Raw genomic sequence first — 49469 nt, 5'->3', positions numbered from 1 at the left:
GCGAGCAGGGCCTGTTCCGCGGCGCCATGAAGGGCCGCACCATGTACGTCGTGCCGTTCTCGATGGGCCCGGTCGGCTCCCCGCTGGCCGCGTGCACCCGCCAGTACCAGTTTCGCAGGTGTACGAACCGATCGGCGCGGCAGTTGGTGGACAAATATCCCTGTTGATCTATGTTTGGAGGGCAAGGCAGGCAAGAGAGCACGTCGAGCAAGGAGCAAGGTCATGGCCAACAGCGCGAAGCCCAGGATCGTCGTCGGTGTCGACGGCTCGCCCGCCTCGGAGAAGGCGCTGCGCTGGGCGGTCGACTACGCCCGGCTGACCGGCGGCACCGTCCACGCCGTCGCCGCCTGGGAGTACCCGGCGTTCTACGGCTGGGCCGGGGCGAGCGTGCCCGCCCCCGAGTTCAACCCCGAGGAGCTGGCCGGCAAGACCCTGTCCGACACCGTCGCCAAGACCGTCGGGACCCGGCCCGACGTGGGGATCACCGAGTCGGTGGTCCCGGGCAACGCCGCCCAGGCCCTGCTGGAGGCCTCGCGCGGCGCCGCGCTGGCCGTGGTCGGCAGTCGCGGCCTCGGCGGGTTCACCGGCGCCCTGCTCGGATCGGTCAGCCGCCACCTCACCGAGCACGCCCCCTGCCCGGTGGTCGTGGTCCGCCACGGCGCCACCGGCGAGGAGGCCGACGGCGAGGCGTGACCGCGACCGGCTGCGGCGGGCCGCCGCGCGGAGGGAGGATGGAGGCATGCCAGAAGGTGACTCCGTCTACCGCGCGGCGGCCCGGCTGCACGAGGTCCTCGCCGGGCAGGTGCTGACCACCGGCGAGCTGCGGGTGCCCGCCCACGCCACCTCCGACCTCGCCGGACGCCGGGTGCTGGAGGTCGTCCCGCGCGGCAAGCACCTGCTCACCCGCCTCGAAGGCGGCCTCACCCTGCACACCCACCTGCGGATGGACGGCCGCTGGGTGCTCTTCCGCCCCGGCGAGCGGTGGACCGGCGCGCCGGCGCACCAGATCCGCGCCGTGCTCGGCACCGAACGCGGCACCGCCGTGGGCTACCGGCTTCCCGTCGTCGAACTGCTGCGCACCGGCGACGAGCACCGCGCCGTCGGGCACCTCGGGCCGGACCTGCTCGGGCCCGACTGGGACCCGGCCGAGGCGGTCCGCCGGCTGCTCTCCCACCCCGGCCGGCCGGTCGCCGAGGCGCTGCTCGACCAGCGCAACCTGGCCGGCGTCGGCAACGTGTACGCCAACGAGCTCTGCTACCTGGCCGGTGTCACCCCGTGGACCCCGGTCGGCGAGCTGGCGAGCGCCGACCGCCTGGTGGCCCGCGCCCACCAGGTCCTGGAGGCCAACCGGCTGCGCTCCGGCCACGTCACCACCGGCGACACCCGGCGCGGCCACCAGCAGTGGGTCTACGGCCGGGCCGGGCGGCCCTGCGCGCGCTGCGGCACCACGGTGCTGACGGCGCAGCACGGCACGGCGCCGCAGGACAGGCCCGCGTACTGGTGCCCGTCCTGCCAGCGCGGTCCGGCCCCGGAGGTCCGGTCCGGGCGGCCCGGAGCGCCCGGGCGGCGGGCGCGCTGACGGCGGTTCGGGCAGCCGGGGCGGGCGTGCGCGGGCCGGTCGGACAGCGGCTCAGGCGGGCTCGACCAGGGCCGGGTGGCGCGGGTCGTCGAGGCGGACGGTGAGGTCGGCCGCCTCGGCGGGGACGGTCTCGGCCTCGTAGCGGGCGAACGCGGGCAGCGTCCACCGGTCCTCCGGCGCGGTCCGCCGGGCCAGCGCCGCCGGTGAGAGCGCCAGGTGGACCGTCAGCTCCAGCGGCAGCCACCGGCCCAGCAGCAGCGCGCCGTCCAGCAGCAGCACCCCGCCGGGCGCCAGCTCGGTGTAGGGCGCGCGGGTGGCGCGGTCCGCCACCGGGTCCCGCAGCGAGGGCAGCACCCGGCCGGTGCCGCCCGGCTCCAGCGGGTCCAGCACCTCGCGCAGCAGCGCGCCGTCGTCGAGCCACAGGTCGTGGAAGGCGTCCGCGTCGTGCCGGCCGTACTCCAGCCGGACCGAGGCCGGGCGCAGGAACCCGGCCGCCGGGACCCGCAGCGCCGGCAGGCCGCGCAGCCGCAGCGGCTCGACCAGCGCGTCCGCGAACGCGCCCGGCCCGGCGGCCGGGGCGCCGTCCACGGCCACCCGCAGCCACCGTCCGCCGGCCCCGGGCAGCGCGGTGATCCGGTCGGCGAGCAGCTCGACGAGACGGTCGGGCGAGATCGGGCGAATCGGCACGGCATCATCCTGCGGTCGGGGACGGAGAGGGCCTGGGCGGCCGGCGCTCGTCGTCGAACGCCCCGGACGTTCAGGGCACGGGCAGCCCGCCCAGACAGTAGAGCGTGCTGTCGTGGCCCACGAACAGCCGGGTGCCGTCGCTGGACACCGACCAGACGTCCACCCCGGGACCGGAGTCGGCGAAGGTGGTGAACACCCGGCCGGACTCCGTCTCGACGAACTGCACGCCCGCGTCGGCCGGGCCCGGCACCACCAGGGTGGTACTGGTCAGCAGCGGGCGGCAGCGCCGGTCGAGCCGGAACGGCAGCTGGAGCTGCCAGAGCTGCTCGCCGCCGTCCGCCGCGTGGGCGGTGACCAGGCCGCTGTCGCGCAGCACGTAGACCCGGAAGCCGTCGCTCACCGGGGGCAGGGCGCGCCACTCCTCGCCGGAGCGGGGGCGCACCGACCAGCGCGGCGAGCCGTCCTCCAGCCGCAGCGCCTGGACGCCTCCCGACCCGGCCGGCAGGTAGACGTGCCGCCCGTCGGCGCCGGACCAGGCGGTGCCGGTGTTCGCCACGGACCACAGCCGGCGGCCGTTGGCGCCGTCCAGCAGCGCGAGGCCGGCGGTCGGGTCGGCGTCCCAGGCGAGCAGCCGGCCGGCGCCGAGGCCCAGCACGGCGACCAGGAGCTCGCCGCGCTCGGCGGCCGGGCGCGACCAGACCACGCCCTTGCCGCCGGCGTCCATCGCGAACAGGTGGCCGCGCAGGTCGGACCTGTTCCCGACGCGGCCGTACACCTGGGCGCCGTCGCAGCCGAGCAGGGTGATCGAGTCGCCCAGCTCCGCGGGCAGCGGCAGGCTCCAGCTCGCGGTCGGGCCCACCAGCGTCCGGGCGTCGACGTGGCCGGTCGAGGTGCTGAACAGCCGGCCGTCGCCGACGATCAGCGGGCTGTCGTCCGTCCGGCCCTGCGCCCGGCCGGCCTCGACGACCTCGGTCAGGACGCCGCGCTCGGGGTCGAGCAGGCGGATGCCGCTGCGGCTGACGTAGGCGGGTGCGAACAGCCGGCCGTCCAGCCGGTCCGGTGTCATCGGCTCGGGGCCCTGGTAGACCCACGCCGGCTCCGGGCCGACCACCCGGGTCGGTACGGGCCGCGGTTTCGGCTCCGGCGTGGGCTCGGGGCCGCCCGCCGAGCGGGACACCCCCCAGACGGCGGCGCCCGCGGCGAGCACCCCGGCGCCGGTCAGCAGCCGGCGGCGGGTCGTCCACGGCCCGCGGCCGTCGCTGTCCGCGCCCCCGCTCACCACGTCACCGGGGGCGCCGGCGGCGCGGCCCCCGTCCTCCCCGTCCCACTGCCAGGACGCCTCGCCCGCCGATCGATCGGACGGTGTGGACCCCATGCTTCGCTACTCGTTTCCCCCGGGGCAGCCGTTGTGCGCTGCGCTGTCCAGGGAGAATACCCAAACCGCCCCCGGCCGCCCCCGCCCCGCCGGACGCCCCCGGCGGGACCCGCCGGGGGCGTCCGGGTCAGGACGGGACGCCGTGGTCGGCGAGGTCGGCGAGGACCTCGGCGTGGCAGGGGAGCGGGGCGCACCAGCAGCCGAGGCGGCGGCCGCGCAGGCCGGGGACGAGCGCCAGCAGGTCGGGGTGGCCGAGGAGGTGGGCGCGGTACCTGACCTTCATCTCCTCGCGCGAGAGGTCCGGGCCGGGGCGGTACGGGCAGTGCAGCGGGGACTCGGCCAGGTGCCAGCCGCCCCGGTGCATCGCCCGGCCGACGTAGACCACGTCGGCGAACGCGGGGTCGTCGCGGTGGCCCTTCAGATTGACCACGGTGGTCGGACCGGGGCCGGAGGTGCGGGGCGTCATGGGGTCGATGGTGGCGCAGCCGGGGCCGCCGGGCACCCCGGGACGGGTGGGGCCCGCCTTGACAGCCCCCGGGCCCCGGCGTAGCAAGAGAGGATGCGCGAGGCTGTGCCGGCGGACCCGCCCGGTCCGCGACCGAGCGGCGGCGGTGTCCGGGCGGTGCGGCCCGATCCGGGGCCGCGGAGCCTGCGTGAGCGCATCGGGCTGTCCGTGGAGGAGCAGGCGGCCCGCGACCGTGACGCCCTGCTGACCTCCGCCGTGCGCACGCTGCTTGGCGGGACCGACGCGCACGGCGCGACCGTCCACCTGCGCTCCCGCGACCGCCGCTCGCTGGTGCTGTGTGCCGTCGCGGGAGTGCCGCTGTCGGTCCTGGGCCCGTTCCGGCGGATCGCCGCCGCCGGGCCGCTGCCGGTCGCGGTCGGCTACCGCACCGGCCGCACGGTGCTGCTCGCCGACACCGAGGACACCATGCGCCGCTTCCCGCAGTTCGCCCTCGGGCTGCCGTACGACTTCGCCTCCGCCTGGATACCGGTCCGGGCGGGCGGGGAGACCTACGGGGTGCTGGGCGTGCTGTGGCCGGCCACCGGCGACGGCGTGCCCGAGAGCGCGCGCCGCCACCTGCGCGCCGTGGCCGACCGGCTGGCCGCCGGGCTGGCCGGGCTGGAGGAGGCCGGCCACCCGGTGGAACCGGACGGCGAGACCACGGTCGCGGAACTCGGCCCGCCGTCCGCGCCGACCACCCGGGTCGGCCTGTTCGACTGGAACGTGCCGGCCGGCACGGTGAGCGCCGACGACCAGTTCTGCGAGATCTTCGGCCTCGCCCCCGGCGACTTCGACGGCCGCGCGGACACCCTGGCCGCCCGGGTGGCCCCCGGCGACCTGCCCGAGTTCCGGTCCGCCGTGCGCGGCGCCCTCGACGGCGACCGGGGGGTCGCCGCCCGGCTGCGGGTGCTGGACCGCGACGGCCACCCCTATCCGGTCGAACTGTGGGCGCGGGCGCCGCACGACCGCCCGGGGCAGTGGGGCCGACTGGTCGGCGCCGTCCTCGACACCCGGACCGGCACCGCCGCGACCGCCGCCGTGGAACGCCTGAGCGACGGCGTCTTCTCGCTCGACCCGGACGGCCGGGTCACCTACGCCAACCACAGCGTCGAACTGCTGCTCCGGGCCCGCCGCGAGGACCTGGTCGGCCACCCTCCGTGGCAGGTGCTGCCCTGGCTCTCCGACCCGGTCTACGAGAACCGCTACCGGGCCGCGATGCTCTCCCAGCAGCCGACCGCGTTCCTCGCCCTGCGCCCGCCGGACCACTGGCTGGCCTTCTCGCTCTACCCCGACGCGCACGGCGTCACCGGCCGGGTGGTCGCCGCCGAACCGCCGCCGGACGCCGCCGCGCCGCCCGCCGAACCCGCGCCGCCCGGCACCTGGACCGGCCTCGGCGCCATGTACCACCTGCTCCAGCTGGCCAGCGCGCTGAGCGAGGCGGTGACCGCCCGCGAGGTGTTCCGGGCGGTGGCCGACGAGATCCTGCCGGCCCTCGGCGGACAGGAGCTCGCCGTCTACGCGGTGCGCGAGAAGCGGCTGAACCTGGTCGCGCAGAGCGGCTACCCCGACGGCTTCCTCGACCGCTTCGAGGGGATCCCGTTCGGCGCCCGGGTGCCCGGGGCGGAGACGCTCAGCTCCGGGACCCCGATCTTCTTCGAGTCCGTCGACCAGCTGGCCGCGGCCTACCCCGGCCTCGCCCTGGACGACATGGGGGCCTGGGCCTTCCTTCCGCTGATCGCCTCCGGCCACCCGGTCGGCAGCTGCATCCTCGGCTTCGACCGGCCCCGCGTCTTCACCCTGGAGGAGCGTGGCCTGCTCACCGCGCTGGCCGGCTTCATCGCCCAGGCGCTGGAGCGCGCGCGGCTGTACGACGCCGAGTTCACCCTGGCCCGCGGCCTCCAGCAGGCACTGCTCCCGCACCGGCTGCCGCACGTGGCGGGGGTCCGGATCGCGGCCCGCTACCTGCCCGGCACCCAGGGCATGGAGATCGGCGGCGACTGGTACGACGCCATCGTCACCGGCCGGGACCTCTGCCTGGTCATCGGCGACGTCGAGGGCCACAGCGTCGGCGCGGCCGCCACCATGGGCCAGCTGCGCAGCGCGGTGCGCGCCTTCACCACCGGCGGCCATCCGCCGGACGAGGTGCTGGCCCGCACCAACCAGCTGCTGCTCGAACTCGACCCCGGTCTGCTCGCCAGCTGCTGCCTGGTGCGGCTCACCCCCGGGGAGGGCACCGCGCTGGTCGCCCGGGCCGGCCACCTGCCGCCGGTGCTGCGCCACCCGGACGGTCGGGCCGAGGCGCTGGACGTGCCGGGCGGGCCGCTGCTCGGCGTGGACGGGACGGCCGGCTACCCGGTCAGCCCGCTGACCCTGGAGCCCGGCTCGGTGCTCGCGCTGTACACGGACGGGCTGGTCGAGGACCCGGCGGTGGCGATCGACGAGGGCGTGGAGCGGCTGTGCGCGGCGCTGGCGGGCCCGGACGCGGGGCAGCTGGTCGCGAGGGCGGGGCCGGACGGGCTGGCCGACCGGGTGCTGCACGAGCTGGGCTCGACGCACCGGGTGGACGACATCGCGCTGATGATCACCGCGTACCGGTGACGCGCGCGGGCCGGGGCAGCGACTTTCGTCGGCCCCGGCAGCGACGAACGGTGGCGGTGGCGGGTGCGGCCGTTTCGTTAGCCTCGACGGGTGGACGCGATAGCAAGAGCCTGGTCGAAGGCGGTACGCACGGCGCTGCCCGGGCCCTGGCGGCTCTGGACGGTGGTCCTGGAGGTGGTCGGCGCGGTGGTGCTCGGCGGGCTCGCGGCGCTGATCGAGCTCGCCAGCCGCTCCGGCCTGGCGCTGGTGATGGGGCCCGCGGTCGCCGTCCTCTTCCTGCTGCGCCGCGGCCTGCCCGCGACCGCGCTGGTGCTCACCGCGGCGGCCAGCGGGTTCGGCGGCGGACCGCTGCCGCTGACGATCTGCGTCGGCTGGTCGGCCGGTGCCCGGGTGCGCCGGGTCGCCGTGCTGGTCGGCTCCTTCGCCGTCGGCTGGGTGCTGATGACGGGCCTGGGCGTGCTGAAGGACGCCGGGGAGCTTCCGGCCAAGCTCGTCATCGGGTTCTCGCTGGGCGGCTACCTGCTGTTCGCGGTGCTGCCCGCCCTCTGGGGCCGCTACCGGGCGCAGCGCCGGGCGCTGCTGGACGCGCTGCGCGAGCGCAACGAACAGCTGCTGCGCGAGCGCGCGATGGTCGCGCACCAGGCGCGGCTGCGCGAGCGGCACCGGATCGCCCAGGACATGCACGACAGCCTGGGCCACCAGCTGGCGCTGATCTCGGTGCACACGGGGGCGCTGGAGGTCGACCGGACGCTCACCGACCGGCAGCGGGAGGCGGTCGGGGTGCTGCGGCTGGCGGCGGTCGCGGCGATGCGCGAGCTGCGCGAGGTCGTCGGGGTGCTGCACGACGAGTCGACGGCGGCGCCGTCCGCGCCGGGGGTGGGCGCACCCGGCCGCGGAGCGTCGGGCGTCGGCTCGCCGGCCGCCGGCGGCGCCGGGACCGGCGGGGTGGACGGCATCGACGGGCTGGTCGCCTCCTCGCGGGCGGCGGGCACCGTGGTCACCCTGGTCCGCGACGGCGAGCGGCGTGCGCTGACCGCTTCCGCCGGCCACGCGGCGTACCGGGTCGCTCAGGAAGCGCTCACGAACGCGCACAAGCACGCCCCCGGCGCGCCGATCACGGTCGCGCTCCGGTACGAGCCGGACGCGCTGGTGGTCGAGGTGGTCAACCCGGCGGCGCCCGAGCCGGTGGGGGTGCGCCCCGGCGGCGCGGTGCCGGCGGTCAGCGGCGGCCAGGGGCTGACCGGTCTGCGCGAGCGGGCCCGGCTGGTCGGCGGCATGGTGCACGCCGGGCCGACGGCCGGGGCGGGGTTCCGGCTGGCTGCGGTGCTGCCCTACGAGGGCGCGGAGAGCCCGGCCGGCGCAGGGAGCGCGGGCATGGGCACCAGCGTGGACGGCGCGCAGGAGGCGTGGGACACGGAGGGGGCGCCGGTCTGGGCACTCGACGGCGTGCCGCCGGTCGGGGCCGCGCCCGTGAAGCGGCGCAGCCCGGCGATCGGCTGCGCGGTCGGGGGCGCGGTGGTGCTGCTGGCCGTCCTCGGGCTGGCGGTCTGGGGCCTGGTCGGATTCATCCGGTCCGCCGAGAACTCCACGATCAAGCGGTCGGTGTACGAGGAGTTGCAGGTCGGCGCCCCGGAGGAGGAGGTGAGGCGGCACCTCCCGCCGGGCAGCGAGTTCTTCACCCAGAACCTGCGGGGCACCGGACCCACGCCGCCGGTGGGGTCGGTCTGCCACTACTTCCTCTCCGACGAGTCGGGGGAGAGCTGGGACGAGGAGAACGCCGTGCGGTTCTGCTTCAAGGACGGGGTGCTGGTCGACAAGCAGTACTACCGGGTGAAGCAGTGACCCGCGCGGGTGTTTGGATGGTCCCCGGCGCGGCCGGGCGGTCCGGCGGCGCACCGTCAGGACCAGTACAAGGGGATGACCAGCCGTGATCCGAGTCCTCGTCGCCGACGACGAGCCGCTCATCCGGGCCGGGATCAGGATGATCCTGTCCTCCGCCGAGGACATCGACGTGGTGGCGGAGGCCGCCGACGGCCGGCAGGCGCTGGAGCTGGCGCGCGCGCACCGGGCGGACGTCGTACTGCTGGACATCCAGATGCCGGTGATGGACGGGCTGACGGCGCTCGCCGAGCTGCCGCGGGCCGCGCCCGGCGCGCGGGCGCTGATCCTCACCACCTTCGGGGAGCGCGAGAACGTACTGCGCGCCGTGAGCGAGGGGGGCGCGGGCTTCCTGCTGAAGGACACCGCGCCGGGCGAGCTGATCCAGGCCGTGCGGGCGGCCGCGACCGGGCACGCCTTCCTGTCGCCCGCCGCGACCCGGCACATCGTGGACTCGCTGGCGGGCGGGCACGCCGGTCCGGCGGCGGCGCGCGGGGCGCAGGCGCGGCGGCGCCTGGAGGTGCTGACGGAGCGTGAGCTGGAGGTGCTGGCGCTGCTCGGGGAGGGCCTGTCCAACGCGGACGCCGGCGCCCGGATCCACATGAGCGAGGCGACGGTGAAGACGTACGTGAGCCGGATCCTGGCCAAGCTGGGGTGCGACAACCGGGTGCAGGCGGCGCTGCTGGCGCGCGACGCGGGGTTGGACGGCGCCGGCTGAGGCGCGCGCACGGGGCGTCCGCGCCCCTGCGCGGGCCCGCTCGCGCCCCCGTTCGGTGCGTGCGCGGACGGGTCGTGTGCCATGCGCTGAGCGATTTTTCGCTCACTCTCGGTAGTTGGAGTGGTGAGCACCACATCGACGGCGGGTGGAATCGGGAACTCCGATTCGCGCGGTGACGGCGCGTCAGATCTCCGTAGCGATTTGTCGACGGCGCGGCCGGCTCGGCGCTCGGCAGGGTGTGAGCGACGGCACGGAAATCGATCGTTTGGGCCGGGAAATGCGGTCAAAGCCGGTCGTTTCCCGGTCGACTACATGATCGATACCGCCGGTAACGGTCAACTGACCTGCGGCGTCCAAGAATTGCTTGATGCGGCGCGGGGGCCGCCCGTAGCTTCATTGGCGGTGCAACGAGCACCACCCGGGTTCACCCCCGACGCATCGCCCGCCGACTGACCACCGGCGCGAGGGCGGTGCCCGTTGACGCGACCGGCTCGAACGGGCCGTCGGCGAGCGGAGGGTGGCTTGGGCGGCACGGCACGTCGGACACGTGCCCGGCCGCCCGTCGAGTGAGGGAGCGACAGCCGGCCCCGGCAGGGGCCTGGTTCCGCACGCCTGCCCGGGGCTTGTCGAGAGGAATTCCATGAATCCCCGTCACGAGACCGCCGCTTCCACCACCGTCGACAGCACCACCACCGGCACCAACGGCACTGCCAAGCGCAACCGGGTCCGGCTCGCTGTCGTGGCGGGCGCCGCCATCGCGGCGCTGCCGGTGGCCGGCCTCGTCACGGCCACCTCGGCCTCCGCCGCCCCCACCTCCTCCTGGGACGCCGTCGCCCGGTGCGAGAGCGGCGGCAACTGGAGCATCAGCACCGGCAACGGCTTCTCCGGCGGACTCCAGTTCGCCCCCTCCACCTGGAGGGCGTACGGCGGCACCGCGTACGCCCCGCAGGCCCACCAGGCGAGCCGCGAGCAGCAGATCGCGGTCGCCGAGAAGGTCCTCGCCAAGCAGGGTCCGGGCGCCTGGCCGGTCTGCTCGGGCAAGGCCGGACTCAGCAGGGGCGGCGCGTCCGCCGCCGACGACGCGCCCGCCGCGGCGCCCAAGGCCCAGCAGCCGGCCAAGCAGCAGCCGGCGAAGCAGGCCGCCCCGGCCAAGCCGGCCCCGGCCCAGGGACAGAAGGCGACGCCCCGCAAGGCGGCCCCGGCCCAGGCCCAGGCTCCGTCCCAGGGGGCTGCGAAGCCCGCCGCGAAGCCTGCCGCGCCCGCCGCGCCCTCCGCCTCCGACCGGGGCGCCGAGGGTGGCAGCTACACCGTCAAGAGCGGTGACACGCTGAGCGGCATCGCGGCCAAGTTCGGCCTCGACACGGCCGGACTGCACGCCAGGAACATCAAGGCGATCGGCACCAACCCGAACCTGATCTTCCCGGGCCAGACCCTGTCGTTCTGACACCGCCCGGTGCACCCGTTCCGCTGAGCCCGTCCCGCTGAGCCCGTCCCGCCGGGCCGCACTCCCCGGCACCCCCTGCCCGGGGCCGTCCGGCCACCCTTGCCCCCGAGGGTGGCCGTCCGGCGTTCGCGGAGGGAGGGCTCGGTAGTTGAACGTTGAACGCGACGTCCGAATACCGCCGGACCCGCAGGTCGCGCGGACCGAGGATCGAGTCATGTCCGCGAACGACCCAAGGAGTTCTGACGATATGACGACGACCACGCTCGCGAAGCTCGACGGCAAGGCGGCCCTGGTGACCGGCGGCAGCCGGGGCATCGGGGAGGCCGTGGCCCTGCGGCTCGCCGAGGAGGGCGCCGACGTGGCGGTGACCTACCTGGGCAGCGCCGAACGCGCCGAGGCGGTGGCGGCCAAGATCACCGCGATGGGCCGGCGCGGCTGGGCGGTCCGGGCCGACAGCGCCGACCCGCAGGAGGTGCGCGCCGTCGTCGAGGCGGTCGCCGAGCGGTTCGGGCGGCTCGACATCCTGGTCAACAACGCCGGGGCGGGCTTCATCGGCCCGATCGAGGAGACCGGCCTGGCCGACGTCGACCGGGTGCTGGAGACCAACGTCCGGGCGCCGTACCTGTACGCCCAGGCCGCCGTCGCCCACCTGACCGACGGCGGCCGGATCGTGACCATCGGCAGCTGCATGGCCCGGCGGGCCGCCTTCCCCGGCGGCAGCCTCTACGCGACCAGCAAGGCGGCGACGATCGGGCTCAGCAAGGCGCTGGCCCGTGAGCTGGGCCCGCGCGGGATCACCGTCAACGTGATCCACCCCGGCCCGATCGACACCGACATGAACCCGGCGGACGGCCCGTCGGCCGGGTTCCAGTCCGGCTTCACCGCGCTCGGCGGGTACGGGCGGCCGGCCGACGTCGCCGCGACCGTCGCGCACCTGGCGGGCGCGGAGGGCCGCTACATCACCGGCGCCGAGATCGCCGTGGACGGCGGCTTCGCCGCCTGACCCCGCTGCTCCGCGGGCCGGCCCGGGGTGTTGCTCCGGGCCGGTTGTCGGTGCCCCCGTCTACGATCGGCCGGACCGACCACGTTCGCCGGCACGCGTCCGCGGCGCGCGCCGGCGCGCGGGTCCCGAATGAGGGGCCGGTGCGGCCCCGACGACGGAGAGGTGCGTCATGACCGGAGCGCAAGACCCGATCGAGCTGCTCGCCCGTGCGCTCGCGCAGACCGCCGGCCTGATCGACGGCGTCGGCGCCGAGCTGGCCGGCCACCCGACGGCCTGCCGTTCCTGGGACGTCGGGCAGCTGATCAGCCATCTGCTGCACGACCTGGAGCAGTTCACCGTCCGGGCGCAGGGCGGCACGCCCGACTGGTCGCAGTCCTTCGAGCGGGTCGAGGACGACTGGCTGCACCGCTTCGAGGCCGGGGCCGAGCGCCTGGTGGCCGCCTGGCGGCAGGCCGGGGACCTCGGCGGCGTGATCGAGGTCCCCGGCGCCGGCGCACTGCCGGCCCGCTTCCCGGTGGACCAGCAGATCGCCGAGTTCGCCGTGCACGGCTGGGACCTCGCCCGGGCCACCGGCCAGTCCACGGCCGGCCTCGACCACGAGGTGGCCGAGGCCTCGCTCACCTGGGCGCACGGCGCGCTGCGGCCGGAGTACCGGGGGAGCGAGGAGGAGCGGCACGCCTTCGGCCCGGAGGTCGAGGCCGCCGAGGACGCGCCGGTGTACGACCGGCTCGCCGCCTTCTTCGGCCGCGACCCCGGGGCCGCCGGGCCGGCGTAGGGCCCGGGCTCAGCCGCGGCTCCAGACGAAGGAGATCTCCGGGTAGCGCGGGGAGGGCGCGTCCAGCAGCGGGGACGGGCGCCCGTGCAGAAAGCGGTCGAAGTGCGCGAGCACGTAGGCGCGGGCCAGTTCGACGGCGCGCGCCGGGGCGATGGTGCCCGTCAGCCGCAGGGCGGTCTCCGGTGAGGTGTTCTCGGCGAGGTGCCCGGGGCCGACGGCGTACGGCAGGTCGGTGACGCTCAGATGGCCCGAGTCGTGCTGCAGCAGCTGGCGTCCCCAGCCGCGCTGGTGCTCGCGCCAGCGCTGCCAGGTCTCGTGGTCCTCCAGCGTGGTGAACAGCAGGAACGGCCGGTCCACGCCCTCGTCCGCGACCGGCGAGCCGAAGAAGCCGCCGTCCAGGTTGAGCCCCGCGGTGAACCGCCGGTCCTGGCGGATCGCCTCGGCGGCGGCCGCGCCGCCCATCGAGTGTCCGAACACGCCGATCCGCCGCGGGTCGGCGCAGGGCAGCCCCGCGTGCCGGCGCAGCGCCCGGCCGGTGGTCAACTCCGTGGCCACGAAGCGGAGATCGGCAGCCCGGGCGGCGATCTCCTTGCGCTCGGTGGCGTCCCAGTCGGCCGGCTCGTCCTCCAGGACGCTGCGCACCAGCCGGCCGTCCGGAAACTCCACGGCGGTGGCGTCGTAGGTGTGGTCGAGCGCCGCGACCAGATAGCCGCGCGCCGCCAACTCCTCGGCCAGCGCGGTGCAGTTGCTGCGCCCGCCCTTGCGGCCGTGGCCGAGCAGCAGCAGTGGCAGCGCGCCCGGGAGCGCCGGGGCGCCGAGCCGTGCCGTCGGGCGCAGCCGGGCGATGGTGCCCGGGTCGAGGAAGGTGCCCTGGTCCAGCGCGGCCGCCACGCGCGCCGTGGTGTACGGCGCGCGGGGGCGCCCGGCGGCGGCGCGGGCGGGGTACCAGAGCTGCACCATCAGCTCGCGCGGAGCGGGGGTGGGGGCGAACGGGTCCTGCCGGTGCTCGTCGACCAGGTGCAGGGAGACCGTGCCGACCGTCCGCCGCACGGTCGGCGCCGGCAGGTCGATCGGCGCGGCGGACGACGGCGCGGTGGCGGGCGGTGCGGCGACCGGCGTGACGGTCGGCGCGGGGGCGGGTGCGGCGTACGCCGGGGTGCCCGGCAGTGCGAGCGACGCCCCGCCCAGCCCCGCGAACGTCAGCAGTGAACGGCGCCCGATCATGGTCATCCACCCTCCGGAACAACGGCTCTGACGCTTCCTCACCCTAGATCGAGCGGGTCGCCCGGGGACAGGGGGTGTCCGCACAGTGGTACGGGGGTGGTGCGGGGGCGCGCGGTCAGGCGCTGGTGAGGGCGACGCGGATCCAGCGCTGGGCCTCGGTGGTGGCGCGGTCGAGGGCGAGGGCGCCCGGGGCGGCGGCGGCCTGGACGATCAGGCCCTTGAGCAGGCCGACCACCGCCGTCGCGGCGGCGTCCGGGTCGACCTCCGGCCGGACCTCGCCGTCGGCCGCTCCCTGGCGGATCACCTCGGCCACCCAGTCGCGCATCCGGGCGTCCAGCCGGGCGACGGCGTCGGTGAGTTCCGAGGAGCCGGCGAGGGCCTCGGCGCCCAGCACGACGAAGGCCCGGCCGAGGTCGGTCGGGTTCCGCACCCCGTCCAGGCAGGCGGCCCGGGCGAAGGCGCACAACTCCTCGACGGCGCCCGCGCCACTGCGCTCCGGCGCGGCGGCGGCCATCGCCTCGGCGAGCGCCTCCTCCTGGAGCCGGGCCAGCAGGGCGCCCTTGGAACCGAAGTAGTGCGAGGCCAGGCCGCGGCTGAAGCCGGCCTCCTCGCCCACCCGGGCGAGGGTCACCCCGGCGCTCCCGTGCTCGGCGATCAGGCGCGCGGCGGCGGCGAGCAGCGCGCGCTCGGCCCGCGCGCGCCGTTCGGCCTGGGTGCGGCGTGGCGGCTCCGGGTGCTCCGCCGGTGCGGGGGAGGGGCCTGCCGGGGAATCTGGCGGGGAAACGTGCGTGGGCATACCACCATGCTAGGGTGGAACTTGCTTGTTGAACAACAAGTAAGTTCGGATGGTGCGGCCGCCGACCGCGCCACCCCTGTGGAAGGGAACCGGGATGACCGCCACGATGCTCGCCGGCCGGCTCGACGTCGCCAAGGGCGCTTTCGCCGTCGAGGAGGTGCCGGTGCCCACGCCGGGGCCGGGACAGGTCCTCATCAAGGTCGGCGCCGCCGGCGTCTGCCTCTCGGACGTCCACCTGATCGAGGGCATGCTCAAGCCGCTGCACCTGCGGGGCGACAAGGTCACCCTCGGCCACGAGGTCGCGGGCACCGTGCACGGCCTGGGCGAGGGCGTCGGCACCGCGGCGGTCGGCGACCGCGTGCTGCTGCAGGCCGGCGAGAGCCGCGACGGCGTCGTCCTCACCCGGGGCGTCGACTACGACGGCGGCTGGGCCGAGTACGCGCTGGCCACCGCCGAGACCCTGGTGCCGATCCCCGACGAGCTGCCCTTCGAGCAGGCCTGTTTCATCCCGGACGCGGTCTCCACCCCCTGGGCCGCCATCACCGGCACCGGTGCCGTCCGCCCGGCCGAGGCCGTCGGCGTCTGGGGCGTGGGCGGTCTGGGCGCGCACGGCGTGCAGCTGCTGCGCACCGTCGGCGCCCACCCGATCGTCGCGGTCGACCCGCTGCCCGCCGCCCGCGAGCGGGCCCTCGCCTTCGGCGCCGACGCCGCGCTCGACCCGGGTGACCCGGAGTTCGCCGCGAAGCTGCGCGCCGCGACCCGCGGCCGTCCGCTGGCCGCCGCGTTCGACTTCGCCGGGGTCGCCCCGGTCCGCGAGCAGGCGATGGCCGCGCTCGGCGAGCACGGCCGTCTGGTCCTGGTCGGCCTGACCAACCAGCCGCTGACCATCACCAACGGCACCCTGGTCAGCTACCTGCGCCAGCAGATCCGCGGCCACTACGGCTCGGAGGGCCAGGACGTCGTCGACCTGGTCGACCTGGTCCGCGGCGGCCGCCTGGAGTTCTCCCGCTCGGTGAGCGGTAGCTTCCCGCTGGCCCGGGCCGCCGAGGCGGTCGAGGCCCTGGAGCAGAAGAAGGGCGATCCGATCCGGCTGGTCCTCAAGCCCTGACGCCCGGTGGCGTAGCCTGCCGGTGGTGCACGGCGGACGAAGGGGAGGGCGTCGCATGCTCGGCTGGTGGTTCCTGGTCAAGGCCCCGGCGACGGGGGAGGGTGAGGGCGAGGTCCTCGCCCAGTGGGAGACCGGCCTCGGTGGCCTCGACTGGATCGCCGCCCTGGTCGGGGCCGACCGGGCCGAGCAGTCGCGGTTCGACGGCTACCCCCTGCGCTACACCGCCCGGGCCGGCGACGTCCTGCCGCTGCTCGCCGACGGCTCGGTGTTCGACACCGGGCCCGGCGCGGAGTACCGGCGGCGCGAGCAGTTCCCCGAGCGGATCGCCGTCTGCCCGCCGGACGCCCTGCTGACCGTCGACGCCTGGGACCAGTCCTAACCGCCGGCGCCGCCCGCGGCGGTTCGGGCGGCGGCGCGCTTGACGGCCTCGCGGATCCGGGGGTAGCTGCCGCACCGGCAGATGTTCTGGATCTGGTCGATGTCGGCGTCGGTGGGCGCCGGGGTGCGGCGCAGCAGGGCGACGGCCGTCATGATCTGGCCGGGCTGGCAGAAGCCGCACTGGGCGACGTCGCACTCCAGCCAGGCCTCCTGGACGGGGTGCAGGGTGTCGCCGTCGGCGAGGCCCTCGATGGTGGTGACCCGGCGGTCCGCGCAGGCCTTGACCGGCACGATGCAGGGCTGCACCTCCTCGCCGTCCAGGTGGCTGGTGCAGGCGCGGCAGACGCCGACGCCGCAGCCGTACTTGGGGCCGGTGACGCCGAGCTTGTCGCGCAGCACCCAGAGCAGCGGCATGTCGTCCGGTGCCTCGACGGTGACCGGCCGGCCGTTGAGGACGAAGGTGTGGCTGGGCATGGGAGGGGCGTGTCCTCGGTGTCGTCGGGGAGCGGTCGTCGGGGAGCGGTCGTCGGGTGGGGTCGGGAGGCCACCGGGGCGGAAGCCGAGCGGGGTCAGAAGTTGAGCGGGAAGGAGCGCGGGCTGGTGCCGGTCGCCCGGGCGTAGGCGTTGGCCACCGCGGCGGAGGCCGCCGGCACGCCCAGTTCGCCCGCGCCGCCGGGCGGTCCGCTCGGCGGCAGCAGGTGGATCTCGACCACCGGCGGGCTGTGCTTCTGCCGCGCGTAGTGGAAGTCGCCGTAGCTGCCCTCGCGGACGGCGCCGCGGTCGATGTGGTTGCCGGCCTGCAGGATCACCGAGATGCCGTCGATCAGCGCGCCGGTCAGCTGGGCCTCCAGGCCGGTCGGGTTGATCACCGTGCCGAGGTCGGCGGCGATCACCGCCTTGGTCACCCGGGGCTGGGTGGGCCCGGAGGCGTCGAGTTCGACCAGGTAGGCGGCCCGGCCGCCGTTCTCCTCGTGGTAGCCGATGCCCTGGGCCTGGCCGGGCGGCATGGCGCGGCCCCAGCGGCCGGCCCGGGCGACGGTGTCGAGCACGGCCTGCCCGGCCGTCTCGCGCAGCCGGGCGCGGCGGAAGGCCACCGGGTCCTGGCCGAGGCGGCGGGCCAGTTCGTCCATCATGATCTCGTCGGCCACCCGTACGGTGCCGGAGTAGACGGAGCGCCAGCTGCCGGTCGGGATCTTCAGCGGCACCTCGGCGAGCACCTGGGTGGGGATGCCGACGGCGTACGGGTTGCTCTGGCTGAGCAGGAAGAACACCTGGGCGAGCGAGAGCCCGGCGAGCTCCAGCCGGAAGCCGGCGGCGGTGAGCGCCTCGCCGAGGCCGTGGCCGAAGTCGGTCGTCACGGTGGCGACGCGGTGCTCGTAGCCGAGCACCTGGCCGAGCCCGTAGGTGGCGCGGACCCGGTGGTGGGTGGCGGGGCGCATCCGGCCGTGGCGCATGTCGTCGTTGCGGGTCCACATCAGCTTGACCGGCCGGCCGGCCGCCCGGGAGATCAGCGCGGCCTCCAGCGCCGCGTCGTAGAACAGCCGGCGGCCGAACGACCCGCCGCCGCGCACCACGTGGACGGTGACCGCGTCCTGCGGCAGGCCGAGTTCGGCGGCGATGGTCTGCTGGGCGACGATCGGGGTCTGCGCGGCGAACCAGAGCTCGGCCCGGTTCGGGCGGACGTCGGCGATCGCCGTCAGCACCTCCATCGGCGCGTGGTTGACGAAGGCGAAGTCGAACTCGCCGTCCACGTACTGGGTGAGCAGCGGGGGCACCAGGAACGGCGCGTGCGCGGAGCGCAGCCGCTGCCGGATGTCGGCGTCGGAGAGCGCGGCGACCGGGCCGGGGTGCCAGCTGGTGCGCAGGGCGTCGCGGGCCCTGAGCGCCTGGTCGAACGTTTCGGCGAGGACGGCGACGCCGCTCGGGACGGTCACCACACCGAGCACGCCGGGCATGGTGCGGGCGGCGGAGGCGTCCAGGGAGGCCAGGGTGCCGTTGATGGTGGTGGGGCGGGCGACGACGGTCGGCACCGCGCCGGGCACCGCGAGGTCGCCGGCGTACTTGGCACGGCCGGTGACGATGTCCCGGGCGTCGATCCGGCCGGTGGGCCGGCCGATCACGCGGCGCTGCCCGGCCGGCTTGGGGGTGGCCGGCACGGCGGGCACCGCGATCGCGGCGGCCGCGGCGGCGAGTTCGCCGTAGCCGGTCCGGCGGCCGTCGGGGGCGAGGACGGCGCAGTCGGCGGTGCGCAGGGTGGCGGCCGGCAGCGACCAGCGCTGGGCGGCCGCGGTGACCAGCCGGGCCCGGGCCGCGGCGGCGACGGCGCGCACCGGGTCGTAGAGGGTGCGGACCGAGTTGGAGGCGCCGGTGAGCTGGTTGAACAGCAGGTCGGGGCGGCTGTCGGAGAGCGGGACGTCGACGTCGGCCAGCCGGGCGTCGAGCTCCTCGGCGACCATCATCGCCACGGTGGTGGTGAGGCCCTGGCCGACCTCCAGACGGGGCAGGTGGAGGACGGCGCGGCCGGCGGCGGTGATCTCCAGGACGAGCAGGTGCGCGGTGGGCAGGCCGGCGATCTGCAGCGCCTGGCCGAGGTCGACGATGTCGGGGATGCCGGGCAGGCCGAGCAGCGGCGAGGTGGCGCTCCGGCTCCCGCCCGCCTGCGCCCCGGTGGCCGCGGCCTCGGCGGCCCGGGCGGCGGCGGGCGCGGCGGCGTCGAGACCGGCCCGGGCGGCGACGGTGAGGGTCGGTGCGGCGAGCAGGTAGGTCAGGAAGCGGCGGCGCGCCGTGGCCTCGGGCCGCTGCTCGGGGGCGGGGCCCGTGCCGCCCGGGGGTGCGGTGGAGGTGCTGATGGGAGAGCCCTTCTCGCCGGGTGACGGCTCCCGCCGGGTGGGAGCCGCGGCGGTCCCGCCCGGTGCCGGACGGCGCTCGCGGGGCGTGCACGTAGTTATCGTGTCCACGATCGCGAACGAGGACGCGGATGAGCATAGGAGGGCCCTACTGACGGGTCAACACGGCTTTCCGGAGCGCTCTCGGACAGCCGACCGGATGGCGGACGGGACGGGCACGGAGCGCGCGGGGAGGGCCTGGCGCGGCGTCAGGTACCGCCGTCCGGGTGACGCGGCCCCCCCGGGGGGCGCGCGCCGGGCGGAGGGGGCGGGCGGTGGCACGGCCCGGCGCCGGGCGGGGTGCCGTGCGCCGGGTGCCGGTCACCACCGGGGATGCCGCCGACGCCTGCTGACGCGGCGTCGGCCGGGCGGGCCGGCGGGTCACGGGCCGCCGGGGGCGGTGCCAGACCATACGGTGAATGATGATCTTCAGCCACCGACCGCACTGTTTCCCGTCAATCCAGTCCGGAAAGCGGGGATTGACGCCCCTTCGGCTCCTCCTCGCAAGAATCTCCTGTCGCACACGTCTTCCCCTGTTGATCGCGGCCTGCCAGGCTGACCGGGTTTGCAGAACCGGAGGAGGTTTCGTGTCTCGTATCACCAGCGCGGCACTGGCGGTCACCAGTGCCCTCGCCCTCGTCGCCGGCTCGGCCGCCGCGGCCGTCGCCGCACCGGCCCCCGGCCCGGCCGCCGAGGCCAGGGTGGCTCCGGTCGACTGGAAGCCGTGCAACCCCGATCCGACCCAGCCGGACCCGAAGATCTACGACTGCGCCGTCTACCAGGTGCCGCTCGACTACGACCACCCCAACGGCGAGACCACCGGCATCGCGATGATGCGCCGCCGCGCGAGCGACCCGGCCAAGCGGATCGGCTCGCTCTTCCTCAACCCCGGCGGCCCGGGCGGCAGTGGCTACCTCTGGGCCACCACCACCCGCTTCGGCAAGGACGTCCAGGACCGCTTCGACCTGGTCGGCTTCGACCCGCGCGGCGTGGCCCGCAGCAACCCGCTCAAGTGCTTCACCACCGACGAGGAGGCCGCCGGCGTCAACGACCGGATGGTCGGCGTCCCGGTGACCAGGGCCGAGATAGCCCGGACCATCGACGCCACCGAGGACTACACCGACGCCTGCTCGCGCAACGCCGGCCCGCTCATCGAGTACATGTCGACCATCAACGTGGTCCGCGACCTCGACCGGATGCGCCGCGCCGTCGGCGACGACAAGCTCACCTTCGCCGGCTTCTCCTACGGCACCCTCATCGGCGCCACCTACGCCGGCATGTACCCGAACAAGGTCCGCGCGCTGATCGTCGACGGCAACGTCGACCCCAACCTGCGGATGCACAACGGCGTCGAGTACGACCGCCAGCGCGCCACCGGCTTCGAGGTCGCCCTCGCCGAGTACCTCAAGCGCTGCCAGGCCGCCGGCGCCCCGCGCTGCGCCTTCGGCGACGGCGACACCCGCACCAAGTTCGACACCGTCCGCGACCACCTGCGCACCAACCCGGTCACCCTGCCGGACGGCACCGAGGTCACCCTCTCCAGCTTCACCAGCCAGGTCGCCAACGCGCTGTACGCGCAGAGCCGGCAGGCGCCGCTCGCCAAGTCCCTCCAGGCGCTGTACTCGGTGATCCAGGCGCCGGCCGCCGCGGCCCAGGGCATCGCCCCCGTCGCGCCGGTCGACCCGGCCGCCGTCGAGGACGCCAAGGTGCTCGCCCAGACCCTGCCGAACGCCCTGCGCGAGGCGCTGCCGGAGACCCCGTACTCCTCCGACGACTCCTACTACGGCGTCAACTGCCAGGACAAGCCGTACCCGTCCAACCCGTGGACCTTCACCGGCCTGGCCAAGGCCTGGGAGAAGGAGTCGCCGACCTTCGGCCGCTACCAGGCCTTCGACGGCCCGACCTGCTCCACCTGGCCGGCCCCGGCCCGTGACGCCGAGCGCTTCACCGGCCCGTGGAACAAGAAGACCGCCACCCCGGTGATGGTCATCGGCAACCTCTACGACCCGGCCACCAACTACACCTTCTCCCAGCGCATGCAGCGCCAGCTGGGCAACGCGGTGCTGGTCTCGGTCGACGTGGTCGAGCACTGCGCCGTCGGCCGCAGCAAGGAGCTGGGCAAGCTGGTCACCGACTACCTGGTGAACCAGAAGGCCCCCGCCCCCGGCCAGCTGCTCAAGCCGGACGCCGAGGCCTTCCCGCCCGTCGCCTGACCCGCCCCGACCAACGCGCAACCGAACGGCCCGCTCCCGGGAACAGCCTTCCGCGAGCGGGCCGTCCGGCTCTCCCGGCCCCGGCCCCGGCCCCGGTCAGAGGTCGGTGAGGGGGACGTCCGGGTCGGCGAGGGCTTTGGGGTCGACGGTGCGGCCGGAGCGGACGAGGGTGCGGATCGGGTCGGTGACGTCCCAGACGTTGACGTTCATGCCGGCCAGGACGCGGTTCTCGGAGAGCCAGAAGGCGATGAACTCGCGGGTGGCCGGGTCGCCGCGGAACACCACCCGGTCGTAGCCGCCGGGCTCGACCCAGCCGACGTACTCCATGCCCAGGTCGTACTGGTCGGTGAAGAAGTAGGGGACGCGATCGTAGACGGCGTCCTCGCCGAGCATCGCGCGGGCGGCGGTCTGGGGCTGGTTGACGGCGTTCGCCCAGTGCTCGACGCGCAGGTGGCGGCCGAACAGGGGGTGGTAGGCGTTGGCGACGTCGCCGGCCGCGTGGATGTCCGGGTCCGAGGTGCGCAGGTGCTCGTCGGTCTTGATGCCGTTGTCGACCTCCAGGCCGGCCGCCTCGGCGAGCGAGGTGTCGGGGGCGATGCCGATGCCGACGACCACGGCGTCCGCCGCCACCGCCGTCCCGTCGGCCAGCCGGACGCCGGTCACCCGGCCGTTCTCGCCGGTCAGTTCGGTGACCTGGACGCCGAACCGCAGGTCCACCCCGTGGTCGCGGTGCAGGTCGGCGAAGACCTGCGCCACCTCGCGGCCCAGCACCCGCAGCAGCGGCAGTTCGGCCGCCTCCAGCACCGTCACCTCGGCGCCCGCCGCCCGCGCCGCGGCCGCGGTCTCCAGCCCGATCCAGCCCGCGCCGATCACCACCACCCGGGCGCCCGCGCGGAACGCCTTGCGGATCCGCTCGCTGTCCTCCACCCGCCGCAGGTAGTGCACGCCCTCCTGCCCGGCGCCGGGGACCGGCAGCCGGCGCGGCACCGAGCCGGTGGTCAGCAGCAGCTTCGCGTACTCCACCCGGCCGTCGTCGGCCAGCGTCACCGTGTGCGCCGCCGGGTCGACGGCGACCACCGCCGTGCCCAGCCGCAGGGTCACGTCGTGGTCGGCGTACCACTGCGGCGGGTGGACGTAGATCTTCTCCCGGGCGGTCTTGCCGAGCAGGTAGCCCTTGGAGAGCGGCGGACGCTCGTACGGGCGCTCGTGCTCGGCGCCGATCAGCACGATGCCGCCGGTGTAGCCGGCCTCGCGCAGCGCCTGCGCGGCCTTCGCGCCCCCGAGCGAGGCGCCGACGATCACGAAGGGGCGCTCCCGCCCGCCGCCCGCGGTGCCTGTGCTGTCCGTGCTCATGGTGAACTCCTCGTTCTCCGGCGGAAATCACGGACAGCCTGCCGCCGGGCGCGGGGGCTGTCGAGAGCGCGTCCGGCGCGCCGCCGCGGCTCCCCCGAACGGGTGACACGAGCGGGACAGGGGGGAGCGGGACAGGGGGACCGGGACGGCCGAGCGGCACGGGGGCGGGGAGCGGTCAGGGCGTCATCGCGTCCCGGACCAGCGCGGTGTCGGTGAACTGCTCGAACCGCACGATCCGCCCGCCGCGCACCGTGAAGTGGTGCACCATCCGCACGGACAGCGGCCGCCGGGTGGCCTTGTGCACCGCCGTGTACCGGCCCAGCACCACCACGTCCTCGCCGGCCACCACGTACCGGTCGTCGTGCGCGGCCCAGTCCTCCCAGTCGGCGGACAGCCGCTCCATCACCCCGCCGGTGACGCCCTTGGGCGTGCGGTAGGTGCCGGCCAGCGGGAAGCCCGCCATCTCCGTCCACTCCACGTCGTCGGCGAGGGTCGCCCGCAGCGCCCCCAGGTCGCCGCGCGCCGAGGCCAGGTACTGGCGGCGCACCACGTCGGCCGGGGCGTCGGACTCCGCGAACGCGGCCTGGGACCGCGGGATCTCGATCACCGTGCTCAGCCCCAGCTCAGCTCGCCCTTGGCGACCTTGGTGCCGAGGTCGACCGCCAGCGTCATGCCCAGCCCGGGGAAGCGGTGCTCCAGGGCCGCGCGGGCCGCCGCCGCGTCCGGCGCCCGGCCGACCTCCGTCTCGAAGGCCCGCAGGTAGTCCCGGGTGTGGTCGATCGAGGAGGTGTCGGTCGGCGCGTCCGCCGTCCGGTGCCCGGCGACCACGAAGGCCGGCTCCAGCGCCGCCATGCCGTCCAGAAGGTCGATCCAGGCCGCCCGCTCCTCCGGCGTCGGCGTGTCCGCCGTCCACACGTGCAGCCCCTGGAACAGCAGGACGCCGCCGAGCACCGTGCGGTGGTGGTGCTGCCACAGGTAGTGCCGGTCCGGCAGGTGGAAGTCCGCCCCGCGCAGCTCGAAGCGGTGCCCCTCGAAGACCAGCTCGTCGCCGCGCAGCACCTCCGGGCGCACCAGCCGGGTCGGCAGCTCGGGCCCCAGGTGCGCCCAGGCCCGCAGCTTGGCCTCGTAGGTCTCCTGGATGTGCTCGACGGTCGACGCGGTGGCCAGGAACCGGGCCTGCGGGAAGACGTCCTGCACCTCCTGGGCGCCGAAGTAGAAGTCCGGGTCGCCGTGGCTGACGAACACCGTGGTCAGCCGCTTGCCACTGGCCTTCACCCGCTCCGCCAGCCGACGCCCGTCGGACCGGGTGAACCCGGCGTCCACCAGCAGCGCGTCCTGCGGCCCGGTGACCAGCACGGAGGTCTTGTTGAGCGAGCTGTCCGGGCTGTCGATGACCTCGAAGTCGAGGGCGCTCATGCTGTGTCCTTCCTCGGGGCCGGGACCGGCGCGCGCGGGTGCGGGTGCCTCGCCGCCCAGCATCGGCGACCGGGCGGGCGCTCGCACCCCGGGAACGGGACGAGCCTGGTCAGCGGCCCGGACGGAGGCGGGCGACGGCGGCCGCGGCGAGCAGGGTGGTGGCGGCGAGGACGGGCCACAGCGCGTGCGGGCCGACGGCCAGCAGGGCGGTCAGGGCGGCCGGTGCCGCGGCCCGGCCGACGCCCGACGAGAGCTCCCAGCGGGCCAGCGCCCGGCCGAGCAGGTGCGGCGGGGCGCTCGCCGCGACCAGCGCGGTGCCCGAGCCGGTGTAGAGGATCTCGCCAAGCGTGAAGAGGACCGACACCGCCGCCACCCCGGCCGCCCCGGCCGTGCCACCGAGCGCCCCGGCTCCCCAGAAGCCCAGGTAGGAGAGGGCGAGCGCGGCGCCGCCGGCGGCCAGCACCAGGTGCCGGGCCCGGCCGGCGAGGCGGACCACCACGGCCAGCTGGAGGGTGATCACCAGCACCGTGTTGCCCACGAACACCCCCGAGGACCACGCCGCCGAGGCGTGCAGGTGCAGCACCAGCAGGGCGGGCAGGGCCACCTCCAGGACGTCGAAGGCGAAGGCGAACGGCAGGTTGGCCACGCTGAGCAGGGTGATCCGGCGCAGCGCCGGGCCGTCGGCGCGCTCGGTCCCGGCGGGGGCCGGCGGCGCCTGGGGAGCGGTCACCCGCAACGAGTGCACCAGCGCAGCCGCGAGCAGGCAGGCCGCCCCGGTCACCCCGGCGAGCAGCCGCAGCGCGCCCGTGCCGCCCGCCACCGCGAGGGTGGCCAGCAGCGCGCCAGCGCCCAGCCCGGCGTTGCGCAGCGTCCGCCCGGCCGCCAGCGCGGCGTCCCGGGTACGGCCCTCGGTGAGCGTCGAGACCACGGCGGCGTGGGTGGCGGGCCAGGACTGGCCGCCCACGCCGAGCAGCACGGCCGCCGCCGCGAACCCGGCCATCCCGTCGGCCAGCAGCAGCACCACCGACCCGGCCGCCCGGACCAGCAGGGTCGCCGCCGCCGGCAGGCTGCGCGCGCCCCGGTCGATCCAGCGGCCGGTCAGCGGGATGACCAGCAGCCCGGCGACCATGCCGGCGGACATCGCCAGGCCCGCCGCGCCCGCGTCCAGGGCGAGCACGCCGACGCCGTAGAGCAGCAGGAACGGCCGCAGCAGGCCGGTGCCGAGGGCGTCCACCACCAGCGCGGCCGCGTAGCGCGGGCCGCCGGCGGCGGTGAGCAGGCCGAGCAGGGCGGCCGGCCCGCCGCGGGAATCGGGGGGAGGCGTGGGGTGGTGCCGCTTCGGGTCCTCGATCAGGGTCATGAGCGGTACCGTCCGCCCGCTCCCGGCCCGCGGGCACGCCGATTGACGAGTCCCGTCAATCAGCGCCGGGCGGCATCGGCGCAGGTGACAGGATCGGATCCGTGAGCCTGACCATCGACATCACCGGCCTGCCCGACGAGCGCCTGCTGTTCACCCCCTCACCGCTGGCCGAGCTCAGCGCGATGCTGCACGTGCTCGCCGAACCGGCGCACCACCCCGACCTGCACGGCTGGGCGGCGAGCACCACGGCCGCCGTGCCGCCCGCGCTCGCCGAGCGGCTCGCCGAGGCCGACTTCGTCTGGCGCTCCTCGCGCGCCGACTTCCTCGTCCCCGGCCTGCCCGGCGCCACCCTCGCCGAGGAGCTGGACGCCGTCGACCGGATCGACGACGAGCAGTACGTCCGCGCCGCCCTGGTGATGACCTGCGGCGCCTCCCGGCTCGCGCACCGCTTCGCCTCGCCGCTCACCGACCCGCGGGCGCAGGAACGCGCCCGGGAACTCGCGCTCGCCCGGGGACCCCGGCAGGCCGAGTTCGCCGACCGGCTGCTCACCGACCCGCCCGCCGTGCGGGCACTGGTGCGGCGGATGCTGGAGGACTGCGCGGACGCGTTCTTCGCCGACGCCTGGCGCCGGGTGCTGCCCGAACTGGCCGCCGACGCCCGCCGCAAGACCGACCTGCTGGTGCGGCACGGCGCGGCCGAGGCGCTGGCCGCCGTCTCCTCCTCGGTGGCGCTGGAGGACGCCGGCGAGGGACGGCGCCGGATCGTCGTCGACAAGCTCCAGGACAACACCACCAGCGGGACCGCCGCCGGCGGCGTCACCTTCGTGCCGACCGCGTTCGGCCGCCCGCACCTGCTGGTGGTCTCCGCACCCGGCTGGCGCCCGGTGGTGCAGTACCCCGTCGCCGAGGAGGGCCTGCCCGAACCGGTCTCGCTCGCGCTGGTCCAGCGGCGGCTGGAGGCGCTCGCCCACCCCGTCCGTCTGCGGCTCGCCCGCACCATCGCGCGCGGGCCGCACACCACCGGCGAACTCGCCTCCGCCTGGCAGCTCAGCGCGCCGGAGGTGTCCCGGCACCTGGCGGTGCTGCGCAAGGCCGGGCTGCTGACCACCCATCGGCGCGGGCGCTACATGCTCTACCAGCTCGACCTGGCCGTCGGCGCCCGGCTCGGCACCGACCTGCTGGAGGCGGTGCTGCGGTGAACGGGAAGGTGACGGGGAACACGGGTGGGGCGGGCGGCGTTCGAGCCGTCATGACCAGTGACGACGCCGCTCCCGGCGCACCCGAGATCCTCCGCTACGCCGCCTTCGCCACCGACCCCGGCGGCGGGAACCCGGCGGGCGTGGTGCTCGACGCCGCCGGTCTCTCCGCCGAGCGGATGCTCGCCGTCGCCGCCGGGCTGGGCTACTCGGAGACGGCGTTTCTGACGCCCGGCCCCGACGGCGGCCACACCGTGCGCTACTTCAGCCCGCTGGCCGAGGTGCCGTTCTGCGGCCACGCCACCGTCGCCTCCGCCGTGGCCCTGGCCGAACGGGTCGGCCCCGGCCACTACCGCTTCGCCACCCAAGCGGGCGAGGTGCCGGTCGAGGTGGTGAAGGACGCGGACGGCGGCCTGCGCGCCACCCTCACCAGCGTGGAGCCGCACGTCGAGGCGGTGGACGCGGCGGACGTCGCCGAGGCGCTCGCACTGCTCGGCTGGGCGGCCGAGGACCTCGACCCGGCGCTGCCGCCCCGCTGCGCCTACGCGGGCGCCCGCCACCTGGTGCTGGCCGCCGCCACCCGAGAGCGGCTGGCCCGGCTCGCCTACGACTTCGACGGCCTCGCCGCCTTCATGACCGCCCGTGACCTGACCACCCTCCAGCTGGTCTGGCGCGCCGCCCCCGACGTCTTCCACGTCCGCGACCCCTTCCCGGTCGGCGGCGTCGTCGAGGACCCGGCCACCGGCGCGGCCGCCGCCGCCTTCGGCGCCTACCTGCGCGACCTCGACCCCGACGGCGCGCCGGCCACCGTCACCCTCCACCAGGGCGAGGACCTCGGCCGCCCCGCCCTCCTGCACGTCGACCTGCGCTCGGCGGCCCCGCGGGTCCGCGTCTCCGGCGCGGCGGTGGCCATCCCGTAGGGCGGCCGGGCCGGGGCGGTCTCAGGGCGTTGCCCCGGCCTCCGCCGCTTCATCCGTCCAGACGCCCGGCGGGTGGGCGTCCACCGGCAGCCGGAGGCGGGGCTGGGCCCGGCAGCCGGGGGGAGGCGTCCGGGTCCCAGGGCCAGTGGTGCTCCCGGTGCGGCCAGACCAGTCGGCGCACCGGGACGGGGCCGCGGCGGTAGAAGCCGACGGCCGTGCCGAGCAGCGGCCGGTGGCAGCCGGGGTGGTACGGGCGGGTGCGGGCGGAAAATGGGTCGCGCGGACGGGGCGGGTGCGGGACCCTGCCCCGGTGAATCGAGCGAACGGTCGGACGGTCAGCGTCCATCTCACCCACGGCGGCGACTACCTGGGGCCGGTGGGCCCCTTCGAGGTGGGGGAGCCGTGGTGGTCGTCGGTCGGGCCGGTGGTCGGCCGGGTCTCGGCGGAGGCCGGGGTGCCGGTGGCGGTGGTCCGGCTCGTCGGGGTGACCGGCGGGGAGGGCGGCAGCGGCGGGCACACGGTGTACCACGTCGAGGCGTGGGAGCGGCCCGGCGGGTGGGCGGCGCGCCCGCTGGACGCCGTCACAGGGGCGCTGCTGGGACCGGCCGAACGGCGGGCGGGCTGGGCCACGCCGGAGGGGCTGCGGGCGGCGGTGCGGTGGGCGCGGGAGGCGCTGGCGGCGGCCGGACGGCCGGTCACCGGGCGGGCCGAGCAGGTGCGGACGTGGAACCTGTCCGGGCTGCTGCGGCTGCCGACGGCCGGCGGGCCGGTCTGGCTGAAGGTGATCAACCCGGCGTTCAACGCCCGGGAGGCGGAGGCCGTCGCGCTGTTCGGCGCGGCCGACCCGGCGCTGGTGCCGTCCGTGCTCGCCGCCGACCCGGAGCGGGGGCGGGTGCTGCTGGACGAGGTGCCCGGGGAGGACTGCTGGGGCCCGGCGGCGGCGGAGGTGGCGGACATCGTGCCGCGGCTGGGCGCCGCCCTGGCCGCGCTCGCGGCCGACGGCCGGGCCGCCGCGGCCGGGCTGCGCGACCGTACCCCGCGGGCGCTGGCCGCCGCCGTCCCGGCCCTGCTCGACCGGCTGGAGGGCGAGTCGGACCTGACGGCCGGGGAGCTCGCCGCCGCCCGGGCGCTGGCGGCCCGGCTGCCCGCGCTGGTCGAGGAGCTGGCCGCCTGCGGGCTGCCCGAGACCGCGGTGCACGGCGACTTCCACCCCGGCAACTGGCGCTCCGGCGACGGCGGTGGTGGCAGCGGCAGCGGCCTGGTGGCCATCGACTACGCGGACGCCTGCCTGGGCCACCCGGTCATGGACGGCCTGCGGCCGCGCGCCTTCGTCGACGAGGAGCGGTGGGCGCAGCTGGCCGGGGTGTGGGCGGACGCCTGGCGCGCGCGGGTGCCGGGAAGCGCTCCGGAGCGGGCACTGGAGCTGGCCGGGCCGCTCCACCACCTCGGGTACGCGCTGCGGTACCAGGAGTTCCTGGACCACATCGAGGACAGCGAGCGCCCGTACCACGAGGGCGATCCGGCGGGCGAGGTCCGGCGCGCGCTGGAGGCGGCGCGGGGGTAGCCGCAGGCCCGGCCGACGCCCCGGCACGCGGTGCCGGGGCGTCGGCCGGGAGCGGGGCGTCAGCCGCCCGGGCTGATCCGGCGGCCGTCGTGGGCGCCGTACAGGCTGAGCGCCTCGACCGGGCAGTAGTCGACGGCCTCGGCCAGCTCCGGGGTGAGCGGTTCGCCGGCGGCGCCGGTCGGCTGCTCGCGCAGCGGGCGGGCCAGGCCGTCGGTGCCGAGCGTCAGCGACCCGGGCGCGGTGAGCGCGCACATGCCCGAGCCGATGCAGCGGTCGCGGTCGACCTGGACGATGACGGCGGGTGCGGTCCGCGGATCCGTCACCAGACGACCTCCAGACGCTGCGGGCTGCGGGTCAGCAGACCGCTCCGCCAGTCCACCGGCTCCCCGGGCGCGGCGAGCCGCAGCCCGGGCAGCCGGCGGGCCAGCCGGTGCAGCGCGAGCTCCAGCTCCATCCGGGCCAGCCAGGCGCCCAGGCAGTGGTGCGGCCCGGCCCCGAAGGTGTACGTCGGCGCGGCGAGCGGGGAGAACAGCTCGGTCAGCAGGTCCCCGGTGAACACCCCGGGGTCGCTGTTGGCGGCGGTGACGTCCGCGGCGACGACGCTGCCGGCGGGGATCCGCACCCCGCCGATCTCGACGTCCTCGACCACCCGGCGCAGCAGGCCGGGCATCGTGTCGGCGTCGCCCAACGGGACGGCGCGCAGCAGCTGTTCGGTGGCGGCGGCCGCGCTCTGCTCGTCGGAGGCGAGCCGGTGCCAGGCGTCCCGGCCGTCGCCGAGCAGGTAGACCAGGGCGTTGCCGAGCGAGGTCATGGTGGTCTCGTGCCCGGCCACCACCAGGCCGACGACGAGCGTGACGATCTGCTCCTCGGTGATGCCGGGGGTGTCGTCGGCGGCCGCGAGCAGGCTGCTGACCAGGTCGTCGCCGGGTGCGGCGCGGCGCTCGGCGATGACCTCGGCGCCGAAGGCGGCGAACTCCTCCATCGCCGCGCGCACGGCCTGCGCGGTGTAGGCCGTGGTGGCCAGGGCGTGGTCGCTCCAGTGCTCGATGCGCCTGCTGTCGAGGAGGTCCAGGCCCATCAGCCGGCCGATCACGGCGATCGGCAGCGGGCGGGTGTAGCCGGCGACGATGTCGGCGGGCGAGCCCCGGTCGATCAGCTCGTCGATCAGGCCGTCGACGACCGAGGCGACCCAGGGGCGCCACCGGGCGATCGCGCGCGGGGTGAAGGCGCGCTGCACGGTGCGGCGCAGCCGCTGGTGCTCGACGCCGTCGATGTTGAGCAGCGCGGTCGGGTCGTCGAGCAGGTTGGGGACGCGGGTGACCGGCGGGGCGTCCGGCGCGTAGAGCGGGGCGCGGCCCAGGCGCGGGTCGGTGAGCACCTGCCGGACCTCGGCGTGCCGGCTGATCAGCCAGACCGGGGTGCCGGTGGGCAGGGCGGCCAGCCGGGGCGGGCCGGGGGCGAGCAGGCGCAGGCAGTGCAGCGGGGGCAGCACGGCCCGGGCCGTGCCGGGGTCGGTGGCGGTACCGGTTCCGGCACCGGTCGCGCGGTTCTCGGCGGACATCCGTACTCCAGACTCCAGGGGGTGGCCGCGCGGAGGCGGCCTGCGGGGGGTGGATCCGGTGGTGCGCGGGGGACGGGCGGGGACGGCCGACAGGTGCCGGAGCGGCCGGGTTCGCTTCGACCGTACGTGGCCGAGGGGCCACAGACAGCGAGGATTCCAGCCAACGGCCGGGAGGGGCGGGTGCGCCGAGAGTGCGGCGCCTGACCGGGGCGCTCGGCGGTAGCCGCACGCCCCGTGCCGCGCCCCCGGCGTCCGCGGCGCGGCGGGTGCCCCCGGTGAGCCGGATCACCCGGGAGGCTCCCCGGCCGCCCGGCGGCGCGGGCGATACGCTTCGTGGGCGAGTCACCCGACTCGCGTCGACGCAGGTCAAGCCGGTGCAGAGTGGCACCGGCCGACGGAGGTGGAACCGGATGGCCCAGCAGGTCAAGGCAGTGATCGCACGCGCCAAGGGCGCGCCCGTGGAGGTCACGACGATCGTCGTGCCCGACCCCGGGCCGGGCGAGGCCGTGGTGCGGATCCAGGCCTGCGGCGTGTGCCACACCGATCTGCACTACCGCGAGGGCGGGATCAACGACGAGTTCCCGTTCCTGCTCGGCCACGAGGCCGCGGGCATCGTGGAGACCGTCGGCGAGGGCGTCACCGAGGTCGCGCCCGGCGACTTCGTCGTCCTCAACTGGCGCGCCGTCTGCGGCCAGTGCCGCGCCTGCAAGCGGGGGCGGGCCCAGTACTGTTTCAACACCCACAACGCCAAGCAGAAGATGACGCTGCTGGACGGCACCGAGCTGTCCCCGGCCCTGGGCATCGGCGCGTTCGCCGAGAAGACCCTGGTCGCCGCCGGCCAGTGCACCAAGGTGGACCCGGCCGCCGACCCGGCCGTCGCCGGGCTGCTCGGCTGCGGCGTGATGGCGGGCATCGGCGCCGCGATCAACACCGGCAACGTGGGCCGGGGCGACACGGTCGCGGTGATCGGCTGCGGCGGCGTCGGCGGCGCGGCCGTGCTGGGCTCCCGGCTGGCCGGCGCGGCGAAGATCATCGCGGTGGACATCGACGACCGCAAGCTCGCCACCGCCGAGAAGCTCGGCGCCACCCACACCGTCAACTCCCGCAACACCGACCCGGTGGAGGCGATCCGCGAGCTGACCGGCGGTCACGGCGCGGACGTGGTCGTCGAGGCGGTCGGCCGCCCGGAGACGTACCAGCAGGCCTTCTACGCCCGCGACCTCGCCGGCACCGTCGTGCTGGTCGGCGTGCCGACGCCGGAGATGAAGCTGGAGCTCCCGCTGCTCGACGTGTTCGGCCGCGGCGGCGCGCTGAAGTCCTCCTGGTACGGCGACTGCCTGCCCTCGCGGGACTTCCCGATGCTGATCGACCTCTACCTCCAGGGCCGCCTGGACCTCGGCGCCTTCGTCAGCGAGACCATCGGCCTGGACGCGGTGGAGCAGGCGTTCGAGCGCATGCACCACGGCGACGTGCTCCGTTCGGTGGTGGTCCTGTGAGCGCCGCAACCGCCCGCGTCGACCGGCTCGTCACCGCCGGAACCTTCGAACTCGACGGCGGCAGCTGGGAGGTGGAGAACAACGTCTGGATCGTCGGCGACGACGCCGAGGCCGTGGTGATCGACGCGGCCCACGACGCCGCGGCGATCGAGGAGGCGCTCGCCGGGCGCCGGCTGCTCGCCATCGTCTCCACCCACGCCCACAACGACCACATCGACGCCGCCCCGGAGCTGGCCGCGCGCACCGGCGCGCCGGTGCTGCTCCACCCGGACGACCTGCCGCTGTGGAAGCTCACCCACCCGGACCGCCTGCCGGACGGCGAACTCGCCGACGGTCAGCGGATCGAGGTCGCCGGCACCGCGCTGACCGTCCTGCACACGCCCGGCCACGCCCCCGGCGCGGTCTGCCTGTACGCCCCGGACCTCGGCACGGTGTTCACCGGCGACACCCTCTTCCACGGCGGCCCGGGCGCCACCGGCCGCTCGTTCTCGCACTTCCCGACCATCATCGACTCCATCCGCGAGCGCCTGCTCACCCTGCCCCCGGACACCGTGGTGCGCACCGGCCACGGCGACCCGACCACCATCGGCGCCGAGGCCCCGGCGCTCCCGGAGTGGATCGCCCGCGGGCACTGATCAGGGTCCCGGGCCCGGCGGCCGGCCGCCGGGCCCGGGCACGTACGATCGCGGGCATGGCCCATGATCCGCGCGCGCTCGACGACGCCTTCCTCGCCTTCTGGCGGGAGCGGCACATCTCCACCCTGACCACCCGGCGTCCGGACGGCTCGCCGCACGTGGTGCCGGTGGGGGTGACGTACGACCCGGAGAGCGGTGTCGCGCGGGTGATCAGCAGCCGCACCAGCCGGAAGGTGCGCAATGTGCTGGCCGCCGGAGCGGACGGGCAGCGGGTGGCGGTCTGCCAGGTGGACCGGGCGCGCTGGTCGACGCTGGAGGGCGTGGCCGTGGTCCGGGACGCGCCGGAGGCGGTGGCCGAGGCGGAGCGGCGGTACGCCGAGCGTTACCGCGAGCCGCGGGTGAATCCGGACCGGGTGGTCATCGAGATCACGGTGGACCGCGTCCTCGGCCGGGCCTGAGGGCGGGCGGGGTTCCGTTTATCCGGCGTTGATCGTCACGCTCTACCGTCGGGGCATGAACGAGGGAACGACGGGGGACCGGGGCGTGCGGGCCCCGGCCGAGGGCGGCCGGATGACGGCCGAGGACACGGACCGGTTCCGGGTGCTGCTGGCCCGGCTGGAGGACTCGCTGGCGGCGGACCGCCGCGGCGTGACGGTGCCGGCGGCGAGAACGGCGCCGGGTCGCGATGGATGAGCGCCGCCCGGCCGCGCGCGTCGCGGTGCTGCCGCTGTGGCAGCGCGGCGCGCGGACGGGCGACCCGGAAAGGATTCCCGTGCCCCGTGGGCTACTTGGCGAAGCGGACCTCGGGGAACCGCGGCGAGGGCCGGTCGAGCAGCGGGGCCGGACGGCCGAGCAGGTGCCGGTCGAAGAACGCGCCGAGGTAGGCGCGGGTGGCGGCCAGTGAGCGGCGGCTGTCGACGGAGCCGAAGGTCTCCTGGTAGTACCCGGGCGGCAGGTGGTCCTCCAGGTGGAGGTCGTCGACCATCCAGTGCTCGTCGGAGAAGGACAGGTGCCCACCGGTGGGCAGGTCCACCCAGTAGCGGGGGCCGGTGAACCGCTTCCAGTTGTCCTCCCAGTTCCGGGTGGACTCCGGTGAGGCGCCCACTCCGGCGCTGAACAGCAGCGCCGGGCGCCCGGTGTCGTCCCCGGCCGGGATCCAGATGCTGCCGTCCAGGTTGGCGGCGGCCTTGATCCGCGGGTCCTCGCGCATCGCCTCCAGGGCGGCCGCCCCGCCGATCGAGTGCCCGGCGGCGCCGATCCGCGAGGCGTCGATGCTCAGGCCGCGGACCGGGCCGCCGTGCCCGGGCGCGGTCAGCCGGTCGATCACGAAGCGCAGGTCGGCGGCCCGGGCGCGGGACGACTTCGCGCCGAACTCCGGGTCCGTCTGCTCCTGTCCGCACGCCTGGCAGGACTCGATGCGGCCGCCGGGGAACTCCACCGAGGTCTCGTAGGTGGAGTCGACAGCGGCCACCGCGTAGCCCCGGGAGGCGAACTCCTCGCCGAGGGCGGTGAGCGTGCTGCGGCTCATGCCGAAGCCGGGGGAGAGCAGGACCAGCGGATGCCGGCCGGCGGCCGGCCGGGCGTCGGCCACCGCTCCGGTCCGCAGCGCGGCGGGCTGGTCGAGACCGTACAGTGCCCGGGACAACTCCGCCGAGACGTACGGCGCACGGGGTCCCCGGGCGGATTGCGCGGGGTACCAGAAGGTGACCATCAGCTCGCGCGTCGGGGTGTCGGCGCGCCACGGATCGGGCCGGCCGGGATCGACCAGGTGGACGGACTTCGTCCCCACCGGCCGGTGCGCGGTCGGGGCGGGGACGTGCGGTGCGCCGGCGCGGGCGGCGCCGGCCTCCGCCGTGGCGGCCGGGGGAGCGGCCGGGGCCGCGGCGGCCAGCGCGGAGGCCGGGCCGGCCAGGACCAGGGTGGTGGACGCGATCGTCAGGGCGGCGGAACGCCACCGTCGCTTCTTCGACATGACGCCACGTTAGGTTCGCTCCCGGCCCCGGCACGTCGCTCCGCCGGTGGAACGGCGGTACGCCGCGAGGGGGAGAGGCCCGCCGCGGCGTACCGCCGTCGGACCGGGGCCGGCTCCCCCTGTGGGCTCAGCAGTCGCAGCCGCAGCTGCAGTCACCGCAGTCGCAACAGCCGCTGCAGCAGTCGGAGCCCTCGCCGCAGCACTGGCAGGCGTCGCAGCAGTTGCCGCAGTCGCAGCAGTCGTTCCGGGCGCAGAAGCCCTCGCGGCGCTCGCCCGTGAACGGGTGGTCGTGCTCGCAGCAGAGCAGCTGGCAGGTGCAGCCCATCAGTGCCCACGCCGCGCACCCCGCCAGCAGGTTGCGGCGGTTGGGCGGCGGGGCGCCGGGCGGGGTGAAGCCGGGGCCCTGCGGCACCCACGGCGGGACCGGTGCGCCGGGGCCCTGCGGCGGGGGCTGGTCGGGGTCGTGCCGCGGCGGCGCCTGGTACGGGTTGGCGGCGCGCGGGGTGCCGTCCACGGTGGTGAGCGGGGTGCCGTCCACGGCCCTGAGTGCGGTGCCGTCCACGGCCGTGAGTGCGGTGCCGTCCGCGGCCTTGACCCGGCACGCGGTGTGGCCGGCCCGGCCGAAGACCCGCTCGACGGCGCGCTCGGTCTCGTGCGCGAGCAGGACGTGCACCAGGGTGCGGTCGGTCAGTTCGACGTCCCGCAGGGCGAGCCGGATGCCGTGCACGGCGTCCCGGCAGAGCCGTTCGGCCTCGGCGCGGTCGGTGCCGGTCGCGGTCAGCGGGTTCCAGGCGCCGCTCGCGGCGTCGGCGGCCTGGTCCTCGGCGGCGTCCAGCAGGTGGGCGAGCCGCCCGAACAGCCGCCCCGCCTCGGCCAGCGGCGCCGCGTTCCCGGGCCGGCCGGCCAGCGCGGCGGTGTGCGCGAACGCCGCGGCGGTGGCGGTCTCGGTGGGCTCGGTGACCAGCAGCAGCGAGCCGCCGGCCGGCAGTGCCCGCTCCAACTCGCTCTGCCGGGAGGCCGCGTCGAGCAGCACGGCGGTGTCGAAGCCGACCACCGAGGCGCTGCCCGCGCTCTTGCGGTCCCAGCGCCGGGTGACCGCCCGGGCGCCCGCCGCCACCGAGCGCCGGGCGAACACGCCGTCCCGGTCCTCGACGTGGTCGCGGATCTTCACCGAGGCGAGCGCCAGCGAAACGGCGGCGGCCAGCCGGGCGCCCTCGCCCCGGGCGACGGAGGCCGTCCGCATGCCGCGCAGCGGGCAGGGCCCGGCGGTCCGCCGCCCCGTGCCGTTCTCGGCGGCGGCCTGCGCCTCGACCAGCACCGAGATGATCAGCCCGTCGTAGTTGGTGGCGGTGCGCGCCAACTGCCCGTGGTCGTCCCGCAGTGCCAGGCAGAGCCCGCAGAGGTGGGCCATCCAACTCGCCTGCAACCGTTCGGAGAGGCGGTGGCGGCACGGTCTGATGATGCCGAACATGTGGTTCCCCCGTGTCTCGCGTGGGCCATCCGGGCCCGTGATCGCGCACATCATATGATCGCGGCCCCGCCGGCCCGGAAACCTCGGCGGTCCGGCGTGCCCCGTCCGGGCCCGGTCGTCCGTCCCGGATCCGGGATAGCATCACGGATATGGGAATCGACACGGCCGCCGACGAGCGGTTGGCGGGGCGGCTCGCGGAGTTGCGGGTCGAACGCGGGTGGACGCTGGAGGAGTTGGCGCGGCGGGCGGAGGTCAGCCGCTCCACGCTGTCGCGGGTGGAGCGGGCGGAGGTCAGCCCGACGGCGGCGCTGCTCGGACGGCTCTGCGCCGTGTACGGGCGGAGCATGTCGCGGCTGCTCGCCGAGGTGGAGGCGGCGCCCGCGCGGCTGGTGCGGGCGGCGGACCAGCGGGTCTGGCGGGACGAGGCGACCGGGTTCGTCCGGCGCTCCGTCTCGCCGCCGCACGGGTCGCTGCGGGCCGAGGTGATCGAGGGACGGCTGCCGGCCGGCGGCGACATCGCCTACGACAAGCCCTGCGACACCGGCCGGGAACACCACCTCTGGCTGCTGGAGGGCCGGTTGGCACTGACCGTGGACGGCGACGAGCAACTGCTGGAGGCCGGCGACTGCCTGCGGTTCGTCCCCGAGACCACCCGCTTCCGCTGCCCCGGCCCGGCCGAGGCCCGGTACGCGCTGGTGGTGGTCGAACCGTGAGCGCGACCGGCGCGATACCCGGGGCACCCGTCAAGGAGCGGTTCGACGCGGCCGGGCGGCGGGTGCTGATGGTCTGCGTCGCGGGCGGGTTCACCACCCTGCTCGACCAGTCGGTGCTCAACACCTCGATCCCCGCGCTGCGCGAGACCCTGCACGCCCAGCCCGCCCACCTGCAGTGGATCGTGGCCGGCTACTCGCTCGCCTTCGGCCTGGCCCTGATCCCCGGCGGGCGGCTCGGCGACGTGCGCGGCCGCAAGTGGTTCTTCGTCGGCGGCCTCGCCCTGTTCACCGTGGTCAGCCTGCTCTCCGCGACCGCCACCGAGCCCTGGATGCTGGTCGCGTCCCGGCTGCTCCAGGGCGCGGGCGCCGGACTGGTGAACTCCCAGATGATCGGCACCCTCCAGGACGTCTTCCAGGGCCAGCTGCGGGCCCGGGCGCTCGGGATGTACGCGGTCACCGGCGGCCTCGCCTTCGCGCTCGGCCCGCCCGTCGGCGGCGCGGTGCTCGCGGCCGTCGGACCGGAGCACGGCTGGCGGCTGACCTTCCTGCTGAACGTCCCCTTCGGGCTCGCCACCGTGTGGCTGGCGGCCCGCCACCTGCCGCGCCCGCGCGCCGCCGCCCGCAACGCCGACCTCGACCTGGTCGGACTCCTGCTGGTCGGCGCGCTGACCCTGGCGCTGATGCTGCCGTTCGTCCAGCCGCCCGGCTGGGCCGGCTGGTTCGGCTTCGCGGCCGCCGCGGCCCTGCTGCTGGGCGCGCTGGCGTGGTGGCAGCGCCGCTACGCCCGGGCCGGCGGCCACCCGCTGATCCACCCGGCGCTGACCCGCTCGGCGCCCTACGCGCTGGGGACGGCGGTGGCGATGGCCCAGTTCGGCTCCTCGCTGGCCGCCGGGCTGGTGCTCACGATGTTCCTCCAGGACGGGCTCGGCCTGTCGCCGCTCGGCGCGGCCCTGGTGGCCCTGCCCTCGGCGGTCGCGATGGGCTTCGCCTCGGCGGTCGCCTGGCGGGTGGTGGCGCGCTTCGGCCGGCGGACCGTCACCGCGGGCATGACCGGCTCGGCGCTGACGATGCTGACCGGCGGCCTGGTCGCGATGTGGGCACCGGTCGGCTCGCTGCCCTGGCTGCTGGCGCTGCTGCAACTGCTGGGCGGCGCCTCGATCGGGCTGATGGGGGCGTCCAACCAGGCCTTCGTGCTGCGGCACGCGCCGGCCGAGGCGGCCGGGGTGAGCGGGGCGATCCTGCAGATGGCGCAGCGCATCGCGGCGGCGGTCGGCGTCTCGGCGCTCTCCGGCGTCTACCTGCGGGCGACCGGCGGGGGCGGCGGGCACCGGGCGGCGTTCGCCTGGTCGAGCGGTGTCTGCGCGGCGGTGGCCGCGCTGGCGGTGCTGGCCTCGGTGCTGGCGGGCCGGGCGACGGCGCGCGAGGAGTCGGCACCGCAGGCCGCCTCGGCGGAGCCCGCCCGGGAGGAGACCCGGGCCTCCGGTTGAGCGGTGGGCGAACGCGGGGTCCGTGGACGCCGGACCCGGCCTACCGTGGTCGGCATGACCGGTCATCGGATGGTGGAACTGCCGGGCCTCTCCCTCGCCTACCGGGAGAGCGGCCCGGCCGACGGCCCGCCGCTGGTCCTGCTGCACGCGCTCGGCGAGCGGGCCGCGGACTGGGACGTGGTGCTCCCGGCCCTCGCCCCGCACCACCGGGTGCTGGCGCTCGACCAGCGCGGCCACGGCGACAGCGGCCGACCCGGGCGGTACGGGCTGGAGGCGATGCGCGACGACGTGCTCGCCTTCCTGGACGCGCTCGGACTGGCCCGGGCCGACCTGGTCGGCCACTCGATGGGCGGCGCGGTCGCCTACCTGGTCGCCCAGCGGCGGCCCGAACGCGTCGGCCGGCTGGTGCTGGAGGACGTCCCCGCCCCGCGTCCCCGCCCGGCGAGCCCGGTGGCCGACGCCCCCGACGGGCCGGTGGACTTCGACTGGGCGGTGGTCCGGGCCGTCAAGGAGCAGATCGACCGGCCCGACCCGCGCTGGCTGGAGGGGATGGCCGCGATCACCGCGCCCACCCTGCTGGTGGCCGGCGGCGCGGCCAGCCACGTCCCGCAGGCCGGGGTGGCCGAGCTGGCCGGGCTGATCGCGGACTGCCGGCTGGTGACCGTCGAGGCCGGGCACCTGGTGCACCGGACCCGGCCGGCCGGGTTCGTCGCGGCGGTGGCGCCGTTCCTGGACCCGGCCGGCGGTGACGGTCCGGCGGGCTGATCAGACGCCGATCAACCGCGGATCAACCGCCGACCGAACACCGATCAGACGCCGTGCTCGGCCGGAAGCCGGCCCGACCGGATCGCCGCCACCAGGTCGGCGTGGTCGGCCTCGGTGCGGTCCGCGTAGGCCACCGCGAACGCCGCCACCGCCTCGTCCAGCGCCTCGTTCTTGCCGCAGTAGCCGCTGACCACCCCCGGGTCGGCGGTGTGGGCGTGGGCGCGGGCGAGCAGGGCGCCGGTGATCCGGGCGTAGTCGTCGAGCTGGGCGGGCAGCAGCGCGGCCGGGTCCACGCTGCCCTTGCGGTTGCGGAACTGCCGCACCTGGTAGGGCAGTCCGTCCACGGTCGTCCAGCCGAGCAGGGTGTCGCTGACCACCTGCATCCGCTTCTGGCCCAGCACCACCCGGCGGCCCTCGTGGCTGTCCGGCGCGGTCACCGGGTACCCGGCCCGGGCCAGGTACGGCAGCAGCACCGACGGACGGGCCTCCTTCACCTGGAGCACCAGCGGCTGCTCGCGGTGGTCGGTCAGCAGCACCACGTACGAGCGGGTGCCGACACTGCCGGTGCCCACCACGCGGAACGCCACGTCCTGCACCCGGTAGCGGGACAGCAGCGGGTGCAGCTCGGCGGGCACCGTGCGCACGTACGGGGCGAGCGCGGTGGCCACCGCGGAGGCCTCGGCGTCCGCCACCTCGCCGAGCACCGGAGGAGCCGCGGTGAACCGCCAGCCGCCGTCCTCGGAGCGCACGGTGGACTTGGCGGCGAAGCGCGCGCTGGTGTTGCCGAGCGCCTTGGCGGCCACCTTCTCCAGCACCTCGGCCAGGTCGTGCGCCTGGGCGAAGGAGACCAGTTGCTCGTCCGCGACGGCGTTCCAGGCGTCCAGCGCCGACAGCTTGGCCAGCGTGCGCATGGTGCGGCGGTACGCGCCGACCGCGTCGAAGGCGGCCTGGCGGGCGGTGGTCTCGTCGGCGCCCACCTCCCGGCCGGCCAGCACCAGGCTCGCGGCGAGGCGCTTGAGGTCCCACTCCCACGGGCCGGGCACGGTCTCGTCGAAGTCGTTGATGTCCATCACCAGCCGGCCCCGGGCGTCGCCGTACAGGCCGAAGTTGGCGGCGTGCGCGTCGCCGCACAGCTGGGCGACGGTGCCGCTGGTCGGCGTGGCGGCGAGGTCGGCGGCCATCAGGCCGGCCGAACCGCGCAGGAAGGCGAACGGGGTGGCGGCCATCCGGCCCAGCCGGATCGGCACCAGCTCGGTGAGGCGGCCCGCGTTGGAGGCCTCGATCGCCTCGACGGCGCTCGGACGGTCGGCGGCCGGGGCGAACTCGGCGTGCCGCTCGCGCGGGCTGCGCTCGCGCAGGGCCTTGCCGCGGGCGCGGGCACCGCCGTCGTGGCCCGGCGCGAAGCCCTCGACCGTGAACCGCCGCCCGGGCTCCCGCCCGGCCCCCGCCCCGTCCGCCGGTATGCCGGACCCGATCACCGTCTCGGTCAGCTGCGTCACTGCGCCCGCCTGTTCTCCGTCGTTCCCGCCCGTGGCCTGCACGGACCCGGCCGCGTACGGGCCGGCCAGCAGGCTACCGGGCCGCCTGTGCGGCCTGTCGGCAGGGAGGGACGCGGGGTGGACCGGCCACGGTTCCGCCGACGAGGGCCGGGGCGACTAGGGTGCGGTGGTGGACGGTCTTCGGAGGCGGTGGGTGGCGCGGGCAGCGGCCGTGGCGGTGGCCGGGCTGACCGTGGCGGCGGGGCTCGGGGTGCGGGCGGTGGCCGGCGGCGACGCCGCCAAGTACGCGGGCGACGCCCTCTACACCGTGCTGCTGTACACGCTCGTGGTGCTGCTCGCGCCGCGCCTGCGGCCGTGGCCGGCGGCGGCCTGGGCGGCCGGGCTGAGCTGGGCGGTCGAGCTGTTCCAGCTCACCGGCGTCCCCGACGGGCTCGCCCGGCGCAGCACGCTCGCCCGGCTGGTGCTCGGCTCCACCTTCAACCCGCCGGACCTGCTCTGGTACCTCGTCGGCGCGGCGCTGGCCGCCCTCGCGCACCACGGCGCGCGGGCGGCCGGGCGGGCCCTGTCCTGACGGACCGTCAGAGTGGCAGCAGCTCGGGCCGCTTGGCCTCGACGTGGTCGCCGGAGGACTCGCCGCGCAGCCGGCGCCCGACCCACGGCAGCAGGTACTCGCGCGCCCACTGGATGTTCTCCCGCCGCTGCTCGGCGGCGGAGAGCACGGGCGCGGACGGCCACGGCGCCTCCGGGTCCTGCTCGGTGCGCAGGCCCAGCGAGCGGGCGGCCAGCAGCGCGACCCGCTGGTGGCCCCCGGGGGAGAGGTGCAGCCGGTCCTCGCTCCAGGCGCGGCGGTCCTGGACGGCCCGCAGCGACCACAGATCGGCCACCGTGCAGCCGTGCCGGTCGGCGACGGCCCGCATGTGCCCGTTGTAGGTGGCGATCTTGCCGCGCAGGTGCTTGAGCAGCGGCACGCCGCGGGTGTCGAAGCCGGTGCAGATCAGCACCGTGCCCGCCGCGTCCGCGAGCTGGGCGACGGCATCCTCGAACCGCTCGGCCACCTCGTCGGGGTCGCTGCCGGGCCGCAGGATGTCGTTGCCGCCGGCGCAGAAGGTGACCAGGTCCGGCTGGATGCGGCGGACCTGCGGCACCTGCTCGGCCACGATCTGGTCCAGCAGCCGGCCGCGCACCGCGAGGTTGGCGTACTGGAACCCGCCCGGCGGCCGGCCCGCGGCGAGCAGCACCGCCAGCCGGTCGGCCCAGCCGGCGAAGGCACCGTCCGCCGCGGGGTCGTTCAGCCCTTCGGTGAAGCTGTCCCCGAGGGCGACGTACGAATTGAGGTCAAGGGTCTCCTGGAGGTTCGGCATGAAAGAGATAGTTCACTGTCTCAAGTGACCTACGCCACCGTAGGTGACCGGTGGCGGTACGTGAGATCGGCCACGTGCTGTCGCAGCGGAATGATGCGCGCCCCCGTGCGCCGGGTGCGCGGGGGACTGCGCCGCCCGGTCCTCCCACGCGGGTGTGCGAACGGCGTCGCCGGGGCAGCCGCCCTCTGGACCCGCAGGGCGCCGGTGGCGAGCGCCTCCCGCGCCGGTCCCGTTCGTTCTCCAGTCCCGTTCGATGGCGGAGGTCGCCGCATGCCCCACCGATTCCCGGAGCGCGTCGCGAGGCCGCGGCGCTACCTGATGTGCCGGCCCACGTACTTCACCGTCGACTACGCGATCAACCCCTGGATGGACCCGACGCGGCCGACCGACACCGCGCTCGCCGTCCGCCAGTGGGAGCGGCTGCGCGCGCTGTACGCGGAGCTCGGCCACACCGTGGAGCTGATCGATCCGGTGCCCGGGCTGCCGGACATGGTCTATACCGCCAACGGGGCGACGGTGCTCGGCGGCCGGGCGCTGGTCGCGACCTTCCGCCACCCCGAGCGGGCCGCCGAGTCGGACGCCCACCAGGCCTGGTTCCGGGCCGGCGGCTACCGGGAGGTGCGGCGGGCCGCGCACGTCAACGAGGGCGAGGGCGACCACCTGGTGGTCGGCCGCCGGGTGCTCGCGGGCACCGGCTTCCGCACCGACCCGGCCGCGCACGTCGAGGCCCGGGAGGTGTTCGGCGTCCAGGTGCTCAGCCTGACCCTGGTGGACCCGCGCTTCTACCACCTGGACACCGCGCTGGCCGTGCTCGCCGACGACCAGGTCATGTACTACCCGGAGGCGTTCACCCCGGACAGTCAGGCCCTGCTGCGCAGCCTCTACCCGGAGGCCATCCTCGCCGAGCGGGAGGACGCCGAGGCGTTCGGCCTCAACGCCGTCTCCGACGGCCGCCGGGTGCTGCTCCCGGAGGCCGCGAAGTCCCTGGCCGCCCGCCTGGCCGACGCCGGCTACGAACCGGTCCCGGTGGACGTCTCCGAACTCCTCAAGGGCGGCGGCGGCCCCAAGTGCTGCACCCTGGAACTCCGCCCGGCCTGAGCCCGGCGAGCGGGCAGCGGGCGGCGGGGCTCAGCCGGCGTCGGTGACCAGGACGACCTCCAGGGTGCGGGGGCCGTGGACGCCCTCGACGCGGGTGAGTTCGATGTCGCTGGTGGCCGAGGGGCCGGAGATCCAGGTCTGCGGGCGGGTGGGGTCGAGGCGGGGGAGGGCGAGCGGGACGGAGGCGACCAGCTGGTCGGGGGCCAGGACCACGCAGACGTGGTGGTCGGGGACGAGCGTGAGCAGGCGGCGGCCCTGGGCCGGGCCGGCGTCCAGGACGAGGGTGCCGGTCTCGGCGATCGCCAGGGCGCAGCCGGTGAGCACGCTGTCGACGGTGTCCAGGCGGGCGGCGCTGAGCGGTCCTTCGGGGCCGTCGTCCGGCAGTGGCCGGGCGTGGGCGATGGCGAGCCACTCGGGCGGCAGACCGGGCGGCACGGCCACGGTGCGGGCGCCGCGGGCCTCGTACAGGGCGGCGAGCAGCAGGGGCAGCCGGTCGGGGGTGCAGCGGTGGACCAGGGCGCGGTAGTCGGCGAGGTTGCGGTGCAGCAGGTCGAGCAGTGCGGCGGGGTCGTCGGCGGGGACGTGGCTGCGCAGGTAGTCGCGCGGCACGGGCGCCTCGTCCGGGAGCGGGGCGTCGCCGCCGGTGCGCAGCGCGGCACGGATCCGGGCGAGCACCAGGTCGCGCGAGCCGGTGGGCGGGGCCGGGCTCGGGTTCGGGGGCGTGTTCATCCGCGGTTCCTCCGCCACCAGTCGCGGAACGGTTCCGCCGGGACGGCCGGCAGGTCGCGGGTGTCGGTCCAGGCCCGGCCGGGGCCGGGGAGGCGGCGCGGGTGGAGCCGGCGGGTGCGGGCGGCGGCCCGTTCGGCGGCCCGCAGCAGGGCGGGGCGGTCGAGCACGTACGTGGCGGCGGCCATCGCGGCGCGCTCCAGCCGGTGGCCGCGCTGCCCGGCGACCCGTTCGCGCAGGTGGACCAGCACCTCGGGGATGTCGATGGCCACCGGGCAGACCTCGTAACAGGCCCCGCAGAGCGTCGAGGCGTACGGCAGCGAGGCGTCCAGCGGGCTGTCGGTGCCGCGCAGTTGGGGAGTGAGGACGGCGCCGATCGGGCCCGGGTAGACCGAGCCGTAGGCGTGGCCGCCGGCCCGCTCGTACACGGGGCAGACGTTGAGGCAGGCCGAGCAGCGGATGCAGCGCAGCGTCTGGCGGCCGACCCGGTCGGCGAGCGCGTCGGTGCGGCCGTTGTCGAGCAGGACGAGGTGGAACTCCTCGGGCCCGTCGCCGCCCGGGCCGTCGGCGTGGGTGCCGGTCCAGAGCGAGGTGTAGGGGTTCATCCGCTCGGCGGTGGCGGAGCGGGGCAGCAGTTGCAGGAAGACCTCCAGGTCCTGCCAGGTGGGCAGGACCTTCTCGATGCCGACCACCGAGATCAGGGTGCGGGGGAGGGTGAGGCACATCCGTCCGTTGCCCTCGGACTCGACGACCACCAGGGTGCCGGTCTCGGCGATCATGAAGTTGGCGCCGGAGACGGCGACTTCGGCCCGCAGGAACTTCTCCCGCAGGTGCAGCCGGGCCGCCTCGGCGAGTTCGGCGGGCGCGTCGGTCAGTCCGTCGGGGGCCGGGCGGCCCCAGTCGGCCATCCGCCGGGCGAAGATCTCCCGGATCTCGCCGCGGTTGCGGTGGATCGCCGGGACGAGCAGGTGGGAGGGCCGGTCGTCGCCCAACTGGACGATCAGCTCGGCGAGATCGGTCTCGTAGGCGTGGATGCCGGCCTCGGCCAGCGCCTCGTTGAGCCCGATCTCCTGGGTGGCCATGGACTTGACCTTGACCACCTCGCGGGCGCCGGCGGCCCGGACCAGGGCGGTGACGATCCGGTTGGCCTCGGCGGCGTCGGCGGCCCAGTGCACGGTGCCGCCGGCGGCGGTCACCTGACGCTCCAACCGGACGAGGTGGTGGTCCAGTCGGCTCAGGGTGCGGTCCTTGACGGCCTTCGCGGCGGCGCGCAGCCCGGCCCAGTCGGAGAGCTCGGCGACGGCGCGGGCGCGCTTGTCCCGGATGGTGCGGGTGGCGCGCCGCAGGTTGGCGCGCAGCCGCTCGTCGCGTACGGCGCGGGCGGCGGCCTGCGGGAAGGTTGTTCCGGGGGAGACGCCCGGCGGGAAGGCGGGCATGCCGAGGAAGGTCCCGCTCACGGCGCCGCCCGCCAGGGTGCGGCCTCGGTGCTGGCGAGGATCTCGGCGAGGTGGAGCGGGCGCAGCCGCGCGCCCTGGCGGCGCAGCGTGCCGCCGAGGTGCAGCAGGCAGGAGTTGTCGCCGCCGCACAGCACCTCGGCGCCGGTGGCCAGGGCGTTCGCGGTCTTGTCGGCGGCCATCGCGGCGGAGACCGCCGGGTTCTTGACGGCGAAGGTGCCGCCGAAGCCGCAGCACTCCTCGGCTTCGGGCAGTTCGAGCAGCTCCAGCCCGCGCACGGCGCGCAGCAGCCGCAGCGGGCGGTCGCCGAGGCCGAGCAGTCGCAGGCCGTGGCAGGAGGGGTGGTAGGTGACCCGGTGCGGGAACCACGCCCCGACGTCCTCGACGCCCAGCACGTCGGTGAGGAACTCGGCCAGCTCGTACACCCGGGGCGTCAACTCGGCGACGGCGGCGGGGAGTCGGCCGCCGGCGCGGGCGGCGATCCGGGGGTGGGCGTCGCGCACCATGGCCACGCAGGAGCCGGAGGGCGCGACCACGTGCTCGTACCCGGCGAAGGCCCGGACGGTGCGGCGCACCAGCGGTTCGCAGGCCTTCGGGTACCCGCTGTTGTACTGCGGCTGGCCGCAACAGCTCTGCGCGGGCGGGAAATCGACGTCGACGCCGAGGCGCTCCAGCAGCCGGACGGTGGCGATCGCGGTGGACGGCAGCAGCGCGTCGTTGACGCAGGTGGCGAACAACGCGACGCGCAACGGTCCTCCCGTGCCCTCGGTCCGGTTTCGAGCCGGATGCTACTGGAAATCACCGCCCGATGCGCGCACGCTGGGAACAGGGAATTCCACGTCGCCACGCGGTCCGAAGGACGACGGAACGGAACCGGGCCGTCACTCCCCGAACCGCGAGCGTGCATTTCAGAGGTGACACCATGACCAGGGCAATAGCCCGAGAGGTCGCCCGGCCGATCAGCCGGGTCACCCCGGACGACTTAAACCAGGAATCCGCCGCCAAGGAATTCGAACAGTATCTCGCGGAATTCGGTGCGGCCCAGGTGGCCGAGTTGCGTGGCCGCCGCCGGTATCCCGACGACCTCGTGGCCCTGGTGCCGCAGGGCGGCGGTGAGCTGGTCGAGGATTTCAAGCGCGACCTGCTGGAGGGTCTCCTCCATCGCGTCCGGCCGGAGCTCGTCCAGCTCACGGTCGATGTCCACCCCGGCAGCCAGGTGGTGGCGGCGCCCTACGACAACAGCTGGCAGACCGGCCTCGGGCTCCCGCTGTCACGGCTCGACGGGCACATGACGCTGCTCGGGGGCGACACCTTCTCGGGCGCCGGCTTCAGCTTCTTCGTCCGCGCCAGTACGAGGGCGGCGATCGTCGTCACCCCCCAGGGGACGTACGAGCACTCCTTCGTCGACCTCCAGACCGATCCCAATCTGCAGACCCGGGGCGGAGCGGGGGCGATCGTCTACCGGAACATGGTGCAGAGCGCCAAGACCGAGATCACCCTGTGGAACCGCGTCGGCATGACCCCGGGCTCCGGGGAAACGGTGAACCTGGCGATCTCCGACCTCACCGGAATCTCGGGTGGGCCCTTCCCCGGAAGCCGGCTCTTCCCGGTCGTCTTCGACATCGACCAGGGGGACGTCTGCGAAGTGTGGATCTATCTGTGGAACGCCTGCTCCGGCACCGAGGGCAAGCCGTTCCTGTGCAGCCAGTCCGGCAAGGTGCCGCTGGTGACCGTCGACGCCGAACCGCCGTTCGTCCCGCCGCACTGAGCGGCGTGCCGCGCGGGCGGGGGACGAACGGCGGTTCCGCGGGGGCCTACCGGCGTCAGGCGTCCTGGCCGAGCCAGAGGTCCGGGCCGAACACCTCGTAGTGGATGTCGGCGGCCGGGACGCCCGCCGCCAGGAGCTGGCCCCGGGCGGCGCGCAGGAAGGGCAGCGGGCCGCACAGGTAGGCGGTGGTGCCCGCCGGGATCTCGACCGAGGCCAGGTCGACCAGGCCGGTGCGGTCGGCAGGCCAGTCGCCGAGCGGCCGCTCGTAGAAGACGTGGGTGGTGGCGTTCGGCAGCTTGGCGGTCAGCTGGGTGAGGTCGGCGCGGAAGGCGTGCGACAACTGGTCGCGGTCGCCGTGCACGGTGACGACCCGGCGGGTGGAGCCGGTGGCGGCGAGGTGGGCCAGCATCGCGGTCATCGGCGTGTTGCCGATGCCGGCCGAGGCGAGCAGCACCGGACCGTCGCCCTCGGCGAGCGCGACGTCGCCGAACGGCGGGGTGATGTCCAGGGTGTCGCCGGCCCGCAGGGTCTCGTGCAGGTGGTTGGAGACCTCGCCGACGGGGCCGCCGGCGAGGTCCGCGACGGCGCGCTTCACGCTGAACTGGAGCGCGCCGTCCGGGGCGCCGGAGAGGCTGTACTGGCGGATCTGCCGGGCGCCGTCCGGGAGTTCGGCGCGCACCGAGACGTACTGGCCGGGCCTGGCGGCCGGCAGCGGCTTGCCGTCGGCCGGGCGGACCAGGTAGGTGGTGACGTCGTCGGTCTCCTGGTAGCGGGCGATCACGGTGTAGGGGCGCCACAGGTCGGCCGGGTCCAGGCTCTGGGCCGCGGCGGTCTCCTCGCGCAGCCGGTCCTCGATGGCGATCAGCGCGTTGGCCATCAGCCAGTAGACCTCGTCCCAGGCGGCGGCGACCTCGGGGGTGACGGCCTCGCCGAGCACCTCGACGATGGCGGCGAACAGGTGCTCGTGGACGATCCGGTACTGGTCGTTGTTGATGCCGACCGAGACGTGCTTGTGGGCGATGCGGGCGAGCAGCGCGTCCGGACGGCTGTCCGGGGCGGCGATCAGCGCGGTGGCGAAGGCGGCTATCGAGCCCGCGAGCGCCTGCCGCTGGGTGCCGTTGGCCTGGTTGCCCCGGTTGAACAGGTCGGTCAGCAGCTCCGGGTGAGCGGCGAACATCTTCCGGTAGAAGAGCGGCGTGATGTCGCCGATCGCACCGCCCACGACGGGCAGGGTGGCTTCGACGACCTCGGCGGACTTGGCGGACAGCATCGCTGGCACTCCTGAATTGGTATCTGAGAGTCGTATTTTCGGCCGTGCGGATGCGCGGACCGGCGTGGGAGGTGGCGTGGTGCGACGGTGGGGCCGTGCGCGGGGTGGTGCGGTGGTGCGTCGGGGTGTGCCGGAGCGCGTCAGCCGGTGGGGCCGGCGACGGGTTCGGGAATCGGGGCGAGACCCGGTCTCAGGGTGAGGTCGAACAGGACGGGGCCGGTCGGCGTGGTCACCAGACCGCCGATCGAGAGCGGGTCGAGCGTGGCGAAGAACGCCTCCTGCGCGGTGCGCAGTGCCCCGCGCAGCCGGCAGGCCGACCGCAGCGGGCACGGCGGTTCGTCCTCGCAGCCGACCACGTCGCCCACCCCCTCCAGTTCGCGCAGCAGGACTCCGAGCGAGCCGTCGCGTCCGAGCGGGGTGAGGGACAGGCCCCCGCCCCGGCCGCGCCGCGCCTCCACCATGCCAAGGTGCTGCATCCGGCTGACCACCTTGGCGGCGTGGGTGTACGGCACGCCGACCGCCTCGGCCACCTCGCGGGTGGTCGGGTTGGCCCCCTCGTCGAGGACGGCCAGCCGCATGGCGATGCGGAGGGCGATGTCGGTGCTCTTGGTCAGCCTCACGTTCGAAAGGCTAGCGAATGCGACTCCAGGACTCCAATTTCCTGCACGCGCCACGGTGCGGAGCCGAACCGTTACCCGGCGGCGGTTCCCGGAGGCTGTCCGTCCCGAAGGTCAACTGCTTTACTGGCCAAGCTCGTTCGCCGACCAGCGGGCGGGGGAATGGGGGAAACATGGACAGTGGCACTCAGCCGCCACCTCCGCCACAGGGACCACCGACGTATCCGCCGCCGCGACCGCCCGCCCCGCCGCCGGGGTATCCGCCGGCCCGGCCGATCCCGCTCGGCCCGGTCCGGCCCGCGCCGCAGGCCACGCCGACGCACCCCGGCCCGTCCATCGCCGCGCACGCCGTGCCGCCGCCGCTCACGGGCCCGCCGCCCGACGCCTCGCCGTCGGCCGCCGCACCGCCGTCCGCCGCCTCGCCGTCCGCCGCCGGCGTGCCGCCCGCCGGGCCGCCTCCGGCCTCGACCGCCGTGCCGGCGACGCCCGAGAACCTGCGCCACCAGGCCGGCCCCGTCCCCGGCGATGCCACCCGCTACCTGTGCGCCGCCGCCTGGCTGGACCGCCGCTTCCGCGCGAAGGTGGTCGAGGAACTCGTCGA

At 75.9% G+C, this 49469-nt stretch carries 48 protein-coding genes and 1 pseudogene (1 of these 49 running past the window's edge); 26 read left to right on the top strand and 23 right to left on the bottom strand.

The genetic code is table 11. The features are described 5' to 3' along the window. The 3 genes and pseudogenes from ABT093_RS41025 to ABT093_RS24930 all read left to right on the top strand — a co-directional run. Positions 1-92, top strand: a pseudogene (locus tag ABT093_RS41025) (hypothetical protein); the annotation flags it as partial. A gap of 130 nt (positions 93-222) precedes the next feature. Next, positions 223-693, top strand: a complete 471-nt coding sequence (locus ABT093_RS24935; protein ID WP_350568185.1) for a universal stress protein — start codon at positions 223-225, stop codon at positions 691-693. Between the two features lie 46 nt (positions 694-739). After that, on the top strand, positions 740-1579 hold the full coding sequence (locus ABT093_RS24930) for a DNA-formamidopyrimidine glycosylase family protein (protein ID WP_350568182.1): 840 nt from the start codon (positions 740-742) through the stop codon (positions 1577-1579). A gap of 51 nt (positions 1580-1630) precedes the next feature. Here ABT093_RS24930 and ABT093_RS24925 read toward each other — a convergent pair whose 3' ends face one another. From ABT093_RS24925 to ABT093_RS24915, 3 genes are all read right to left on the bottom strand, one after another. Continuing rightward, complete coding sequence (locus tag ABT093_RS24925) at positions 1631-2266, bottom strand: nucleoside/nucleotide kinase family protein (protein WP_350568180.1); 636 nt, start codon at positions 2264-2266, stop codon at positions 1631-1633. 70 nt (positions 2267-2336) lie between these two features. Further along, positions 2337-3641, bottom strand: a complete 1305-nt coding sequence (locus ABT093_RS24920) for an outer membrane protein assembly factor BamB family protein (RefSeq protein ID WP_350568177.1) — start codon at positions 3639-3641, stop codon at positions 2337-2339. Positions 3642-3768: 127 nt separating this feature from the next. Continuing rightward, complete coding sequence (locus ABT093_RS24915; protein ID WP_350568175.1) at positions 3769-4107, bottom strand: DUF4326 domain-containing protein; 339 nt, start codon at positions 4105-4107, stop codon at positions 3769-3771. 93 nt (positions 4108-4200) lie between these two features. Between ABT093_RS24915 and ABT093_RS24910 the strand changes: the two genes are divergently transcribed. The 6 genes from ABT093_RS24910 to ABT093_RS24885 all read left to right on the top strand — a co-directional run bounded on the left by ABT093_RS24910 (position 4201) and on the right by ABT093_RS24885 (position 12562). Further along, a complete protein-coding gene (locus tag ABT093_RS24910) occupies positions 4201-6744 on the top strand; it encodes a SpoIIE family protein phosphatase (RefSeq protein WP_350568172.1) in 2544 nt (847 codons plus the stop codon). A 90-nt stretch (positions 6745-6834) separates the two neighbouring features. Then, the gene (locus ABT093_RS24905; RefSeq protein WP_350568169.1) at positions 6835-8586 is read left to right on the top strand and encodes a sensor histidine kinase; all 1752 of its coding nucleotides are present in this window, start codon (positions 6835-6837) and stop codon (positions 8584-8586) included. 85 nt (positions 8587-8671) lie between these two features. Further along, positions 8672-9340, top strand: a complete 669-nt coding sequence (locus ABT093_RS24900) for a response regulator (RefSeq protein WP_350568167.1) — start codon at positions 8672-8674, stop codon at positions 9338-9340. A gap of 640 nt (positions 9341-9980) precedes the next feature. Further along, positions 9981-10784: a LysM peptidoglycan-binding domain-containing protein gene (locus ABT093_RS24895; RefSeq protein ID WP_350568165.1), complete on the top strand. Its 804-nt coding sequence runs from the start codon at positions 9981-9983 to the stop codon at positions 10782-10784. A 247-nt stretch (positions 10785-11031) separates the two neighbouring features. Further along, positions 11032-11787 carry an SDR family NAD(P)-dependent oxidoreductase gene (locus ABT093_RS24890; RefSeq protein ID WP_350568163.1) on the top strand — a complete coding sequence of 252 codons (756 nt, stop codon included), beginning with the start codon at positions 11032-11034 and terminating at the stop codon, positions 11785-11787. Positions 11788-11956: 169 nt separating this feature from the next. Next, the gene (locus ABT093_RS24885; RefSeq protein ID WP_350568160.1) at positions 11957-12562 is read left to right on the top strand and encodes a TIGR03086 family metal-binding protein; all 606 of its coding nucleotides are present in this window, start codon (positions 11957-11959) and stop codon (positions 12560-12562) included. Positions 12563-12571: 9 nt separating this feature from the next. Here ABT093_RS24885 and ABT093_RS24880 read toward each other — a convergent pair whose 3' ends face one another. Together ABT093_RS24880 and ABT093_RS24875 are read right to left on the bottom strand one after the other, a co-directional pair. Beyond that, positions 12572-13792: an alpha/beta hydrolase gene (locus ABT093_RS24880; protein ID WP_350568157.1), complete on the bottom strand. Its 1221-nt coding sequence runs from the start codon at positions 13790-13792 to the stop codon at positions 12572-12574. A gap of 109 nt (positions 13793-13901) precedes the next feature. After that, complete coding sequence (locus ABT093_RS24875) at positions 13902-14582, bottom strand: TetR/AcrR family transcriptional regulator (protein ID WP_350568154.1); 681 nt, start codon at positions 14580-14582, stop codon at positions 13902-13904. Positions 14583-14676: 94 nt separating this feature from the next. Between ABT093_RS24875 and ABT093_RS24870 the strand changes: the two genes are divergently transcribed. Next, on the top strand, positions 14677-15690 hold the full coding sequence (locus tag ABT093_RS24870; protein WP_350568152.1) for a zinc-binding dehydrogenase: 1014 nt from the start codon (positions 14677-14679) through the stop codon (positions 15688-15690). A 55-nt stretch (positions 15691-15745) separates the two neighbouring features. After that, positions 15746-16069, top strand: coding sequence for a hypothetical protein (locus ABT093_RS24865; RefSeq protein WP_350568150.1), 324 nt, complete (start codon positions 15746-15748; stop codon positions 16067-16069). On the opposite strand, the gene ABT093_RS24860 is transcribed toward ABT093_RS24865, so the two are convergent. Then, positions 16066-16542 carry a (2Fe-2S)-binding protein gene (locus ABT093_RS24860; RefSeq protein WP_350568147.1) on the bottom strand — a complete coding sequence of 159 codons (477 nt, stop codon included), beginning with the start codon at positions 16540-16542 and terminating at the stop codon, positions 16066-16068. The genes ABT093_RS24865 and ABT093_RS24860 overlap by 4 nt on opposite strands. Before the next feature lie 95 nt (positions 16543-16637). Continuing rightward, entirely contained in the window at positions 16638-19025 is a 2388-nt protein-coding gene (locus ABT093_RS24855) for a xanthine dehydrogenase family protein molybdopterin-binding subunit (RefSeq protein ID WP_350568146.1), read from the bottom strand. A gap of 515 nt (positions 19026-19540) precedes the next feature. Here ABT093_RS24855 and ABT093_RS24850 point away from each other — a divergent pair. Continuing rightward, positions 19541-21166 (top strand): alpha/beta hydrolase, encoded by a 1626-nt coding sequence (locus tag ABT093_RS24850; RefSeq protein ID WP_350568144.1) that lies wholly within the window; start codon positions 19541-19543, stop codon positions 21164-21166. 96 nt (positions 21167-21262) lie between these two features. Here the strand turns inward: ABT093_RS24850 and ABT093_RS24845 are convergent, their stop codons facing one another. The 4 genes from ABT093_RS24845 to ABT093_RS24830 form a co-directional block, all read right to left on the bottom strand. After that, positions 21263-22519: an NAD(P)/FAD-dependent oxidoreductase gene (locus tag ABT093_RS24845; RefSeq protein ID WP_350568142.1), complete on the bottom strand. Its 1257-nt coding sequence runs from the start codon at positions 22517-22519 to the stop codon at positions 21263-21265. 175 nt (positions 22520-22694) lie between these two features. Beyond that, positions 22695-23126 (bottom strand): nuclear transport factor 2 family protein, encoded by a 432-nt coding sequence (locus ABT093_RS24840; protein ID WP_502884311.1) that lies wholly within the window; start codon positions 23124-23126, stop codon positions 22695-22697. A gap of 5 nt (positions 23127-23131) precedes the next feature. Next, a complete protein-coding gene (locus ABT093_RS24835; RefSeq protein WP_350568140.1) occupies positions 23132-23935 on the bottom strand; it encodes an MBL fold metallo-hydrolase in 804 nt (267 codons plus the stop codon). A 109-nt stretch (positions 23936-24044) separates the two neighbouring features. After that, on the bottom strand, positions 24045-25295 hold the full coding sequence (locus tag ABT093_RS24830) for an MFS transporter (protein WP_350568137.1): 1251 nt from the start codon (positions 25293-25295) through the stop codon (positions 24045-24047). A gap of 101 nt (positions 25296-25396) precedes the next feature. Between ABT093_RS24830 and ABT093_RS24825 the strand changes: the two genes are divergently transcribed. Together ABT093_RS24825 and ABT093_RS24820 are read left to right on the top strand one after the other, a co-directional pair. Next, entirely contained in the window at positions 25397-26494 is a 1098-nt protein-coding gene (locus ABT093_RS24825; protein ID WP_350568134.1) for a DUF5937 family protein, read from the top strand. Positions 26495-26544: 50 nt separating this feature from the next. Beyond that, a complete protein-coding gene (locus ABT093_RS24820; protein WP_350568132.1) occupies positions 26545-27411 on the top strand; it encodes a PhzF family phenazine biosynthesis protein in 867 nt (288 codons plus the stop codon). Positions 27412-27460: 49 nt separating this feature from the next. Here the strand turns inward: ABT093_RS24820 and ABT093_RS24815 are convergent, their stop codons facing one another. After that, positions 27461-27757, bottom strand: a complete 297-nt coding sequence (locus tag ABT093_RS24815) for a DUF4262 domain-containing protein (RefSeq protein WP_350568129.1) — start codon at positions 27755-27757, stop codon at positions 27461-27463. On the opposite strand from ABT093_RS24815, the gene ABT093_RS24810 reads away from it, so the two are divergent. Continuing rightward, complete coding sequence (locus ABT093_RS24810) at positions 27722-28975, top strand: phosphotransferase (protein WP_350568126.1); 1254 nt, start codon at positions 27722-27724, stop codon at positions 28973-28975. The two genes, ABT093_RS24815 and ABT093_RS24810, sit on opposite strands and share 36 nt — an antisense overlap. Before the next feature lie 59 nt (positions 28976-29034). On the opposite strand, the gene ABT093_RS24805 is transcribed toward ABT093_RS24810, so the two are convergent. Together ABT093_RS24805 and ABT093_RS24800 are read right to left on the bottom strand one after the other, a co-directional pair. Next, the gene (locus tag ABT093_RS24805; protein WP_350568124.1) at positions 29035-29298 is read right to left on the bottom strand and encodes a ferredoxin; all 264 of its coding nucleotides are present in this window, start codon (positions 29296-29298) and stop codon (positions 29035-29037) included. Next, entirely contained in the window at positions 29295-30536 is a 1242-nt protein-coding gene (locus ABT093_RS24800; RefSeq protein ID WP_350568122.1) for a cytochrome P450, read from the bottom strand. Before ABT093_RS24800 ends, ABT093_RS24805 begins: the two co-directional genes overlap by 4 nt. Before the next feature lie 410 nt (positions 30537-30946). Between ABT093_RS24800 and ABT093_RS24795 the strand changes: the two genes are divergently transcribed. From ABT093_RS24795 to ABT093_RS24780, 4 genes are read left to right on the top strand one after another with little or no spacing between them, the layout of a single operon-like run. After that, entirely contained in the window at positions 30947-32032 is a 1086-nt protein-coding gene (locus ABT093_RS24795) for an S-(hydroxymethyl)mycothiol dehydrogenase (protein ID WP_350568120.1), read from the top strand. Further along, positions 32029-32667: an MBL fold metallo-hydrolase gene (locus ABT093_RS24790; protein WP_350568117.1), complete on the top strand. Its 639-nt coding sequence runs from the start codon at positions 32029-32031 to the stop codon at positions 32665-32667. Before ABT093_RS24795 ends, ABT093_RS24790 begins: the two co-directional genes overlap by 4 nt. Positions 32668-32723: 56 nt before the next feature. Beyond that, positions 32724-33125, top strand: a complete 402-nt coding sequence (locus ABT093_RS24785; protein ID WP_350568114.1) for a pyridoxamine 5'-phosphate oxidase family protein — start codon at positions 32724-32726, stop codon at positions 33123-33125. Positions 33126-33180: 55 nt separating this feature from the next. Next, positions 33181-33360 carry a hypothetical protein gene (locus ABT093_RS24780; RefSeq protein ID WP_350568112.1) on the top strand — a complete coding sequence of 60 codons (180 nt, stop codon included), beginning with the start codon at positions 33181-33183 and terminating at the stop codon, positions 33358-33360. 91 nt (positions 33361-33451) lie between these two features. Here ABT093_RS24780 and ABT093_RS24775 read toward each other — a convergent pair whose 3' ends face one another. Together ABT093_RS24775 and ABT093_RS24770 are read right to left on the bottom strand one after the other, a co-directional pair. Continuing rightward, on the bottom strand, positions 33452-34639 hold the full coding sequence (locus ABT093_RS24775) for an alpha/beta hydrolase family protein (RefSeq protein WP_350568109.1): 1188 nt from the start codon (positions 34637-34639) through the stop codon (positions 33452-33454). Between the two features lie 127 nt (positions 34640-34766). Continuing rightward, positions 34767-36110, bottom strand: a complete 1344-nt coding sequence (locus tag ABT093_RS24770) for a DUF5685 family protein (RefSeq protein WP_350568106.1) — start codon at positions 36108-36110, stop codon at positions 34767-34769. Positions 36111-36259: 149 nt separating this feature from the next. Between ABT093_RS24770 and ABT093_RS24765 the strand changes: the two genes are divergently transcribed. Genes ABT093_RS24765 through ABT093_RS24755 form a run of 3 tightly spaced genes read left to right on the top strand, consistent with a single transcriptional unit; the run spans position 36260 to position 39075 of the window. Further along, entirely contained in the window at positions 36260-36823 is a 564-nt protein-coding gene (locus ABT093_RS24765; protein WP_350568103.1) for a helix-turn-helix domain-containing protein, read from the top strand. Then, positions 36820-38310 carry an MFS transporter gene (locus ABT093_RS24760; protein WP_350568100.1) on the top strand — a complete coding sequence of 497 codons (1491 nt, stop codon included), beginning with the start codon at positions 36820-36822 and terminating at the stop codon, positions 38308-38310. Before ABT093_RS24765 ends, ABT093_RS24760 begins: the two co-directional genes overlap by 4 nt. A gap of 54 nt (positions 38311-38364) precedes the next feature. Beyond that, complete coding sequence (locus ABT093_RS24755) at positions 38365-39075, top strand: alpha/beta fold hydrolase (protein WP_350568097.1); 711 nt, start codon at positions 38365-38367, stop codon at positions 39073-39075. A gap of 44 nt (positions 39076-39119) precedes the next feature. Here ABT093_RS24755 and ABT093_RS24750 read toward each other — a convergent pair whose 3' ends face one another. Continuing rightward, positions 39120-40574, bottom strand: coding sequence for a DUF2252 domain-containing protein (locus tag ABT093_RS24750; protein ID WP_502884309.1), 1455 nt, complete (start codon positions 40572-40574; stop codon positions 39120-39122). A gap of 193 nt (positions 40575-40767) precedes the next feature. Between ABT093_RS24750 and ABT093_RS24745 the strand changes: the two genes are divergently transcribed. Next, the gene (locus ABT093_RS24745) at positions 40768-41145 is read left to right on the top strand and encodes a DUF2809 domain-containing protein (RefSeq protein WP_350568094.1); all 378 of its coding nucleotides are present in this window, start codon (positions 40768-40770) and stop codon (positions 41143-41145) included. Between the two features lie 7 nt (positions 41146-41152). On the opposite strand, the gene ABT093_RS24740 is transcribed toward ABT093_RS24745, so the two are convergent. Continuing rightward, positions 41153-41935 carry an SGNH/GDSL hydrolase family protein gene (locus tag ABT093_RS24740; protein ID WP_350568091.1) on the bottom strand — a complete coding sequence of 261 codons (783 nt, stop codon included), beginning with the start codon at positions 41933-41935 and terminating at the stop codon, positions 41153-41155. 270 nt (positions 41936-42205) lie between these two features. Between ABT093_RS24740 and ddaH the strand changes: the two genes are divergently transcribed. Beyond that, a complete protein-coding gene (ddaH, locus tag ABT093_RS24735; protein ID WP_350568088.1) occupies positions 42206-43033 on the top strand; it encodes a dimethylargininase in 828 nt (275 codons plus the stop codon). 30 nt (positions 43034-43063) lie between these two features. Here the strand turns inward: ddaH and ABT093_RS24730 are convergent, their stop codons facing one another. Genes ABT093_RS24730 through ABT093_RS24720 form a run of 3 tightly spaced genes read right to left on the bottom strand, consistent with a single transcriptional unit; the run spans position 43064 to position 45962 of the window. Continuing rightward, positions 43064-43762, bottom strand: a complete 699-nt coding sequence (locus ABT093_RS24730; protein ID WP_350568085.1) for a LutC/YkgG family protein — start codon at positions 43760-43762, stop codon at positions 43064-43066. Next, a complete protein-coding gene (locus ABT093_RS24725; RefSeq protein WP_350568082.1) occupies positions 43759-45216 on the bottom strand; it encodes a lactate utilization protein B in 1458 nt (485 codons plus the stop codon). The genes ABT093_RS24730 and ABT093_RS24725 overlap by 4 nt, the downstream gene beginning before the upstream one ends. Beyond that, positions 45213-45962 carry a (Fe-S)-binding protein gene (locus ABT093_RS24720; protein WP_350568079.1) on the bottom strand — a complete coding sequence of 250 codons (750 nt, stop codon included), beginning with the start codon at positions 45960-45962 and terminating at the stop codon, positions 45213-45215. The genes ABT093_RS24725 and ABT093_RS24720 overlap by 4 nt, the downstream gene beginning before the upstream one ends. 173 nt (positions 45963-46135) lie before the next feature. On the opposite strand from ABT093_RS24720, the gene ABT093_RS24715 reads away from it, so the two are divergent. Continuing rightward, on the top strand, positions 46136-46981 hold the full coding sequence (locus tag ABT093_RS24715; protein ID WP_350568077.1) for a hypothetical protein: 846 nt from the start codon (positions 46136-46138) through the stop codon (positions 46979-46981). A 55-nt stretch (positions 46982-47036) separates the two neighbouring features. Here ABT093_RS24715 and ABT093_RS24710 read toward each other — a convergent pair whose 3' ends face one another. Together ABT093_RS24710 and ABT093_RS24705 are read right to left on the bottom strand one after the other, a co-directional pair. Beyond that, positions 47037-48251 carry a globin domain-containing protein gene (locus ABT093_RS24710; protein ID WP_350568074.1) on the bottom strand — a complete coding sequence of 405 codons (1215 nt, stop codon included), beginning with the start codon at positions 48249-48251 and terminating at the stop codon, positions 47037-47039. Positions 48252-48391: 140 nt separating this feature from the next. After that, the gene (locus ABT093_RS24705; protein ID WP_350568072.1) at positions 48392-48871 is read right to left on the bottom strand and encodes an RrF2 family transcriptional regulator; all 480 of its coding nucleotides are present in this window, start codon (positions 48869-48871) and stop codon (positions 48392-48394) included. Between the two features lie 347 nt (positions 48872-49218). Between ABT093_RS24705 and ABT093_RS24700 the strand changes: the two genes are divergently transcribed. Further along, positions 49219-49469, top strand: the beginning of a protein-coding gene (locus tag ABT093_RS24700; protein ID WP_350568070.1) for an AbeC-like domain-containing protein. It continues 1651 nt past the right edge of the window; 251 of the gene's 1902 nt are visible here — the first part of the coding sequence; it begins with the start codon at positions 49219-49221; the stop codon falls past the right edge of the window.

The sequence above is a fragment of the Kitasatospora sp. NPDC002551 genome (assembly GCF_040296005.1).
Classification (GTDB): domain Bacteria; phylum Actinomycetota; class Actinomycetes; order Streptomycetales; family Streptomycetaceae; genus Kitasatospora.
Note: the sequence above shows the minus strand (reverse complement) of the source record. Positions and strands in the feature narration are given on the sequence as shown.

Excerpts from the sequence above, each read along its gene's own strand:
- ABT093_RS24880 (WP_350568157.1), bottom strand. The coding sequence starts at position 13,792 with ATGACCATGATCGGGCGCCGTTCACTGCTGACGTTCGCGGGGCTGGGC.
- ABT093_RS24915 (WP_350568175.1), bottom strand. The coding sequence starts at position 4,107 with ATGACGCCCCGCACCTCCGGCCCCGGTCCGACCACCGTGGTCAATCTG.
- ABT093_RS24845 (WP_350568142.1), bottom strand. The coding sequence starts at position 22,519 with ATGAGCACGGACAGCACAGGCACCGCGGGCGGCGGGCGGGAGCGCCCC.
- ABT093_RS24715 (WP_350568077.1), top strand. The coding sequence starts at position 46,136 with ATGACCAGGGCAATAGCCCGAGAGGTCGCCCGGCCGATCAGCCGGGTC.
- ABT093_RS24730 (WP_350568085.1), bottom strand. The coding sequence starts at position 43,762 with ATGAACACGCCCCCGAACCCGAGCCCGGCCCCGCCCACCGGCTCGCGC.
- ABT093_RS24875 (WP_350568154.1), bottom strand. The coding sequence starts at position 14,582 with ATGCCCACGCACGTTTCCCCGCCAGATTCCCCGGCAGGCCCCTCCCCC.
- ABT093_RS24830 (WP_350568137.1), bottom strand. The coding sequence starts at position 25,295 with ATGACCCTGATCGAGGACCCGAAGCGGCACCACCCCACGCCTCCCCCC.
- ABT093_RS24710 (WP_350568074.1), bottom strand. The coding sequence starts at position 48,251 with ATGCTGTCCGCCAAGTCCGCCGAGGTCGTCGAAGCCACCCTGCCCGTC.
- ABT093_RS24800 (WP_350568122.1), bottom strand. The coding sequence starts at position 30,536 with ATGTCCGCCGAGAACCGCGCGACCGGTGCCGGAACCGGTACCGCCACC.
- ABT093_RS24920 (WP_350568177.1), bottom strand. The coding sequence starts at position 3,641 with ATGGGGTCCACACCGTCCGATCGATCGGCGGGCGAGGCGTCCTGGCAG.
- ABT093_RS24795 (WP_350568120.1), top strand. The coding sequence starts at position 30,947 with ATGGCCCAGCAGGTCAAGGCAGTGATCGCACGCGCCAAGGGCGCGCCC.
- ABT093_RS24815 (WP_350568129.1), bottom strand. The coding sequence starts at position 27,757 with ATGGACGCTGACCGTCCGACCGTTCGCTCGATTCACCGGGGCAGGGTC.
- ABT093_RS24860 (WP_350568147.1), bottom strand. The coding sequence starts at position 16,542 with ATGCCCAGCCACACCTTCGTCCTCAACGGCCGGCCGGTCACCGTCGAG.
- ABT093_RS24870 (WP_350568152.1), top strand. The coding sequence starts at position 14,677 with ATGACCGCCACGATGCTCGCCGGCCGGCTCGACGTCGCCAAGGGCGCT.
- ABT093_RS24885 (WP_350568160.1), top strand. The coding sequence starts at position 11,957 with ATGACCGGAGCGCAAGACCCGATCGAGCTGCTCGCCCGTGCGCTCGCG.
- ABT093_RS24780 (WP_350568112.1), top strand. The coding sequence starts at position 33,181 with ATGAACGAGGGAACGACGGGGGACCGGGGCGTGCGGGCCCCGGCCGAG.
- ddaH (WP_350568088.1), top strand. The coding sequence starts at position 42,206 with ATGCCCCACCGATTCCCGGAGCGCGTCGCGAGGCCGCGGCGCTACCTG.
- ABT093_RS24910 (WP_350568172.1), top strand. The coding sequence starts at position 4,201 with ATGCGCGAGGCTGTGCCGGCGGACCCGCCCGGTCCGCGACCGAGCGGC.
- ABT093_RS24785 (WP_350568114.1), top strand. The coding sequence starts at position 32,724 with ATGGCCCATGATCCGCGCGCGCTCGACGACGCCTTCCTCGCCTTCTGG.
- ABT093_RS24895 (WP_350568165.1), top strand. The coding sequence starts at position 9,981 with ATGAATCCCCGTCACGAGACCGCCGCTTCCACCACCGTCGACAGCACC.
- ABT093_RS24770 (WP_350568106.1), bottom strand. The coding sequence starts at position 36,110 with ATGTTCGGCATCATCAGACCGTGCCGCCACCGCCTCTCCGAACGGTTG.
- ABT093_RS24930 (WP_350568182.1), top strand. The coding sequence starts at position 740 with ATGCCAGAAGGTGACTCCGTCTACCGCGCGGCGGCCCGGCTGCACGAG.
- ABT093_RS24765 (WP_350568103.1), top strand. The coding sequence starts at position 36,260 with ATGGGAATCGACACGGCCGCCGACGAGCGGTTGGCGGGGCGGCTCGCG.
- ABT093_RS24775 (WP_350568109.1), bottom strand. The coding sequence starts at position 34,639 with ATGTCGAAGAAGCGACGGTGGCGTTCCGCCGCCCTGACGATCGCGTCC.
- ABT093_RS24820 (WP_350568132.1), top strand. The coding sequence starts at position 26,545 with ATGACCAGTGACGACGCCGCTCCCGGCGCACCCGAGATCCTCCGCTAC.
- ABT093_RS24890 (WP_350568163.1), top strand. The coding sequence starts at position 11,032 with ATGACGACGACCACGCTCGCGAAGCTCGACGGCAAGGCGGCCCTGGTG.
- ABT093_RS24835 (WP_350568140.1), bottom strand. The coding sequence starts at position 23,935 with ATGAGCGCCCTCGACTTCGAGGTCATCGACAGCCCGGACAGCTCGCTC.
- ABT093_RS24935 (WP_350568185.1), top strand. The coding sequence starts at position 223 with ATGGCCAACAGCGCGAAGCCCAGGATCGTCGTCGGTGTCGACGGCTCG.
- ABT093_RS24865 (WP_350568150.1), top strand. The coding sequence starts at position 15,746 with ATGCTCGGCTGGTGGTTCCTGGTCAAGGCCCCGGCGACGGGGGAGGGT.
- ABT093_RS24755 (WP_350568097.1), top strand. The coding sequence starts at position 38,365 with ATGACCGGTCATCGGATGGTGGAACTGCCGGGCCTCTCCCTCGCCTAC.
- ABT093_RS24740 (WP_350568091.1), bottom strand. The coding sequence starts at position 41,935 with ATGCCGAACCTCCAGGAGACCCTTGACCTCAATTCGTACGTCGCCCTC.